The 55,898-nt window shown below is 72.5% G+C and carries 51 protein-coding genes, 1 tRNA gene and 1 pseudogene (2 of these 53 only partly in view); 22 read left to right on the top strand and 31 right to left on the bottom strand.

The window, feature by feature from the left end; genetic code table 11:
• The 4 genes from B6R96_RS06910 to B6R96_RS06895 all read right to left on the bottom strand — a co-directional run.
• Window positions 1-861, bottom strand: partial view of an ABC transporter permease subunit gene (locus B6R96_RS06910; RefSeq protein ID WP_081521973.1) — the beginning only. The gene continues 1,863 nt to the left of window position 1, outside the view; only the first 861 of its 2,724 coding nucleotides appear in the window; it begins with the start codon at window positions 859-861; the stop codon falls past the left edge of the window.
• 9 nt (window positions 862-870) lie between these two features.
• Window positions 871-2,139, bottom strand: coding sequence for an ABC transporter substrate-binding protein (locus B6R96_RS06905; protein ID WP_081521972.1), 1,269 nt, complete (start codon window positions 2,137-2,139; stop codon window positions 871-873).
• 180 nt (window positions 2,140-2,319) lie between these two features.
• Window positions 2,320-4,146, bottom strand: a complete 1,827-nt coding sequence (locus B6R96_RS06900; RefSeq protein WP_081521971.1) for an AMP-dependent synthetase/ligase — start codon at window positions 4,144-4,146, stop codon at window positions 2,320-2,322.
• Window positions 4,147-4,249: 103 nt separating this feature from the next.
• On the bottom strand, window positions 4,250-5,107 hold the full coding sequence (locus tag B6R96_RS06895) for a LysR substrate-binding domain-containing protein (RefSeq protein ID WP_053701484.1): 858 nt from the start codon (window positions 5,105-5,107) through the stop codon (window positions 4,250-4,252).
• A 128-nt stretch (window positions 5,108-5,235) separates the two neighbouring features.
• On the opposite strand from B6R96_RS06895, the gene B6R96_RS06890 reads away from it, so the two are divergent.
• Together B6R96_RS06890 and B6R96_RS06885 are read left to right on the top strand one after the other, a co-directional pair.
• A complete protein-coding gene (locus B6R96_RS06890) occupies window positions 5,236-6,276 on the top strand; it encodes a bile acid:sodium symporter family protein (protein WP_081521970.1) in 1,041 nt (346 codons plus the stop codon).
• Window positions 6,277-6,285: 9 nt separating this feature from the next.
• Window positions 6,286-6,717, top strand: coding sequence for a hypothetical protein (locus B6R96_RS06885; protein ID WP_106977457.1), 432 nt, complete (start codon window positions 6,286-6,288; stop codon window positions 6,715-6,717).
• Between the two features lie 40 nt (window positions 6,718-6,757).
• On the opposite strand, the gene fdhD is transcribed toward B6R96_RS06885, so the two are convergent.
• Entirely contained in the window at window positions 6,758-7,585 is an 828-nt protein-coding gene (gene fdhD, locus B6R96_RS06880) for a formate dehydrogenase accessory sulfurtransferase FdhD (protein ID WP_081521969.1), read from the bottom strand.
• 217 nt (window positions 7,586-7,802) lie between these two features.
• Here fdhD and B6R96_RS06875 point away from each other — a divergent pair, with 217 nt between their 5' ends.
• Together B6R96_RS06875 and B6R96_RS06870 are read left to right on the top strand one after the other, a co-directional pair.
• Window positions 7,803-8,744, top strand: coding sequence for a beta-ketoacyl-ACP synthase III (locus B6R96_RS06875; RefSeq protein WP_030385234.1), 942 nt, complete (start codon window positions 7,803-7,805; stop codon window positions 8,742-8,744).
• 189 nt (window positions 8,745-8,933) lie between these two features.
• Window positions 8,934-9,018, top strand: a tRNA-Leu gene (locus B6R96_RS06870).
• Between the two features lie 425 nt (window positions 9,019-9,443).
• On the opposite strand, the pseudogene B6R96_RS38955 reads toward B6R96_RS06870, so the two are convergent.
• Together B6R96_RS38955 and B6R96_RS06860 are read right to left on the bottom strand one after the other, a co-directional pair.
• A pseudogene (locus tag B6R96_RS38955) lies at window positions 9,444-10,163 on the bottom strand (IclR family transcriptional regulator domain-containing protein); the annotation flags it as partial.
• 812 nt (window positions 10,164-10,975) lie between these two features.
• A complete protein-coding gene (locus B6R96_RS06860; RefSeq protein ID WP_237291356.1) occupies window positions 10,976-11,542 on the bottom strand; it encodes a sigma factor-like helix-turn-helix DNA-binding protein in 567 nt (188 codons plus the stop codon).
• Between the two features lie 451 nt (window positions 11,543-11,993).
• Here B6R96_RS06860 and metG point away from each other — a divergent pair, with 451 nt between their 5' ends.
• From metG to B6R96_RS38755, 3 genes are all read left to right on the top strand, one after another.
• Window positions 11,994-13,742: a methionine--tRNA ligase gene (metG, locus tag B6R96_RS06855; RefSeq protein ID WP_257789488.1), complete on the top strand. Its 1,749-nt coding sequence runs from the start codon at window positions 11,994-11,996 to the stop codon at window positions 13,740-13,742.
• Between the two features lie 156 nt (window positions 13,743-13,898).
• The gene (locus B6R96_RS06850; protein WP_107475476.1) at window positions 13,899-15,149 is read left to right on the top strand and encodes a glycosyltransferase 87 family protein; all 1,251 of its coding nucleotides are present in this window, start codon (window positions 13,899-13,901) and stop codon (window positions 15,147-15,149) included.
• Window positions 15,150-15,189: 40 nt separating this feature from the next.
• Window positions 15,190-17,766, top strand: coding sequence for an MFS transporter (locus B6R96_RS38755; protein ID WP_107475475.1), 2,577 nt, complete (start codon window positions 15,190-15,192; stop codon window positions 17,764-17,766).
• A gap of 51 nt (window positions 17,767-17,817) precedes the next feature.
• Here B6R96_RS38755 and B6R96_RS06835 read toward each other — a convergent pair whose 3' ends face one another.
• The 4 genes from B6R96_RS06835 to B6R96_RS06820 all read right to left on the bottom strand — a co-directional run bounded on the left by B6R96_RS06835 (window position 17,818) and on the right by B6R96_RS06820 (window position 23,245).
• Window positions 17,818-18,477 carry a response regulator gene (locus B6R96_RS06835; RefSeq protein ID WP_081521966.1) on the bottom strand — a complete coding sequence of 220 codons (660 nt, stop codon included), beginning with the start codon at window positions 18,475-18,477 and terminating at the stop codon, window positions 17,818-17,820.
• Window positions 18,465-19,778: a sensor histidine kinase gene (locus tag B6R96_RS06830; RefSeq protein WP_081521965.1), complete on the bottom strand. Its 1,314-nt coding sequence runs from the start codon at window positions 19,776-19,778 to the stop codon at window positions 18,465-18,467. Before B6R96_RS06830 ends, B6R96_RS06835 begins: the two co-directional genes overlap by 13 nt.
• Window positions 19,779-19,836: 58 nt before the next feature.
• On the bottom strand, window positions 19,837-21,381 hold the full coding sequence (locus tag B6R96_RS06825) for a YfcC family protein (protein ID WP_384818987.1): 1,545 nt from the start codon (window positions 21,379-21,381) through the stop codon (window positions 19,837-19,839).
• A 169-nt stretch (window positions 21,382-21,550) separates the two neighbouring features.
• Window positions 21,551-23,245, bottom strand: a complete 1,695-nt coding sequence (locus B6R96_RS06820; RefSeq protein ID WP_081521963.1) for a serine/threonine-protein kinase — start codon at window positions 23,243-23,245, stop codon at window positions 21,551-21,553.
• Window positions 23,246-23,359: 114 nt separating this feature from the next.
• On the opposite strand from B6R96_RS06820, the gene B6R96_RS06815 reads away from it, so the two are divergent.
• Window positions 23,360-23,965, top strand: a complete 606-nt coding sequence (locus tag B6R96_RS06815; protein ID WP_081521962.1) for a hypothetical protein — start codon at window positions 23,360-23,362, stop codon at window positions 23,963-23,965.
• A 90-nt stretch (window positions 23,966-24,055) separates the two neighbouring features.
• Window positions 24,056-24,838 (top strand): bestrophin-like domain, encoded by a 783-nt coding sequence (locus B6R96_RS06810; RefSeq protein ID WP_030385224.1) that lies wholly within the window; start codon window positions 24,056-24,058, stop codon window positions 24,836-24,838.
• Window positions 24,839-24,925: 87 nt separating this feature from the next.
• On the opposite strand, the gene B6R96_RS06805 is transcribed toward B6R96_RS06810, so the two are convergent.
• The 3 genes from B6R96_RS06805 to B6R96_RS06795 all read right to left on the bottom strand — a co-directional run bounded on the left by B6R96_RS06805 (window position 24,926) and on the right by B6R96_RS06795 (window position 27,382).
• Window positions 24,926-26,095: an MAB_1171c family putative transporter gene (locus B6R96_RS06805; RefSeq protein ID WP_079406679.1), complete on the bottom strand. Its 1,170-nt coding sequence runs from the start codon at window positions 26,093-26,095 to the stop codon at window positions 24,926-24,928.
• Window positions 26,092-26,649, bottom strand: a complete 558-nt coding sequence (locus B6R96_RS06800) for a hypothetical protein (protein ID WP_030385222.1) — start codon at window positions 26,647-26,649, stop codon at window positions 26,092-26,094. Before B6R96_RS06800 ends, B6R96_RS06805 begins: the two co-directional genes overlap by 4 nt.
• A 64-nt stretch (window positions 26,650-26,713) precedes the next feature.
• Complete coding sequence (locus tag B6R96_RS06795; RefSeq protein ID WP_030385221.1) at window positions 26,714-27,382, bottom strand: helix-turn-helix domain-containing protein; 669 nt, start codon at window positions 27,380-27,382, stop codon at window positions 26,714-26,716.
• Window positions 27,383-27,716: 334 nt separating this feature from the next.
• Between B6R96_RS06795 and B6R96_RS06790 the strand changes: the two genes are divergently transcribed.
• The 4 genes from B6R96_RS06790 to B6R96_RS06770 all read left to right on the top strand — a co-directional run bounded on the left by B6R96_RS06790 (window position 27,717) and on the right by B6R96_RS06770 (window position 33,085).
• Window positions 27,717-28,586, top strand: coding sequence for a helix-turn-helix domain-containing protein (locus tag B6R96_RS06790; protein ID WP_053701411.1), 870 nt, complete (start codon window positions 27,717-27,719; stop codon window positions 28,584-28,586).
• Window positions 28,587-28,785: 199 nt separating this feature from the next.
• Window positions 28,786-30,186: a 6-phospho-beta-glucosidase gene (locus tag B6R96_RS06780; protein ID WP_081521960.1), complete on the top strand. Its 1,401-nt coding sequence runs from the start codon at window positions 28,786-28,788 to the stop codon at window positions 30,184-30,186.
• A gap of 72 nt (window positions 30,187-30,258) precedes the next feature.
• Window positions 30,259-32,319 (top strand): MDR family MFS transporter, encoded by a 2,061-nt coding sequence (locus B6R96_RS06775; RefSeq protein ID WP_053701413.1) that lies wholly within the window; start codon window positions 30,259-30,261, stop codon window positions 32,317-32,319.
• A 103-nt stretch (window positions 32,320-32,422) separates the two neighbouring features.
• Window positions 32,423-33,085 (top strand): GOLPH3/VPS74 family protein, encoded by a 663-nt coding sequence (locus B6R96_RS06770; protein ID WP_203351600.1) that lies wholly within the window; start codon window positions 32,423-32,425, stop codon window positions 33,083-33,085.
• Window positions 33,086-33,137: 52 nt separating this feature from the next.
• Here B6R96_RS06770 and B6R96_RS06765 read toward each other — a convergent pair whose 3' ends face one another.
• Together B6R96_RS06765 and B6R96_RS06760 are read right to left on the bottom strand one after the other, a co-directional pair.
• A complete protein-coding gene (locus B6R96_RS06765) occupies window positions 33,138-33,629 on the bottom strand; it encodes a nucleotide triphosphate diphosphatase NUDT15 (RefSeq protein ID WP_053169345.1) in 492 nt (163 codons plus the stop codon).
• Window positions 33,626-34,243 carry a helix-turn-helix domain-containing protein gene (locus B6R96_RS06760; protein ID WP_081521959.1) on the bottom strand — a complete coding sequence of 206 codons (618 nt, stop codon included), beginning with the start codon at window positions 34,241-34,243 and terminating at the stop codon, window positions 33,626-33,628. The genes B6R96_RS06765 and B6R96_RS06760 overlap by 4 nt, the downstream gene beginning before the upstream one ends.
• A 66-nt stretch (window positions 34,244-34,309) precedes the next feature.
• Between B6R96_RS06760 and B6R96_RS06755 the strand changes: the two genes are divergently transcribed.
• Both B6R96_RS06755 and B6R96_RS06750 read left to right on the top strand, forming a co-directional pair.
• Window positions 34,310-35,287 carry an NAD(P)/FAD-dependent oxidoreductase gene (locus tag B6R96_RS06755; protein ID WP_081521958.1) on the top strand — a complete coding sequence of 326 codons (978 nt, stop codon included), beginning with the start codon at window positions 34,310-34,312 and terminating at the stop codon, window positions 35,285-35,287.
• Window positions 35,288-35,416: 129 nt separating this feature from the next.
• Window positions 35,417-36,835, top strand: a complete 1,419-nt coding sequence (locus tag B6R96_RS06750; RefSeq protein ID WP_081521957.1) for an FAD-dependent oxidoreductase — start codon at window positions 35,417-35,419, stop codon at window positions 36,833-36,835.
• Window positions 36,836-36,851: 16 nt separating this feature from the next.
• Here B6R96_RS06750 and B6R96_RS06745 read toward each other — a convergent pair whose 3' ends face one another.
• Window positions 36,852-37,937, bottom strand: coding sequence for an ATP-dependent DNA ligase (locus tag B6R96_RS06745; protein ID WP_081521956.1), 1,086 nt, complete (start codon window positions 37,935-37,937; stop codon window positions 36,852-36,854).
• 75 nt (window positions 37,938-38,012) lie between these two features.
• Here B6R96_RS06745 and ligD point away from each other — a divergent pair, with 75 nt between their 5' ends.
• Window positions 38,013-39,032 carry a non-homologous end-joining DNA ligase gene (gene ligD, locus B6R96_RS06740; RefSeq protein ID WP_081521955.1) on the top strand — a complete coding sequence of 340 codons (1,020 nt, stop codon included), beginning with the start codon at window positions 38,013-38,015 and terminating at the stop codon, window positions 39,030-39,032.
• Between the two features lie 118 nt (window positions 39,033-39,150).
• Window positions 39,151-39,378: a hypothetical protein gene (locus B6R96_RS06735; RefSeq protein ID WP_081521954.1), complete on the top strand. Its 228-nt coding sequence runs from the start codon at window positions 39,151-39,153 to the stop codon at window positions 39,376-39,378.
• Between the two features lie 69 nt (window positions 39,379-39,447).
• Here B6R96_RS06735 and B6R96_RS06730 read toward each other — a convergent pair whose 3' ends face one another.
• Both B6R96_RS06730 and B6R96_RS06725 read right to left on the bottom strand, forming a co-directional pair.
• On the bottom strand, window positions 39,448-39,888 hold the full coding sequence (locus B6R96_RS06730) for a DUF4259 domain-containing protein (protein WP_081521953.1): 441 nt from the start codon (window positions 39,886-39,888) through the stop codon (window positions 39,448-39,450).
• Between the two features lie 72 nt (window positions 39,889-39,960).
• Window positions 39,961-40,164 carry a hypothetical protein gene (locus B6R96_RS06725; protein ID WP_081521952.1) on the bottom strand — a complete coding sequence of 68 codons (204 nt, stop codon included), beginning with the start codon at window positions 40,162-40,164 and terminating at the stop codon, window positions 39,961-39,963.
• A gap of 143 nt (window positions 40,165-40,307) precedes the next feature.
• Between B6R96_RS06725 and B6R96_RS06720 the strand changes: the two genes are divergently transcribed.
• Window positions 40,308-41,198: an alpha/beta hydrolase gene (locus tag B6R96_RS06720; protein WP_237291355.1), complete on the top strand. Its 891-nt coding sequence runs from the start codon at window positions 40,308-40,310 to the stop codon at window positions 41,196-41,198.
• A 9-nt stretch (window positions 41,199-41,207) separates the two neighbouring features.
• On the opposite strand, the gene B6R96_RS06715 is transcribed toward B6R96_RS06720, so the two are convergent.
• On the bottom strand, window positions 41,208-41,870 hold the full coding sequence (locus B6R96_RS06715) for a TetR/AcrR family transcriptional regulator (protein WP_081521950.1): 663 nt from the start codon (window positions 41,868-41,870) through the stop codon (window positions 41,208-41,210).
• 162 nt (window positions 41,871-42,032) lie between these two features.
• Here B6R96_RS06715 and B6R96_RS06710 point away from each other — a divergent pair, with 162 nt between their 5' ends.
• Entirely contained in the window at window positions 42,033-42,281 is a 249-nt protein-coding gene (locus B6R96_RS06710; protein WP_030385205.1) for a WhiB family transcriptional regulator, read from the top strand.
• On the opposite strand, the gene B6R96_RS06705 is transcribed toward B6R96_RS06710, so the two are convergent.
• The 7 genes from B6R96_RS06705 to B6R96_RS06675 all read right to left on the bottom strand — a co-directional run bounded on the left by B6R96_RS06705 (window position 42,282) and on the right by B6R96_RS06675 (window position 48,491).
• The gene (locus B6R96_RS06705) at window positions 42,282-42,863 is read right to left on the bottom strand and encodes a hypothetical protein (RefSeq protein WP_081521949.1); all 582 of its coding nucleotides are present in this window, start codon (window positions 42,861-42,863) and stop codon (window positions 42,282-42,284) included.
• Window positions 42,860-43,480: a hypothetical protein gene (locus B6R96_RS06700; RefSeq protein ID WP_159396295.1), complete on the bottom strand. Its 621-nt coding sequence runs from the start codon at window positions 43,478-43,480 to the stop codon at window positions 42,860-42,862. Before B6R96_RS06700 ends, B6R96_RS06705 begins: the two co-directional genes overlap by 4 nt.
• The gene (locus B6R96_RS06695) at window positions 43,477-44,610 is read right to left on the bottom strand and encodes a hypothetical protein (protein ID WP_081521947.1); all 1,134 of its coding nucleotides are present in this window, start codon (window positions 44,608-44,610) and stop codon (window positions 43,477-43,479) included. The genes B6R96_RS06700 and B6R96_RS06695 overlap by 4 nt, the downstream gene beginning before the upstream one ends.
• Window positions 44,603-44,905, bottom strand: coding sequence for a hypothetical protein (locus B6R96_RS06690; RefSeq protein ID WP_053168828.1), 303 nt, complete (start codon window positions 44,903-44,905; stop codon window positions 44,603-44,605). Before B6R96_RS06690 ends, B6R96_RS06695 begins: the two co-directional genes overlap by 8 nt.
• Window positions 44,906-44,977: 72 nt before the next feature.
• A complete protein-coding gene (locus tag B6R96_RS06685) occupies window positions 44,978-45,949 on the bottom strand; it encodes an acyl-ACP desaturase (protein WP_030385200.1) in 972 nt (323 codons plus the stop codon).
• A gap of 286 nt (window positions 45,950-46,235) precedes the next feature.
• Entirely contained in the window at window positions 46,236-47,876 is a 1,641-nt protein-coding gene (locus B6R96_RS06680) for an ABC-F family ATP-binding cassette domain-containing protein (RefSeq protein WP_203351599.1), read from the bottom strand.
• Window positions 47,877-48,074: 198 nt separating this feature from the next.
• Window positions 48,075-48,491, bottom strand: coding sequence for an SsgA family sporulation/cell division regulator (locus B6R96_RS06675; protein WP_081521946.1), 417 nt, complete (start codon window positions 48,489-48,491; stop codon window positions 48,075-48,077).
• Between the two features lie 512 nt (window positions 48,492-49,003).
• Here B6R96_RS06675 and B6R96_RS06670 point away from each other — a divergent pair.
• The gene (locus tag B6R96_RS06670; protein WP_384682224.1) at window positions 49,004-50,125 is read left to right on the top strand and encodes a WD40/YVTN/BNR-like repeat-containing protein; all 1,122 of its coding nucleotides are present in this window, start codon (window positions 49,004-49,006) and stop codon (window positions 50,123-50,125) included.
• On the opposite strand, the gene B6R96_RS06665 is transcribed toward B6R96_RS06670, so the two are convergent.
• Window positions 50,126-50,629 (bottom strand): GNAT family N-acetyltransferase, encoded by a 504-nt coding sequence (locus B6R96_RS06665; RefSeq protein ID WP_051779074.1) that lies wholly within the window; start codon window positions 50,627-50,629, stop codon window positions 50,126-50,128. It abuts the gene before it with no gap.
• An 81-nt stretch (window positions 50,630-50,710) separates the two neighbouring features.
• The gene (locus B6R96_RS06660) at window positions 50,711-51,010 is read right to left on the bottom strand and encodes a YciI family protein (protein WP_030385194.1); all 300 of its coding nucleotides are present in this window, start codon (window positions 51,008-51,010) and stop codon (window positions 50,711-50,713) included.
• A 26-nt stretch (window positions 51,011-51,036) separates the two neighbouring features.
• On the opposite strand from B6R96_RS06660, the gene B6R96_RS06655 reads away from it, so the two are divergent.
• Window positions 51,037-51,714 (top strand): endonuclease V, encoded by a 678-nt coding sequence (locus tag B6R96_RS06655; RefSeq protein WP_053701429.1) that lies wholly within the window; start codon window positions 51,037-51,039, stop codon window positions 51,712-51,714.
• 9 nt (window positions 51,715-51,723) lie between these two features.
• On the opposite strand, the gene B6R96_RS06650 is transcribed toward B6R96_RS06655, so the two are convergent.
• Together B6R96_RS06650 and B6R96_RS06645 are read right to left on the bottom strand one after the other, a co-directional pair.
• Window positions 51,724-52,923, bottom strand: a complete 1,200-nt coding sequence (locus B6R96_RS06650) for a saccharopine dehydrogenase family protein (RefSeq protein ID WP_081521944.1) — start codon at window positions 52,921-52,923, stop codon at window positions 51,724-51,726.
• Between the two features lie 193 nt (window positions 52,924-53,116).
• Window positions 53,117-54,751, bottom strand: coding sequence for a PKD domain-containing protein (locus B6R96_RS06645; RefSeq protein WP_159396294.1), 1,635 nt, complete (start codon window positions 54,749-54,751; stop codon window positions 53,117-53,119).
• Window positions 54,752-55,067: 316 nt separating this feature from the next.
• Here B6R96_RS06645 and B6R96_RS06640 point away from each other — a divergent pair, with 316 nt between their 5' ends.
• Window positions 55,068-55,898: the 5' portion of a CaiB/BaiF CoA transferase family protein gene (locus B6R96_RS06640; RefSeq protein WP_081521942.1), read on the top strand. It continues 327 nt past the right edge of the window; 831 of the gene's 1,158 nt are visible here — the first part of the coding sequence; the start codon lies at window positions 55,068-55,070; the stop codon falls past the right edge of the window.

The following is a 55,898-nucleotide window of genomic DNA, read 5'->3' as shown; positions in this document are numbered from 1 at the left end:
CACGGCCGTACGGAAGCCGGTGACGGACTCGGCGAAGGAGGCGTAGCCGGCCACCAGGTTCTGCAGCACCCCGAGCCCCAGCCCGCCCGCGAAGGCGAGCGGCACGGACGCGAACCGGCCGATGACCGCCGCGGTGGCCGAGACGAACAGGAAGAGCGTGAAGTCGTGCGCCGAGAGCCCCAGCAGCGGGGTCGCCAGCACCCCCGCCAGCCCGGCCAGCCCCGACGCGATCATCCAGGCCACCGACGACAGCCGGTCGGCGCTGATGCCGCGCAGTTCGGTCAGCGAGCGGTTGTCGACGGCGGCCCGCAGTTGCAGCCCCAGCCTGGTGTGCCGCATCAGCACCCACAGGGCCACCGCCACCAGCGCCGTCACCACCCAGGTGATCAGCTGGTCGGAGTCGATGCCGACGCCCTCGGCGAGCTGCCAGGACTGCGCGGGGCTGGGCCCCACTCCCGGCAGCCCGAACTGGTTCTCCGCGGGTTTCACCGGCGCGCCCGCGTCCCCCAGCAGCTCCACCACCCACAGCCCGGCGGCCGGGAGCGCCACCAGCAGCCCGATGGTGGCCACGATCTGTGCGGTCTCGCCGACCCGGGCGAGCCGGCGGAACATCAGCCGGTCCAGGCCCCAGCCGAGACCGGGGGCCAGGACCAGCACCACCAGGAGCGCGGCCGGGACGGCGGGCCAGCCCAGGCCCGAGTGCAATTCGTAGAAGGTGAGCGCGCACAGATAGGCCGTGGCCCCGTGCGCGAAGTTGAACAGCCCGGACGCCGAGTACGACAGCACCAGCCCGGTGGCGAGCAGTGCGTACAGGGCGCCGGAGACCAGACCGCTCAGTACGAAGACGAGCAGATCCCCCATGCCGCTGCCCTACTTGAAGGGGATGGGTTCGTAGCACTTGAACGGCACGGAGACCTCGTACGCGCCGTTCTTGAGCTGCACGAGCGCCCCGCAGCCGAAGCTGTCCTTCTGGCCCTTGGGCTCGGCGCGGTCGCCGACGAGGGTGCCGGTGTCGGAGAAGCTCTGCGCGGCGGTCTGGAAGGACTCGACGGTCAGCTCCTTGCCCGCCTTCTGCGCGATGGACACGAAGAGGTCGGCCGACATGTAGCCGGTGAGCATGTGCATGTTCAGCGGTACTTCCTGGCCGCCCGCCGCCGCCTTGATGTCGGCCTTGAACTGCGCCATCTTCGGGTCGGTGGACTCGAAGGGCTGGAACTGCAGCAGTACGTGCACCCCGTCGAGGGCCTGCTTGGTGGCGTCCTTGGCGAGCAGCCCCGGGTCGTAGTCGGTCGGGTCGGAGAGCAGCCCCTTGTAGCCGCTGCGCTTGAGCGCGGTGAAGAGCCCGATGTTGTTGGGGGTCTGCATCACGGAGACCACGGCGTCCGGGGCCTTGCCGTCGTCGCCGGCGAGGATGTCCTTCACGTACGCGGACCAGTCGCTCGGGACGGCGGTGGCGGGCACGGATGCCTTGGCGTAGGAGACGTGGAACCCGGCGCTGGTGAAGCCCTGCTGGAAGGTGCGGATGCCGAACTTGCCGGCGTCGCTGTCGTTGGCGATGATCGCGACCGATTTGCCCCGGGCCCCGCCGAGGATCTGGCCGATGCCCTCGGGCCAGGTCTGGTTGAGGGTGCCGCCGGGGGTGGGGACCAGGCAGCCGTTGAAGCCGTAGATGTACTTGGGCCCGCAGAAGGAGGGCAGGGTGCCCCAGCCGAAGGTGGGGACCTTCTCCTGTTCCAGGAAGTCGGCCCCGGAGAAGGTCACCGAGCTCATGGGGGAGACGGCGAAGACCTTGTCCTGCTGGACGAGTTTGCGGGCGGCCGCCAGGTTCTTGGCGGGGTCCTGGCCGTCGTCCTGCGCCCCGAGGTAGTCGATCTTGCGTCCGTTGATCCCGCCCTCGGCGTTGGCCCGCAGATAGCGGGCCTTGGCCCCGAGGTCGGTGTCCTTCTTGCTGTAGCCGCTGGCGCTGGTCATCGACACGATCCCGCCGACCTTGATCGAATCGGCGGTCACCCCGCGGGTGGTGCCGGACGCCCCGCCGGGCTTGCCCGGGCCGGTGCCGTTGGTGGAGGCGGAGTTGCAGGCGGAGACGAGCGCGAGTGCCGCCGCCGCGGCGGCCAGGGTGCGGATCGGTCGCAACATGTCGGGGATCCCCTCCGTTGGAATCCCCGCATTCTGTGCGTGACCTGACGGATCGTCAATATTGTCGGCGGACAGAAATGACGAACCGTCAGTTCTGGTCCCGTCGGGTGCGGTGTCCGCCCGGAACCCCGATCGGACCTGCCGTGATGGCCTGCCGCCGGACCCGCCGAGGAGCCCGGCTCAGGAGGCGGAGTAGAGGGCCGCGACCTCCTTCTCGTACGCCTTCTCGATCGCCCGGCGCTTGAGCTTCAACGACGGGGTCAGCAACCCCCGCTCCTCGGTGAACTGCTCGCCCAGCACCCGGAAGGTACGGATCGCCTCCGCCTGCGACACCAGCGTGTTCGCGGCCACCACCGCCCGGCGCACCTCCGCCGTCAGCTCGGGGTCGCCCACCAGCTCCGCCGCCGGCATCTGCGGCCGGCCGCGCATCGACAGCCAGTGCGCTATCCCGTCCATGTCCAGCGTGAGCAGCGCCGCGATGTACGGCCGGTCGTTGCCCACCAGCACGCACTGCGACACCAGCGGATGCGAACGGACCCGCTCCTCCAGGGCGGCGGGCGCGACGCTCTTGCCGTTGGAGGTCACCAGGATGTCCTTCTTGCGGCCGGTGATGGTGAGGTAGCCGTCCTCGTCGAGCCGGCCCAGGTCCCCGGTCGCCAGCCAGCCGCCGCGCAGCACCGCCTCCGTGGCCCGGGGATCGTTCAGGTAACCGGAGAAGATGTGGCTGCCGTGCAGCCAGACCTCCCCGTCCTGCGCGATGTGCACCGTACTGCCCGGGATCGGCTGTCCCACCGTGCCGTACTTGGTCGCCCCCGGCGGGTTCGCGGTGGCCGCCGCGCACGACTCCGTCAGCCCGTACCCCTCGAACACCGTGATCCCCGCCCCGTCGAGGAACAGCCCCAGCCGGCGCGACATCGCCGACCCGCCCGACATGGCGTACCGCACCCGGCCGCCCATCGCCTCGCGGACCTTCCCGTAGACCAGCCGGTCGAAGAGCTGGTGCTCCATCCGCAGCGCGGCCGACGGCCCCGGCCCGGTGCCGAAGGCCTTCCGCTCGCGCGCCTCCGCGTACCGCACGGCCGTCTCCACAGCCCGGTCGAAGGGACCCGTACGTCCCTCCGCCTCCGCCTTGCGGCGGGCCGCCGCGAAGACCTTCTCGAAGACGTACGGGACGCCCAGCACGAAGGTCGGCCGGAAGGCGGCGAGATCCGGCAGCAACTCGGCCGCCGCCAGCACCGGCTGGTGCCCGAGCTTGACCCGCGCCCGGACCGCGGCCACCTCCACCATCCGCCCGAACACGTGCGCCAGCGGCAGGAAGAGCAGGGTGGAGGGCTGCTCGCCCTGCCGGGCCTGGAACACCGACTCCCAGCGGTTGACCAGCGTGTCGGTCTCGTACATGAAATTGGCGTGCGTGAGCACGCACCCCTTGGGCCGGCCGGTGGTCCCGGAGGTGTAGATGACGGTGGCGGTCGCGTCGGGCGTCACCGCCCTGCGATGGCGGTGCACGACGTCCTCCGCGACCCCGCGGCCGTCGGCGACGAGCGCGTCCACCGCCCCCGCGTCGAGCTGCCACAACCGGCGCAGGTGGGGGAGCCGGTCGATGACCGAACCCACCGTCATCGCCTGGTTCTCGTCCTCGACCACACAGGCCGTGCAGTCGGTGTCGAAGAGGATCCAGTGCACCTGATCGGCCGAGGACGTCGGATACACCGGCACGGGCTGGGCGCCGATCGCCCACAGGGCGAAGTCGAAGAGGGTCCACTCGTACCGGGTGCGGGACATGACGGCCACCCGGTCCCCGAAGCGCACCCCCTGGGCCAGCAGCCCCCGTGCGAGCGCGAGCACCTCGGCGGCCAGCTCCCGGGACGTCACGTCCCGCCAGACCCCCTCGGTCTTGCGGCCGAGCACCACCCGGTCCGGTTCCTCGCGGGCGTGCTGGAAAATGATGTCGGCCAGGCCGCCGACGGGCGCGCCCGTGACAACGGGTGGGACGGTGAACTCGCGCAAGACCCCGCTCCTCTCCGCGCGCCGCGGTGAACGTACCGCATGGTCAACAGGGGTTCGTCGGCCATCGGATACCTCCACAAGACCTCCCCAGTGATCACGGTGTTCACGCCGTTGACGTGCGACTGAGCCGATCCGCGCCGGACAGTACGGCCGCGGCCAACGCCTCGGCCGCGGCCGACGGGCGCGCCCCGCGGAGCAGCGCGAACTCCACCGGCCCGAGCTCCGGCAGCCCGCCGACCCGCACCAGGCCCGGCGGGATCAGCCCCCGGGTGTGCGCCATCACCCCCAGCCCGGCCCGGGCCGCCGCGACCAGGCCGCTCAGGCTGCCGCTCGTACATGCGATCCGCCACGCCCGGCCCTCCCCCTCCAGCACCTCCAGCGCCCGCGCCCGGGTGATCCCCGGCGGCGGGAAGACAATCAGCGGAACAGGGCGCTCCGGGTCCACCCGCAGCCCCTCCGCCCCGATCCACACCATCCGGTCACGCCAGACGAGCCGGCCCCGCTCGTCCCCGGGCCCCCGCCGCTTCGCGAGCACCAGGTCCAGGCGCCCCGCGTCCAGCCGCTCGTGCAGCGTCCCCGACAGCTCGACCGACAGCTCCAGCTCCACCTCGGGGTGCTCGTGCCGGAAGCCTTCGAGGATCTCCGGAAGGCGCGTCAGCACGAAGTCCTCCGAGGCCCCGAACCGCAGCCGACCGCGCAGCCGCGTCCCCGCGAAGAAGGCCGCCGCCCGCTCGTTCGCCTCCAGGATCGTCCGCGCGAAACCGAGCAGCGCCTCGCCGTCGTCCGTCAGCCCGACGCTGTGCGTGTCCCGGACGAACAACGGCCGGCCCGTCGCCTCCTCCAGCCGCCGCACGTGCTGGCTGACCGTGGACTGCCCCACCCCGAGCCGGCCCGCGGCCTGCGTGAAGCTGAGCGTCTGGGCCACCGTGAGGAACGTCCGCAGCTGAACCGGGTCGTACATACCGCCCACGCTAGTCCCCGTCATCACGGAATGCGATGACAGTGAGTGCGGTGTGCGGGTTTCCCGATGACCGCTCCCCGCCGACCATGGAGGGAGCACTCCGCCCCGACAGCAAGTGAGCACCCCCGATGCGCCGCCCGCACCTGCCCGCCCGGCTGCCCCTCGACCCGTACGTCCTGGCCCTGCTCGCCACCGTGGGCCTCGCCGCCCTGCTCCCCGCCCGCGGCCCGGTCGCCACCCTCGCCGACGGCGCCTCCACCGCAGCCGTGGCCCTGCTCTTCTTCCTCTACGGAGCCCGGCTCTCCACCCGCGAGGCCCTCGAAGGGGTGCGCCACTGGCGGCTCCACCTGACCGTCCTCGCAGCCACCTTCGTGCTCTTCCCGCTCCTCGGCCTCGCCGCCCGCGGCCTCGTCCCGGGCCTGCTCACCGCCCCCCTCTACAGCGGCCTGCTCTTCCTCTGCCTGGTCCCCTCGACCGTGCAGTCCTCCATCGCCTTCACCTCGATCGCCCGCGGCAACGTCCCCGCCGCGATCTGCGCCGGCTCCTTCTCCAGCCTGGCCGGCATCGTCCTGACCCCCCTCCTCGCCGCCGCCCTGCTCGGCGGCGACGCGGGAGGCTTCTCCCTCGACTCCCTACTCAAGATCACCCTCCAGCTCCTGCTGCCCTTCCTCCTCGGACAGGCCCTGCGCTCCCGGGTCGGCGGCTTCCTCGTCCGCCACAAGCAGGTCCTCGGCCACGTCGACCGCGGCTCGATCCTGCTCGTCGTCTACGCCGCCTTCAGCGCGGGCGTGGTCGCGGGCATCTGGCACCGGGTCAGCCTCCCGCAGCTCGCCGCCCTGATGCTGGTGGAGGCCGTACTCCTCGCCGTCATGCTCCTCGCCACCTGGTACGGCGCGGCCCGCCTCGGCTTCGGCCGCGCGGACCGCATCGCCATCCAGTTCGCCGGGTCGAAGAAGAGCCTGGCCGCCGGACTCCCCATGGCCAGCGTGCTGTTCGGGCCCCACGCCGCCCTCGCCGTGCTCCCGCTGATGCTCTTCCACCAGATGCAGCTGATGGTCTGCGCGGTCATCGCCCGGCGCCGCGCCCGGGATCCGGCGCCCGAACACGCCGCCGACCGTGTGGCGGACGTCTCGCCCACGCTCCAACAGCCCGCGCCCCGGGCCCGGTAACGTTCGGCGGTGACCTGGATACGCCCGCTCGCCGCCCACGCCGAACGCCCCTGCACCCTGGTCGTCTGCCGCGGCTGCTGCTGCGGCGACCCCCGCAAGAACCCCGGCTCCGACCACGCCGGTCAACTCGCCCGGCTGCGCGAGGCCGCCGCAGCCTCCGGGGGCCGCCTCGCCGTCCGTACCAGCGAGTGCCTCGGCCCCTGCGCCCAGGCCAACGTCATCGTGGTCCAGCCCACCACCGAGGCCCGCCGCCGCGGCGCCCGCGCGACCTGGTTCGGCTGGGCGCTGGACGACACCGCGACCGACGAGATCATCGCCTGGGCCGAGTCCGGCGGCCCGGGCACCACCCCGCTCCCGCCCACCCTGGACCTGCACCGCATCGACCCGCCGACCCCGAAGCCGGCCAAGGACCCCGCCCGCCGCGGCCGCCGGGGACGCTGACGCCAGTGGGGCGGGAGCGGCGAGCGTTACCGGCGTACCGCTACAGGGTGATCCGCTCCTCGCCCGCGTAGATGTTCATGTCCGGGCCCCGCAGGAAGCCGACCAGCGTCATCCCCGACTCCAGCGCCAGGTCCACCGCCAGTGAGGACGGCGCCGAGACCGCCGCCAGTACCGGGATGCCCGCCATCACGGCCTTCTGCACGAGCTCGAACGAGGCCCGGCCCGACACCAGCAGGACCGCGCCCGGCAGGGGGAGCCCCCCCGACCGGTACGCCCGGCCCACGATCTTGTCCACCGCGTTGTGCCGGCCCACGTCCTCCCGCAGGTCGAGCAGCTCGCCCTGCGCCGTGAACAGCCCGGCCGCGTGGAGTCCGCCCGTGCGGTCGAAGACCTTCTGGGCCGCGCGCAGCCGGTCCGGCATCGCGCTCAGGACCTCCGCGGGCACCCGTACCGGATCGGCGGCGATACCCGGGAAACGGGTCGCCGTACGGACCGCGTCCAGGCTGGCCTTGCCGCACAGGCCGCAGGAGGAGGTGGTGTAGACGTTCCGCTCCAGCGTGATGTCCGGCACCGGGACCCCGGCCGCCAGTTGCACATTCACGACGTTGTAGGTGTTCGAACCGTCCGCCGTCGCCCCCTCGCAGTAGGTGACGGCCTGTACGTCCGAGGCGGCGCCGAGCACCCCCTCGCTGACCAGGAAGCCCACCGCCAGGGCGAAGTCGTCGCCCGGCGTGCGCATCGTGATGGCCAGCGGTTTTCCGTTCAGACGTATCTCCAGCGGCTCCTCGGCCACCAGGGTGTCCGGCCGGACACCCGCCCCGCCGTTCCGGATCCGGACGACGCGACGGCGCTCGGTGACCCGTCCCATGGTGATCAGTCCACCCCTTCTGTTTTCGCAGCTGTTCCCGCCGGTATCCGACAACCTCATTGTCCCGGTTCCGCTTCCCGCGACGCCCCCGGCAGGTAGATCCTCGGGAAGCTCCAAAATCGGGGCCCGGAATCCTGTCGGGTCACACGCACACGTACCCACCAGTAGCAGGCAAAGCTGGGTGATCCTGACTTCCGTACAAGGGGGGACCCCGCCCATGACCGGTTCACGCGTGGTGGCGCTAGGGCACTACCAGCCCGCGAAAGTGCTCACCAACGAGGACCTCTCGGCCATGGTCGACACCACCGACGAGTGGATCCGGTCCCGCGTCGGCATCCGCACCCGCCACATGGCGGGCCCGGAGGAGCCGGTGGACGAGCTGGCCTACCAGGCGGCGGGCAAGGCACTGGCCGGTGCCGGCCTGACCCCCGACGACATCGACCTCGTGCTCGTCGCGACGTCGACGGCGATCGACCGTTCGCCGAACATGGCCGCGCGCGTCGCCGCCAAGCTCGGTATGGGCGGCGGCCCCGCCGTCATGGACATCAACGTCGTCTGCTCGGGCTTCACGCACGCCCTGGCCACCGCCGACCACGCCATCCGGGCCGGCTCCGCCACCCGCGCCCTGGTCATCGGCGCCGACAAGATGACCGAGATCACCGACTGGACCGACCGCACCACCTGCGTGCTCACCGGCGACGGTGCCGGCGCGGCCGTCGTCGAGGCCAGCGAGGAGCCGGGCATCGGCCCGGTGCTGTGGGGGTCCGTCCCGGAGATGGGCAACGCGGTCCGGATCGAGGGCTCGCCGCCGGTCTTCGCCCAGGAGGGCCAGTCCGTCTACCGCTGGACCACCAGCCAGCTCCCGCCGCTCGCCCGCAAGGTGTGCGAGAAGGCCGGAGTCGCGCCGGAGGAACTGGCCGCCGTCGTCCTCCACCAGGCGAACCTGCGGATCATCGAGCCGCTCGCCGCGAAGATCGGCGCCGTCAACGCCGTCGTCGCCCGCGATGTCATCGAGTCCGGCAACACCTCGGCCGCCAGCATCCCGATGGCCCTGTCGAAGCTGGTCCAGCGCGGGGAGATCCCCTCCGGCGCCCCGGTCCTCCTCTTCGGCTTCGGCGGCAACCTCTCCTACGCGGGCCAGGTCATCCACTGCCCGTGACGGGCTCCGCGGCCGTTCCCCTCGCCGCCCCCGGCGGGGGAGCGGCCGCCCCCGGCGACGGCCGTCGGCGCATGCGTGCAGGTCAGCCCGGCGTGGCGGACGATCGCCGCCCAAATATGTGGTCGGAAGCCCCCCGATCCTTTGCTATTGTTGTCCATGTCGCCGCGGGAAACCGGGGCCGACCACCTGGTCCGGGTGGCGGAATGGCAGACGCGCTAGCTTGAGGTGCTAGTGCCCTTTATCGGGCGTGGGGGTTCAAGTCCCCCCTCGGACACAACAAGCAGGAGCCCCACACATCGTGTGGGGCTCTTCTGTATTTCCGCCCGCCGCGCCCCGTTCCGCCCCGCAGGGGTCGTGTCACGGGCCCAGGACCACCAGGCCCGTGGGGGTGGTCAGGCTGCCCGGCGTGACCGACGTGAAGGTGTGGGGGAGCGACAGCCGGGGCTGGTCCGTCTCCGCGGCGGCCTCGAAGAGGTAGGCCGCGGCCGCGGCGGTGTCGCTGACCAGGTGCGGGCCGCCCGCCGCGGCCGTCCCGCCGGTGAGCGGGGTGCGGAAGAGCTGCCGCAGGTGCCGCAGGGTCTCCGGGGTGACCGGGGCCCGCATCGGCCGGGGCCCGGCAGGCGGAGCCCCGGCCGGAGCCGCCGCCCCGCTGGCCGGCACGTCCGGGGAGGCCGCGTAGTCCGGGGGGATGGCCCCCGTCAGGAGCAGCGCCAGCAGCACCGGTACGGCCTTGCGGCGCAGGGCCTCGGTGGCCGCGCCCAGCCGGTGGGCGTGCGAGGCGGGCAGGGAGAGCGCGAGGCTTCCGACGGCGCCCCCGGTGGCGATCGGGACCGCCGAGCAGACGACCCCGGGGGAGTACTCGCGCAGGTCGAACACGGGCGCCCCCGGAGCCACCGCGTCCAGGGCGCTGAACAGGACCCGGCTGTCGGTGATCGTGCGCGGGGTGAGCCGCGCTGGCCGGTGCCGGGCCACATGGTCGGCGCGGCGGTCGTGGTCGAGCTGGGTCAGCAGGCACTTGCCGACCGCGCTGGCGTGTGCGGCGGCCCGGAAGTCGACCCACTCCCGCACCGGAGGGGTCGCGGGCCCGGCCGCCATCTGCGTGATCCGGACCTCGCCGTCGGCGTACCGGCTGAGGTACACCGCGGCGCCCGCGCTGTCCCGGGCCAGCGCCAGGGTGCGCTGGAGCTGACCGGCCAGGCCGTGGCCGCCGGGGGCGGCGAGCCGTTCCAGGGCGGGGCCGCGCCCGTAGACCCCGAGGGCCGGGCGTAGGGCGTACTCCTCCTCGCACAGCATCGCCAGCAGGGGCCGCAGTTCCCCCTCGGCGAGGCCGGACTCCCGGGCGAGCCGGTCGGCCCGCACCCCCAGCGGGTGCCGTTCCAGGACCCGTACGACGGCCAGTGCGCGGCGCGCCTCGGCCAGGGCGTGGCTCGTCCCGCCCGGGGTGGCGCTCGCGCGGGCCGCGGCCGTCAGCGCGGGGTGGCGCAGCGGTCCGGTGGCCGGCCGCAGCGCGGTCACCGACGGGGCGACCGGAGCCGACACGGTGACCGGCGGCGGGAGGAAGGAGACCAGTACCCCTGACAGTCCGGGCCTGGGCAGCGGCACCGGGCCCAGGTCGGGATCCTCGAGCTGGTCGACGTAGCGCAGGACGGCCGCCTGCGCGCACAGCCGGACCTCGCGCAGATCGCGCCGGCCGCCCGGCCGGAAGCCGCGCCGGCCCAGCTCGCGCGCCCAGTGCCGGGCGTCGTGGTGCTCGCCGCGCCGGGAGTGGTCGAGGAAGAGGCAGTACGCGGCCGCGGAGGTGCGCGGGCTCCCGGACCCGGCGGCGAACTGCCACCAGAAACGGGCTCCTTCACGCAGCCCGGCCAGGTGCAGCAGGCAGCCGAAGACGACGGCCCCGGCCAGGTCGGTGTGCCCGTCGGTGAGGAAGGAGTCGAGGTGCGCCCCGGCCTTGGGCGCGCACGCGGAGGCCAGACAGACGGCCTTGAGGTCGCGTCGGGCCCGTTCGGCGTCGAGCGGGCAGTCCCGTGCGGGATCGCTCCAGCCGTGCACCGGCCGCCGCCGGGCACGGTGTCCCGCGCCGGGGGCGTGCGGGGTGGCGCGCAGCAGCCGGGCCTCGGCGGCGCCCAGGTCGTAGTGCCGGTAGCGGTCGCGGACCCCCGCCCGGGCGAGGAGCTCGGCCAGGGCACGGGGGATCGGGTCGCGGTCCTGGCGCTCCTGCCGCTCGTAGTGCCTCATGATTCGGCTGATTCGGCTGATTCGGCTGATTCGGGTGCCCCGGCGGACGTGTCGAGCAGGCGGGCGAGCCGCCGGTGGGCCTGTCCGAGGTGGGAGCGGACGGTGGCTTCGTCGACGCCCATCACGGCGGCTGCCTCACCGGGGGTGCACTGGAGCCCGTACCGCAGGAGCACGGCGTCGCGCTGCCGCTCGACGAGCCGGGAGACGGCGGAGTAGAAGCGGATGGTGTCGGTCAGCACCTCGTACCGGTCGGCGTGCGCCTCCTTGAGGGCGGCCTCGAAGGCGCTGATGTCCATCGGCTCGGGCGGGGGCTGCCACGGGTGGCGCCGGCGCTGCCGGTCGATCAGGCACTGCTTGAGGACGGTCCAGGCGTAGGCGTCGAGGCGGTCCATGTGGAGCATCCGCAGCCACTCGCCCATGATCGAGTCGAAAGCCGCGTCCACCGCCTCCTCCGCCGCCCCGTCGGAGCCCAGCTGCAGATACGCGAAGCGCATGTACGCGGGCCGCCGGTTGGCGTGGAAGGCCCAGTACGACAGGCGCGCCGTCGGATCCCACTGGCTCATGGGAGTCGGCCGCCGACGCCGGCTCGGTAGTCCCACGGCCCCACCGGACTCCTCCGGTCCGCCATCGTTCACCGCTCCACCTCATCCCCTGTGCGCTGAACAGGAAAGCAGCGCGGGCGCACTCGGGGGGCGCAGAGAAGAGAGCTGGAAGCAATACGTCGCGGATGATCGACCTGTGATCGATCTCGATCAGGCGCGGCTCCAGCCAGCACATATGCATATGCCCGGCGCCGATGCCGGTGCTTGAGCCCCGGCCGAGGACCGTTCGGGCACCGCTGGGACGCCGGTCCGGTGCGCCGCCGTCCGGCTGTAGCATGGGCCTGATCGCGAGGGCCGTGACGGAGAGGTCACTGCCCTCGCTTTTGCGTTACGTCCACCCATGAACAAATGCGGCGCGTGGCCTTTCGGCGGTTCGATACGATGAACCACATTCACAGTCCGTGACGTCACGTTGTACCGCACAGAGGAAATGGAGCATCCGAGGATGGCTCGACACCTGATCACCAGCGCGCTTCCCTACATCAACGGGATCAAGCACCTGGGCAACATGGTCGGGTCGATGCTTCCGGCGGATGTGTACTCCCGGTACCTCCGCCAGCGCGGCCACGACGTCCTCTACATCTGCGCCACCGACGAGCACGGCACCCCCGCCGAACTCGCCGCCAAGGAGGCCGGTATCTCGGTCGCCGAGTTCTGCGCGCAGGCCCACGACGCCCAGAAGGCGGTCTACGACGGCTTCCAGCTGTCCTTCGACTACTTCGGCCGCAGCTCGTCCGCGCAGAACCGCGAGATCACCCAGCACTTCGCCCGCAAGCTCCAGGAGAACGGCTTCATCGAGGAGCGTGCGATCCGGCAGGTGTACTCGCCGGTCGACGGGCGCTTCCTGCCGGACCGCTACGTCGAGGGCACCTGCCCGCACTGCGGCTACGACAAGGCGCGCGGCGACCAGTGCGAGAACTGCACCCGCGTCCTGGACCCCACGGACCTGATCGAGCCCCGCTCGGCCATCTCCGGCTCCACCGAGCTCGAGGTCCGCGAGACCAAGCACCTCTTCCTCCTGCAGTCCAAGCTCCAGCACGAGGTCGAGGCCTGGGTCGCCGAGCACGAGGAGGAGTGGCCGCAGCTGGCCTCCTCCATCGCCCGCAAGTGGCTGACCGAGGGCCTGCACGACCGCGCCATCACCCGTGACCTCGACTGGGGCGTCCCGGTCCCGGCCGACACGTGGCCCGAGCTGGCCGCCGAGGGCAAGGTCTTCTACGTCTGGTTCGACGCTCCGATCGAGTACATCGGCGCCACCAAGGAGTGGTCGGACCTGGACCCGGCGAACCGCGACTACACGTCGTGGTGGTACGAGGCCGAGGACGTCCGCTACACCCAGTTCATGGCCAAGGACAACGTCCCGTTCCACACGGTGATGTTCCCCGCCACCGAACTGGCCACCCGCGAGCCCTGGAAGAAGGTCGACTACGTCAAGGCCTTCAACTGGCTGACGTACTACGGCGGCAAGTTCTCCACCTCGCAGAAGCGCGGCGTCTTCACCGACCAGGCGCTGGAGATCCTCCCGGCCGACTTCTGGCGCTACTTCCTCATCGCCAACGCGCCCGAGTCCGACGACTCGTCCTTCACCTGGGAGCACTTCCAGGCCACGGTCAACAAGGACCTCGGCGGAACCCTCGGCAACTTCGTCAACCGCGTACTGACCTTCTCCCGCAAGAAGTTCGGCGACGAGGTCCCCGCGGGCAGCCCCGCCGGCGAGGTCGAGGCCAAGCTGGGCGAGCAGATCGCCGAGCTGCTGGCCGAGTACGAGAGCCACATGGACTCCCTCCAGTACCGCAAGGCCGCCGCTGCGCTGCGCGCCCTGTGGTCGGCCGGAAACTCCTACCTCGACGAGAAGGCCCCCTGGACGGAGGTCAAGACCGACCTGGACGGCGCCGCGCTCACCCTGCGCACCGCGATGAACCTCATCCACCTCTACTCGGTGGTCTCCGAGCCGTTCATCCCGGCCTCGGCGCGCGTCATGCGCTCCTCCTTCGCGCTCGCCGACGACACCGCCACGTGGGTCGGTCCGGAGCAGGCGCGGTCCCTGGACGCCGTCCCGGCCGGCACCCCGTTCACCGTGCCGCCGGTGCTGTTCGCCCGTGTCACCGAGGAGGACCTGGAGTCCTACCGCGAGCGCTTCGGCGGTTCCCCGGAGGCCTGAGGCCTGGGCCCCCGGTGGCCACCGCATGAGGGGCGCGACCTTCCGGTCGCGCCCCTTTCGTGTACCCGCCGGGCGGGGACGGTAGGCAAAACCCCACCGTGAAGTGTCCACCTGGCCGTGCAGACCCGGCCGGGGCCGCGCGGCTGGAATGGGCCCATGACCCTTTCCCGTACCCCCCGGTGGACCACCGGCTGGCTGTTCGCCGCCGCCTGGGCGCTGTCCTTCCCGCTGTTCTCCACGCTGGGGCCGCACCGGCTGTGGGGCTGGTGCGCCGCCGCCGGGTACCTGGGGGCCGCCGCGGCCACCGCGCTCGGCCGCCGTCGTACGGCGCTCGCCGCGGCCCTGCTGGGCGCCGTTGCCGTACCGCTGCTCTGGCTGGTCCTGACCGGCCGGGGGCAGTCGGAGGTGGCGGTGATCGAACGGTCCGGGCGGCTCCTGCTGGAATCCGGACGGGTCTACGTCGACGGGCCCGCGCACGTCGGGGAGTACACCCCGTACCTGCCCGGCATGGCGCTGCTCGGCGTGCCGCGGGCGCTGCTCGGCGGCGACGGCAGCGGGGACGGCTGGGCGGTGCGGCTGCTGGGGGACGCCCGGATCTGGTGCGCGGCCGCCCTCTTCGGCTGCCTGTGGGCGGCCCGGCGGCTGCTCACAGGCGGGCCCTTCGGCGGGCCCCGCCGTGGGCTGCTGCCCGTCCTGGTGGCTTCACCGGTCGTGGCCCTGCCCCTGGCGGTGAGCGGGGTGGACCTGCCGCTGGCCGGGCTCTGCTGCCTGGCGCTGGCGGCCGCCGCCTCCGGGCGGCCCGCCCTGGCCGGGGCGGCCCTCGCCGGGGCGTGCGCGCTGAAGTGGACGGCGCTGCCCGCGGTGGCGGTGGCCGTCGCCCTGCTCGCGGCCTGCCGGGGCGGCCGCCCGGCGGTGCGCTGCGCGCTGGTGGCGGCCGGCGGCACGGCCCTGCTGGTGCTGCCGGGCGCACTGCTCCAGCCGGTGGAGCTGTGGCGTCAGGTGTTCGCCTTCCCCACCGGACGGGCGGCGGTGCCGACCCCGGCGAGCAGCCCGCTGCCCGGCCACCTGCTGGCCGAACTGGGTCCATGGGGCTGGTACCTGACCGTCGGTCTGCTGGTGGTGGCGGGCCTCGCGGTGGCGCTGTCCCTGTTCGCCCGGCCGCCGCGCACGGTGGTGGCCGCCGCCGACCGCCTGGCCCTCGGCCTCACGCTGGCCTTCCTGCTGGCTCCGGCGGGCCGCTTCGGCTACCTGGCGCTGCCGGTGCTGCTGGCGGTCTGGGCCCGCTCGGTGACGGTCCCGGGCGTCTCCCGCGTCGTGGCGGGCTCCTCCCGGGTCGGGCCGCCGGGCGGGCGTCCGGGCGGGCGTCCGCAAGCGCGGAACGAGCGGTCGGGAGGGCATTTCGCCTGATGTCCCCCGCACATTGGATAGTTGCACTATCCTTCCGTCCGTGGATCAGCTGATCGCCGAAGACCCGAGCCGTATAGGACCGTACCGCCTGATCGCCCGGCTGGGCGCCGGCGGCATGGGCCTGGTCTACCTGGGCCGCTCCGAGGGCGGCCGTACCGTCGCCGTGAAGGTGGTCCAGGCGGAGTTCGCCGGGAACCCCGAATTCCGCAGGAGGTTCGCCCGCGAGGTGGCCGCCGCGCGCCGGGTGGGCGGCAGCTGGACGGCAGCCGTGCTCGACGCCGACACCGAGGCCGCCGTGCCCTGGGTGGCGACCCAGTACATCCCGGGACCCGACCTCCAGAGCGTGGTCGCCCGGCAGTTCGGGCCGCTGCCCGAGGACTCGGTACGGACCCTCGCCAACCGGCTCGCCCTGGCGCTGCGGGCCGTGCACGACGCGGGCCTGATCCACCGCGACCTGAAGCCGTCCAACGTGCTCGTCACCGTCGACGGGCCGCGCGTCATCGACTTCGGCATCGCGCGGGCGATGGACAGCCTGACCGGGGACAGCCTGCACACCCGTACCGGCATGCTGATCGGCTCACCGGGGTTCATGTCCCCGGAACAGGTCCGCGGACTCGAACTGACCCCGGCCAGCGACGTCTTCTGCCTCGGCGCGGTCCTCGTCTACGCCGCCACGGGCCGCATGCTCTTCGGCGCCACGGACACCGGCCTGAACGCCCACCTCTTCCGGATCGCCGAGGAGGAGGCGGACCTGACCGGCGTACCGGAGTCGCTGGTCGAGCTCGTCGGCGCGTGCCTGCACAAGGACCCGTCCCGGCGGCCCGCCCCCGAGGAGGTGGCGGAGCGTACGGCGGCGGACGCCGCGGGGGAATGGCTCCCGGGAGCGGTACTGGCCCATCTGGGCCGACATGCCGCCCGGTTGCTGGACTACGCGCCGGCGTCCCCCGCCGGAGCCGGAGCCGGACCCGTAGCGGGAGCCGCAGGCGGGCCCGTAGCGGGAGCCGGAGTCGGAATCGGCGGCGCGGACCCGGCCGGGGGCACGCCCGCCGGAACGCCGGACCCCCGCCACGTGCCGGCGCAGTCCCGCCAAGGCGCCTCCCCGTACGGGACACCGCCCCCGTACGCCCCCGCCGTCCCCGGCCACTTCGGCCCCGCGGACGGCTTCGGCCCGCCCCCGGGCACCGTCCCCGGGGACGACCCGTCCACCCCCGCGCCCCCGCACCCCAGGCGGTGGTGGGGACTCGCGGTCCTCGCCCTGACGCAGCTCCTGGTGCTGGTCGAAGCGGCGCACTTCAACCTGCTGGGGCCGCAGATCCATGCCGACCTCGGCGTCGGCGGACTGGGCGCGGTGTTCAGCGCCTACCTGGTCGCCCTCGGCGGACTGCTGCTGTTCGGCGGGCACCTCGCCGACCTGCTCGGTGCCCGGCGGATGCTGGTGGTGGGCCTGATCGGGTTCGCGGTGGCCGCCGCCCTCAGCGGCGCGGCCGGCAGCGCCGGGCTGCTGATCACCGCCCGCGCCCTCCAGGGTGCCTTTGCCGCCCTGCTCGTCCCGGCGGCGCTGTCCCTCGTGACCACCGGTTTCACCGACCCCCGGGAACGCGGCCGGGCCTTCGGGATCTACGCGGCGGTCGCCGCGGGCGGCGGTGCACTGGGCGTGTTCACGGGCGGGTGGCTCGCCGAGACCCTGGCCTGGCGCTGGGCCCTGTGGTCGGTCGTACCGCTCGCCGTGCTCGCCCTGATCGGCGCGCTCACCCTGCTGCCCGACCGGCCGGGCCGCGCCGGAGCCCGGTTCGACGGACTCGGCGTGTTCCTCGGCACGGCGGGATCGGCCGCCCTGACGTACGGCCTCGCCGAGGTCGAGACGGTCGGCTGGGGCTCGCTCCAGAGCCTGCTGCTGCTCGTGGGCGGCCTCGCGCTGCTCGCCGGCTTCCTGTCGTCGCAGACCAGGACCTCCGGCCCGCTGCTCCCGGCGCGCTTCCTCGCCGACCGCAGCCGCCTCGCCTCCCTGGTGGTCATCCTCTTCACCGGCGTCGCCCTGGTCGCCCTCCTCCCGGCCCTGACCTTCTTCGCCCAGCAGATCCGAGGCGAGGGACCGGCCGCGGCCGGGGCGGCACACCTGCCGTTGGTCGCCGCCGCCCTCGTGACCGCCACCCAGGTCTCCGCCCGGCTGCTGCCCCGCCTCGCACCGCGCGCCCTGATCCTGCCCGGCCTGCTGGTGACGGCCCTCGGGCTGGCCCTGCTGGCCGGTGTGGGGGGCGCGACCCCGTACGTGACCGGGGTGCTGCCCGGCATGCTGCTCACCGGCGCCGGCCTGGGCCTGGCCCTCGTCCCGCTCTACTCCGTCGCGACCGCCGGGGTGTCCCCGCGGCACGCCGGCGGGGCCTCGGCGGCCCTGGGCACGGCCCACCACCTCGGGCAGTCGATCGGCGGCGCCGTGATCGGCACCGTCCTGGTGAGCCGGCTGGACCGGGTCTCGGAGGACACGGACCTGTTCGCCCGGATGCTGGACTCCTACACCATCACCCTGTGGTGCGCGGTGGGCGGACTCCTGCTCGCGGCCCTCCCGGTCGCCCTGCTGATCAGAACCGGCGGCGCCCGGCGGGACACCGCCGGCTGACCGGAGGGTCGAGGACATCGCCAAGCCGGGCGAGGTCCTGACGCCACAGCCCTAGGGGGTGTCCTGGCCCGCCAGGTGGGCCAGGACCGCCAGGACCCGGCGGTTGCCCTCGGTGGCGTCCAGGTCGAGCTTCGTGAAGATGCTGGAGGCGTGCTTGACGACGGCGGCCTCGGTGATGAACAGCCGGGACGCCAGGGCCTGGTTGTTGAGGCCCGAGGCCATCAGCGTCAGTACCTCCCGCTCGCGCGGCGTCAGCCGGGCCAGCGGCCGTTCCTCGGACTGCCGGCTGAGCAGGACCCGTACCACCTCCGGGTCGATGACCGTCCGGCCGTCGGCGACCTGCTGGAGGGCGTCGAGGAACTCGGCCACCTCGCCGACGCGGTCCTTGAGGAGGTAGCCCAGCCCGGCCGCGGAGGCGCCGGTGAGCAGTTGGGTGGCGTAGGCGGTGGCCACGTACTGCGAGAGCACGAGCACCGGCAACGAGGCGTCCCGGGAGCGCAGTTCGAGAGCGGCCCGCAGGCCCTCGTCGCGGAAGCCCGGCGGCATCCGGACATCGGTGACGACCGCGTCCGGCCGCTGCGCCTCCACCGCCCGTACGAGCTCCTCCGCACTGCCGACGGCGGCGAGGACCTGATGGCCGCCGCGGGTGAGGAGCTCCGTCAGCCCCGCGCGCAGGAGCACCGAGTCCTCGGCCAGGATCAGCCGGAGCACGGGACCTCCACGCGCAGCCGGGTCGGTCCGCCCACCGGACTGGACACGACCAGTCTGCCCTTCAACATCGCCACCCTGTCCGCGAGTCCTGCCAGGCCCGCTCCCGCGCCGGGATCGGCGCCGCCGCGGCCGTCGTCGGTGACGGTGAGAGTGAGCCGGTCGTCCTCGACCCTACCGACGACGGCGACGTGCGAGGCGCCGCTGTGCTTGGCCGCGTTCGTCAGCGCCTCGGTGACGGTGAAGTACGCAGTGATCTCCACCGGTTCGGCCAGCCGGGGCACGTCGAGGTCCACGGTCACCGGTACCGGATGGCGCAGGGCCACCTCGGTCACGGCCGCCGTCAGCCCGTGGTCGGTGAGGACCTGCGGATGGATGCCCCGTACCAGGTCGCGCAGTTGCTCCAGGGCGACCTTGGCCTCGCCGCGGCCCCTGGCCACCAGGGCGGCGGCCGAGGCGGCTTCCGGGAGCCCGCGCAGCTCCATCTCGGCGAGGCCCAGGGTCATGCTGAGCGCGACCAACTGCTGCTGCGCGCCGTCGTGCAGGTCCCGTTCGATGCGCCGCCGTTCGGCCTCGAAGGCGTCGACGAGACGGACCCGGGAGCGGGTGAGCTCCAGGATCCGGTCGGCCTCCACGCGCGGCCCCAGCAACAGCCGGGCCGTTTTCACCTGGGCCCCGGCGAGCAGGCCGCCCGCGTACGCCGCCACCAGCAGCCCCGCCAGTCCGGCCGCCGTGCCCCCGAGGGCCTCCAGCGGCCCGGAGACCCGCCTGCCGGGGATCAGCATCACCGCTTCGGGGGCGAGGGCCCACGCGATGGCCGGGGCGGCGATGAGGATCAGCGCGAACGCCACCAGCGTGAGCACGGCGAACCCGGCCGCTCCGAACACCGGCCCCAGCAGGGCGGCGTACCCGAACTCCCGCCAGGTGGACCGCTCCCGCAGCCGGGTCCGCAGCCACGCCGCGGGCCCGGCCCCGGCGAGGGAGGCGTGCGGATCCGGCACGCGCACCGGCTCCACGCAGCGCAGCCGCCACCGCTCCAGCGCGCCCAGCGGCACCCCGGCGACGACGGCGCCGAGCAGGAGCAGCAGCCCGATGCCGACCAGCGCCAGCGTCACCCCGAGCCCGACGAGCAGGACGAGGACGACCAGCACGGGGTAGCCGATGAGGAACCCGCTGCCCAGGTACGCCCAGCACCGCCAGGGCCACCACGAGCCGAGGAACCGCAGGGGCCGGCGCAGCACCGCGAGGACGGCGACCGGTGGCGGTCCGGCAGGTTCGGGGAGGGCGGCGGAGTCGGAGGACATGTCCGCCCAGCCTAGGCGGTGTCCTGCCGCGTTCCCGGCGGGGGGTGGTGACGTGCCGTCACACGGCGGCGCCCAGCGCCAGGAAGCCGCAGATCAGGACGAGGAGGACGGCCAGCAGGGGCCAGACGAAGCGCAGGTACCGGTCGTAGCCGACCTTGGCCAGGGCGACACCGCCGATGGTCACGGCCGAGGTCGGGACCCAGAGGTTCATCCAGCCGCTGGCCGACTGCCAGGCCGTGACCACCAGGGCGCGGGAGACGCCGGCGAAGTCGGCGAGCGGGGCCAGGATCGGCATGACGAGCGTGGCGTGGCCGGAGGTGGAGGGGATCAGGAAGGCCAGCGGGAGGTTGACCAGGAAGACGATCACCGCGAAGAGCGCGGAAGAGGTGCCCTTCACGACGTCCTCGATGGAGTGCAGGACGGTGTCGGTGATCCGCGAGTTGTTCATGATGACCGTGACCCCGCGCGCCAGCATGATGACCAGGGCCGGGGACATGAAGTCGGCGGCGCCCCGGACGATCGTGGAGCTGATCCTCGCCTCGCCCATCCGTGCCACCAGGCCCACCAGCACCGCGGCGCACAGGAACAGCGCGGAGAGCTCGGGGAAGGACCAGCCCAGCTCCCACGGGTACGGGGCAGCCTCCGCCTCGCCGGTGAGCGCCCCGGCCCAGGGCACCACCGAGAAGATCATGAAGCCGAAGACCAGGCCGAGCAGGACCAGTACCACCTTGTGCAGGCGGGTCAGTTCCGGTGCCGTCTCCTGCGCTCCCGTCGCCTTCTGCTCCCGGTCGCCCGGGAGGAAGCCGCACACGGACCTGGCCGGGTCCTTCTCGACCCGTTTCGCGTACCGGACGACGTAGAGGATGGTCACGGCCGTCAGGACCACCCACATCGCGAAGCGCAGCGCGATGCCGTCGCCCAGGGAGATGTCGGCGGCCGCGGAGGCCACGCCCGTCGCGAAGGGGTTCACGGTGGAGCACAGGACTCCGATGCCGGCGCCCAGGATGGCCGCGCCGACGGCGACCATCCGGTCGTAGCCGAGGGCCAGCATCATCGGCACCAGCAGACCGTAGAAGCCGAGGGTCTCCTCGGCGAAGCCCTCCACGGTGCCGAGGACGGAGAACACCAGCATCACCGTGGCGATCAGCAGCGTGCCGCGGTGGCGCAGCCGGTGGGCGAGGCGGGCGATACCGCGGTCGAGGGCGCCGGTGGCGAAGACGACGGTGATGAACGCGCCGATGGCGAGGACGAAGAGGAAGACCCCCGCACTGCCGTACAGATCGCCGCTGAAGGTGGGGCCGACCTCGCCGGTCTCCTCGTCCCGGATGCCGTAGAGGCCGTTCACGGGGGCGAGGAAGAGGTCGTTCAGGCGTTCGGCGAAGCTCTGGGTGCCGTCCACCCGGTGGTAGGTGCCGGAGATCGGGGCGCCGCGCTCGTTGCGCCGGTACGCGCCGGCCGGGACGAGGAAGGCCAGCAGCCAGACGGCCACCGTGACGACGGCCAGAACGGTCAGCGCGCTGGGAAAGCTGAACCCCTTGCCCGCCGGTTCCTCCGGGGCGGGGGCCGGGGCCGGATCGGCGGGAGCAGGGGGCGCGGTGCTCACGGGGTGCCTCGGCTGTCCGGTTCCATCCGCCACCATCCCTGAGAGGGTCCGCCGGTCCGCTCTCCCGATCATGGAGCGGGGGCGGGGCCGATGCCGTGGTGGACTGCGCCCGGCGGGTGAACGCGGCGCGCGGTGCCGGGAGTGGCAGGGGGGTGCCGGGTGGGGTGGGTCAGCCGCCCGTGCGTACGAAGGTGCGCACCGCCGTGTCGAAGTAGCCCCGGGCCTCCTCGCTCCGGCTCACCGGCGACGACACCCACACGTCGTACAGCCGGCCGCCCTCCTCCCAGCACAGGTCGCGGGTGCGCCGGGGGCCCTCGACCGTCGAGAAACCGTCCCAGGTGAAGAGCCAGAGGGCGGCCTGCCGATCGTGGTGCGAGGTGGTCACGACCTCGGCGTCCCGGTATCCGGGGTTGTTCGCCGGTCCCTTGGCGTGGGCGCGCTGATGGACGGCGACCGGACCGCCCGATTCGGGCTCCGCCGACTTGATGCCGATACGGAAGGTCTCCCCGGGGGACATGTAGAAGATGCGGGGGCCCTCCACCTTGCGGGTGAAACCGAGGGGGACGGCGAGCGAGAACCCTTCCGGGTCGGTGACGACGCGGTAGCCGGCCGGGGCGGCGGCCTTGTCGTCGGACGAGGGCGACGCCGACGGCGAGGGCGTGGGTGTGGGGGAGGGAGCGGAGCCGGCCGGGTCCGCGGGCGCGGACCGCCCGCCGGGCGCTCCGCTCGCGGAGGTCTGCCCTCCGCGTTCGTCCCGGTCCATGAGCAGCGCGGCCGACACGCCCGCCCCGGCGACCGCGGCCACCAGCAGCGCGGCGATCAGCGCCGCCCCCGGCCGCCGCTTCCCGGGTACGCGTACGGTCCCGGCCGCGGCCCCGGGCGTGGGCGCGGCCCCGGACACGGCTCCGGGCTCGGGCGCCGCCACCGGTGTCGCCCCGGCCGCGGGGGCCGGCGCCGGCGCGGGCCCGGTCGCGCCGGACCGCATCGGGCTGAGCTGCGTCGGGCTGTACTGCAACGGGGTGTACTGCGTCGCCGTCTCCGTACAGGCCCGCAGCAGTCGCTCCGCCTCGTGCGCGCCCAGCCGCTCGGCCGGATCGCGCTCCAGCAGCCCCCGCACCACGGGCAGCAGCGGTCCGCACGCGTCGGGCGGCCGGATCTCGTCGAAGACCACCGCGTGCAGGATTCCGCCGAACGAGTCCCGCCGGAAGGGCGAGGCGCCGCTGAGAGCCGCGCACAGCAGGGCGCCCAGCGACCACAGATCGGCCTCGGGGCCCGTCGGGCTCTGCCCGGACATCCGCTCGGGAGCGGTGTATTCGGGGGAGCCGACGAAGGACCCGGTGGTGGTCAGCGTCGTCGCGCCCGACACCTGCGCGATGCCGAAGTCGGTGAGCACGGGCCGCCCGCCGGGCGCCTCCAGCAGCACGTTCGCCGGTTTGATGTCCCGGTGCAGCACACCGGAGGCGTGCGCCGTCCGCAGGGCGCCGATCAGTGCGATCCCGATCCGGGCCGCCTCGGCGACGTCCACCGGGCCGCTGCGGGAGAGCCGGTCGGCCAGCGAGCCGCCCTCGACCAGTTCCATGACGATGTACGGGAGTTCGCCGTCCTCGACGATGTCGTGCACCACGATGATGTGGGGGTGCTTGAGCTGCGCGGCGGCCCGCGCCTCGCGGAGCGTGCGCTCACGCTGGTGCCGGGCCTCCTCCTCGGACAGCGCGGGGTCGAGCGCGACCTCCTTGACGGCGACGCTGCGGCCGAGCAACTGGTCGGTGGCGCGCCACACGATGCCCATGCCACCGCGTCCGAGCTTGGCGTCCAGCCGGTAACGCCCTGCGATCAGACGGGCGTCCGCCCCCTCGGTCCCCATGGCGACATCATGCCGCATCGGCGATCCGGACCCGTCTGCGGCGTGTCGAAGCCGCGCCTTGATCGTTTCTTCAGCGGTAACCCTTACATCTGCTGCGATTTCGGGAGGCGCGCGGTGACCGCTTGGCAGTACTTCGCCGGGGCGGGGCTGGTGGCGGCGCTCTGTCCGCTGCACGGCCACGTGGCGGTCGCGGGCGACGGTCACGGTCGCGGGGCCCGTGTCGACCTGTGCGTGCCGGCCGGGCAGCCGGGCAGGCCGGTCTTCCGGCCGCCTTCGGGGCAGCCCTCCGTCCGGGTGGCCGTGCCCGGCACGGACCGGCCGACCGTGCGGCACCCGGGACGGCCCGCGGCACCGGTCGTTCCGGCGGAGCGGCCCGCGCGGCCCGGACCGGCGGCGGAACCCGGGCGGCCGGAGCCGTCCGGGGCGCCGGGTGCGGTGGGGCCCGGTGCGAAGGCGGGGGCCGCGCAGGCGCAGCCGCCGGCGCCCGGGCCGGCGCCCGGGATCGAGGCCGAACCGGCCTCGGCCGAAGCACCCGCCCCGCCCGCGGCCGGGGCCGCCGCCGCGCGGGTGAGCGCCTTCCACGTGCGACCGTACCGCGCGGTGGCGGTGGAGCGGCGCGGCCCCGGCGGGATGTCCACCGTGATGCTCATGGTCGTCGTCACCACCCCGGCCGTACTCGCCGCCGCCGCCCTGCGGCCCCGTTCCAAGAGCCGCGGCTGACCGCCGCCACCGACCCCGTCCACCCACCCCGTCCACCCGCACGTCCATAGATCCACCGATCCACCACCGATTTACACCGGGAGAATCCACGTGTCCGAATGGCTGGTCCTGGCCATCGCCATGGCGCTCGTCTGCGCCCTCGTCCTCGCCATCACCGCGATCCGGCACCGCCGGGCCGCCGACGACGAGGACACCAGCGAAACCCCCGACGTCATCGAGTACATGACGATGATGGTGGGTGTGGTCTACGCGATCGTGCTGGGCCTGGCCATCGCGGGGGTCTGGGAGGCGCGCGGCGCCGCCGAGGACAGCGTGCGCCGCGAGGCCCAGGCCCTGTACGAGGTCACCCAGCGCGCCGACGTCTACCCGGCGGCCGTCCGCGACCGGATCCGGGGCGAGGTGGACGCGTACGTCTCGCACACCGTCGCCGTGGACTGGCCGCTGCTGACCTCCGGGGACGGCGCCTCGGCCGAGGGCGGCGCGCTGCTCGGCAAGCTGCGCAGCGACGTCACGCACCAGAGCCCGACCACCGAGCTCCAGGCGCAGGCCTACCAGCCGCTGCTGGACCACATCGCCGCCGCGGACGACGCGCGCCACTCGCGGACGCAGAGCTCCGAGTCCACCCTGCCGGGCGTGGTGTGGTTCGGGCTGCTGGTCGGCGGGGTGGTCACGGTCGGGCTGATCTTCACCCTGCAGATCCGCCGGTCCGGGCGGGAGTTGCTGCTCGCCGGACTGTTCAGCGCGCTGATCGTGTTCCTGCTGTTCATGGTGTGGAGCTTCGACGCGCCGTACGGTCGGGACGGGATCGACTCGGCCGGGCCCTTCCAGGACCTGTTCCCGGCGACGGCGACGGTGGCGGCCGGCACCCGCTGAGCCCCGGCCGGTACCGGCCGAGCCCCCGCCGGCATCCGCCGAGCCCCGGCCGGTGCCGGTGCCGGCGCGGTGCACGTCACGGCGCCGCTACACGGTCACCTGTCGCCGGAGCGACTGCACCACCGGTGAGTGGCGCAGCGCGTGGGAGATCCGCAGCAGGTCGCGCGGACCGTCGGCGGTGTCGAGGAAGGTCTCCTCGTCCTCCCCGATGATCTTGCCGTCGGGGTCGGCGGAGCGGGCCCGTACGGCGGCCGCGACCATCGCGGCGTCGGCGACGGCGCGGGCGGTCTCCTCGTCGGCCCCCTCGGCGACGGCGCTCGCGTAGGCGCCGTCGCGCAGGCCGCTGTCGAAGTACGGCCCGAGGTGCAGGAACCCGTCGTGGATGTCCGACTCGCGCTGGATCACCCGCAGCTCCGCCGCGGACCACCAGGCGATCCGCACGGAGGGCGTGCCGACGGGCGCGGAGATCTGTACCTCGTGCCAGAGCGGGCCGAGCTGGCGGTACGTCGCCCAGGTCTGCCAGTGGTCCGACAGCCGCTGGCAGACCAGCGGGACCACGAAGCCCATCGCGCTGATCAGCGCCCCGAGGGAGGCGAGCGGCGGCGCGGCGAAGGTGCTGAGGTCGTCCAGGTTGTGCCCCGACCAGCGGGCGACGACCGCGGTCATCTTGGTGGCGTCGTAGGCGAGGTTGAAGATGTAGCCGGCGACGATGATCACCAGTCCGACCCGCAGCCAGCCGCGGACCTGGAGCGACCAGCGCCAGCACAGGACCACCATCACCACGGCGGCCACGTGGTGGGCCAGCAGGTAGAGGGCGATCATGTGGCCGATGTAGGGCGTGTTGGCGTAGTAGGTGTCGAAGTCGCGCAGCCGCTCCACCGGGGTCTCCCCGAGGGCGAAGAGCACGACCAGCGCGACGATCACCACGCTGTAGCCCAGGATCCAGCGGCGCGAGACGCGCCGGGTCTGTTCGGGCGGTCCGCCCCGCCAGTTGACCATCAGGACCAGGCAGGATGCGCTGAACGCGGTGATCAGGCAGTACACCAGGGGGGCCGAGACGTTGACGATCCCGGTCCAGCGGTTGACCGCCGCGATGGTGGGCGGGGCGGCGAAGGCGAACACCGCTCCCGCCAGGGTCAGCAGGGCGACCACCGACCTCAGGAGCGGGTCGTTCCAGTTGTGCCGCAGGGCCGGCAGCTTGAAGGCGAGCGAGATCGCCATCGCAGCCGCCGGTATGTAGTAGTCCTCGCCGTTCAACGGTCGTTCCTGTGCCCCCGGTAGCCCAGCGAGGCCTCGATCCGGCCCGCCAGTTGATCGCGCTGGACGGGAGCCCGGTGGCTCGCCGATCCGGCCAGCCAGTTCCGGCACCGGCTGCCCAGCAGTAAGCCGAAGGTTTCGGCCTCCGTCTCCTCCTGCACGTCGGCGCGCGTACGCGCGGCGACGCGGCGGACCGTCTCACCGATGTCGGCCTCGTCCGTCAGCAGCCGCGCGGCGACGGCGGCGCCGTCGACGTGGTGACTGCAGTGGCCGGCCTTCATGTGCCACAGCTCGTGGCCCAGGATCACCAGCTGGTGGTCCGGCGCGGTGCGTTCCTCGATGACCACGAGGTCGCGGTCCGCCATGTCGAGCCACAGGCCGCTGGCCGTCCGCGGCGGGAACGAGGCCATCCGGAAGTCCACCCGGCGTCCGCGGTGTCTGCTCATGCCCTCGCAGAGGGCAGCGTAGAGGTCCACGGGTTCCACGGGTGCGGTCAGCCGGATGCCGGCCACCAGCTCCCCGCACAACCGCCGCTGCTCTCTGCCTATGCTCACCGTTCTCCCCGTCGGCGCGGATCCGGATCAGGACTCAAGGATCAGACCCAGACTTTCGACTGGGTCAGGATTCGTTCGGTTTGACGCTTTCGAGGAGCATGTCCAGCCATTCGGTCACCTTGTCCCGGTGCTTGTCGCTGGGCAGTTGGGCGGCGCGCCAGGCGATGCCCCGTACGCCGTGGTTCTGGAGGAGTCTTGCCAGCGGATCCCCGGACGATGCGGCCGAAGCCGGTACGGTTTCCCGCGCCCGCCCCGCGAAGTCCTGGAGCAGCTGTTGCTCGGTCCTCTGGAGGGCGTCCGTCAGGGCGTCGGAGTCGTGCGCCGTGAGGAACCCGGCGTGCACTCCGAAGAACCGCTGGATCGCGTCGCAGTGTTCCATGGTGGGACGCCGGTCGCCGTTGATCAAAGCCCCGGCCTGCTGCCGCGACATGCCGGCGCCGTCCGCGATCTCCTGCTGCGTGTAGCGGCGGCCGTTGGGTTTGACACGTGTCCGCCGGAGCAGGTCGAGACGCTGGAGGAACCGGGTCTGCAGATCGGGTTCGCCGGCCGGCCTGCCGTCGAGCAGGGTCCTGACCACGTCCGTGGGTACGCCGGAGGCCTCGGAGAGCCGCCGCAGGTCGAAGACCTGGTTCAGGTCGCGGCCCATCTTGCCCGCGAGTTCGGCGACACGCGTGATGGTGGCTGCCAGGGGTGCGTTGGCTACCGCGACGGGAGCCGGGAAGCCGTCTGTCACCAGTGGTTCTCCTAGATCGCGCGAAGTCGGTATGGGCACATGGTCGGCTTCTGGAATCTAGCCGCTCTCGCCCGGAAGGGCTAGAACGTGCCACAGCTGTGGCGGGAATGAGCTGTCAAGAGGCTGGAATTGCCACAATAGTTGACACTCGAATGAAGTCGGTAGCAGGATCGCCACACGGAAATGAAGATCCAGACCGGAGGAGGGGGAGCTCTCAGTGCCACATCTCGCAGCGGTGGGCCCGTCCGATGGACTCGCCCGAGCCGGTGAAGAGCGTCTGGCGGGCGAGGAATCCGCCCGCGGCGCCGTTCGGTCGGAGCGACGCAAGGAGATTTTGCGCCAGCGCCGCGAGGAGTTGGGCCTGAGCCAGGAAGATCTTGCCGCCCGGCTGCGCATCAGCGTGCGCGCGTACGGGAACTGGGAAAGAGGCCTGGTCAAAGAGTGGACGGACCGTAAACTCCTCGCCCTGGCCGAAGCCTTGGAGATGAGCGAGCGACAGTGCTTCTGGCTGTTCCGGGTCATGGTCGACCGTGACCCGCCGCCCACGTGGCGCGCCGCCGAGGAGAACAGGCTGCCCGACGATCCGGCGCAGCGCGACTACCTGTGCGACTACGCGGCCCTGATGGAGTCCGTGCCGTACCCGAGCTTCCTGGTGGACCACCGCTGGGACGTGGCCCTGACCAACTCGGCCTTCGACCAGCTCTTCCAGTCGGTGAGACCGCACCCCACGGCCCTGCCGGACGACAACTTCCTGCGCTTCGTGCTGTTCCACCCGGACGCGGCGGCCGTGCTGGAGGACCACGAACCGGCCTGGTGCGTACCGCTGCTGGCCCAGTTCGCGACCGCGCTGGCCGGGGCTCCCGAGGACGAGGGGCTGCGCAGCATCCGCCAGGAGGTGGCCCGTGACCCGTTCATGGAGGCGGCCTACCGCTACGGCGTGCCGCACTGGCTGAGCACCCACGGGACCGACGCCGCCGAGCTGGACGGGGCGGTGCGCACCGTGCGCCACCCCGACCCGCGGTGGGGTCTGGTGCGCTGCCGGATGGTGGCCGAAACCAGCCGGATGCTCGGCGAGATGGGGCTGACCCGGATCACGCTGATCCTCTCGACGCCGACGGGCGCGCCGAGGGGTCCCGTCCAGGGCGGCGGCTTCACGCACCAGCAGGGCGCCAGGCTGCGCGCCGTGCCGTCGCCGGTGGAGTGACCGACCGGGCAGACTGGTACCGGCGGACGTGGGCCGTGGCGTGTCTGTCGGCGTGCGTCTCGGTGATCGTGGCACCGATCGTGTTCGTGTCACTGATCGTGGCACTGATCGTGGCACTGATCCGGGCACCGATCCCGGGACCGGCCACCGCGGCGGACACGTCGGCCACCGGATCTGCACTGGCGAAAGGCGGTAGGGCGTGCGGCTGACGATCCTCGGCGGGGGCGGCTTCCGGGTCCCACTCGTCTACGGAGCCCTGCTCGGCGACCGTGCCGAGGGCAGGGTGTCCCATGTGACGCTCTACGACGAGGATCCGGCGCGGCTCACCGCCATGACCCGGGTGCTCCGGGACCAGGCGGCTGCCGCAGCCGCAGCCGCAGCCGCTGACGCGCACGGCCCGGCGGGAGACGGCCCGACCGTGGACGCCCCGGCCGTCACGGCCACCGGGGACCTCGACGAAGCCCTGCGCGGAGCCGATTTCGTCTTCTCCGCCATCCGCGTCGGCGGCCTGGAGGGGCGCGCCGCGGACGAGCGGATCGCCCTGGCCGAGGGTGTGCTCGGCCAGGAGACGGTGGGCGCGGGCGGGATCGCGTACGGCCTGCGGACCGTCCCCGTGGCGCGCGAGATCGCCCGCAGGATCGCCCGTACCGCCCCGGAGGCGTGGGTCATCAACTTCACCAACCCGGCCGGGCTGGTCACCGAGGCGATGGCCGAGGAGCTCGGCGAGCGCGTGATCGGCATCTGCGATTCGCCCGTCGGCCTGGGGCGGCGCATTGCGCGGCTGCTGGGCGCCCGGCCGCAGGACGCCTGGATCGACTACGTGGGCCTCAACCACCTGGGCTGGGTGCGCGGGCTGCGCATCGGCGGCCGCGACGAGCTGCCCCGGCTGCTGGCCGACACCGAGGCCCTGGAGTCCTTCGAGGAGGGCCGGCTCTTCGGGGCCGAATGGCTGCGCTCGCTCGGCGCGATCCCCAATGAGTACCTGCACTACTACTACTTCAACCGTGACACCGTACGGGCCTACCAGGAGGCGAAGCAGACCCGCGGGGCCTTCCTGCGCGACCAGCAGCGCGGCTTCTACGCCGAGGCCGGCCGGGCCGGAGCGCCCGCCGGGGCGGCGCTGGCCGCCTGGGACCGTACGCGGGCCGAGCGCGAGGCCACGTACATGGCCGAGAACCGCGAGGTGGCGGGCGTCGGGGAGCGCGACGGGAGCGACCTCGAATCCGGCGGCTACGAGAAGGTCGCCCTCGCGCTGATGCGGGCCATCGCCCGGGACGAGCGGGCCACGCTGATCCTCAACGTCCGCAACGGCTCGACGCTGTCCGTCCTCGACGCCGAGGCCGTCATCGAGGTGCCCTGCCTGGTCGACGCGAACGGCGCCCACCCGGTGGGCGTCGCGCAGCTGCCCCTGCACGCGGTGGGGCTGGTGACGGCGGTCAAGGCGGTCGAACGGGAGATCCTGGCGGCGGCCGCGAGCGGCTCGCGGGCGGACGCGGTCAAGGCCTTCGCCCTCCATCCGCTGGTCGACTCGGTGGGGGTGGCCCGGCGGCTGCTCGACGGGTACGCGGCGGAGCACCCGGGTCTGGCCTACCTGCGCTGACCCGGGCCGGCCGTTCCCCCGTACGGCTCAGCGCCGCATGCGCCGCGGCGGGCGGGCTGTGACAGTGCGAAGGTGACCACTGCCCCCGCCGAGGCCGCCGCGCCCCCCGTGATCGACCGGCGGCGGCGCAACGTCATCTTCGGCACGATCATGCTCGGCGTGCTGCTGGCGGCGCTCGACCAGACGATCGTCGGGACCGCGCTGCCCACGATCGTGGGGGATCTGGGCGGCGGCGACCACATGTCGTGGGTGGTGACCTCCTACCTGCTCGCCGAGACCGTGGCGACGGTCCTGGTCGGCAAGTTCGGCGACCTCTTCGGCCGGAAACTGATCTTCCAGATCTCCGCCGTCGTTTTCATCAGCGGCTCCTTCCTGTGCGGCCTGTCCCCCAACATGACCTTCCTGATCGTGTGGCGCGGCGTCCAGGGCATCGGGGCCGGCGGCCTGATGGTCACCGCCATGGCGCTGATCGCCGATGTGGTGCCGCTGCGCGAACGCGGCAAGTACCAGGGCATGATCGGCGCCGTCTTCGGGGTCGCCACCGTGATCGGACCGCTGCTCGGCGGGTTCTTCACCGACCAGCTGACCTGGCGGTGGTGCTTCTACGTCAACGTCCCGATCGCGATCCTCGTCGTCATCGCGGCCGCCAGGACGATCCCGGCCGTCCGCGCCTCGGGCAAGCCGGTCATCGACTACCTGGGCATCGCGCTGGTCGCCGCCGGCGCCAGCGCGCTGATCCTGGCCACCAGCTGGGGCGGGAACGAGTACGCCTGGACCTCGCCCGTCATCATCGGGCTGTTCGCGGGCGGCGTGGTCGCACTGGGGCTGTTCTGCCTGGCCGAGACGCGGGCCGCGGAACCGATGCTGCCGATGCGGCTCTTCCGCAATCCGGTCTTCTCCGTGTGCTCCGTGCTGAGCTTCGTCGTCGGATTCGCGATGCTCGGCGCGATGACCTTCCTGCCGACCTACCTCCAGTACGTCGACGGGGACTCGGCCACGATCTCCGGCGTCCGGACCCTGCCCATGGTCGTCGGCCTGCTGATCGCCTCGGTCTTCAGCGGCAACGTCGTGAGCAGGACCGGCCAGTACCGCATCTTTCCCATCGTCGGGAACGCGGTCATGGGCGTCGGCCTCTACCTGCTGTCCCTGATGGAGCCGGGGAGCGGCACCCTGCTGGAATCGCTGTACATGTTCGTGCTCGGCACGGGCATCGGCCTGTCGATGCAGGTGCTGACCATCGCCGTGCAGAACACCGTCGACTACGCCGACCTGGGCACGGCCACCTCGGGCGTCACCTTCTTCCGTACGCTCGGCAGCGCCTTCGGGACGGCGGTGTTCGGGACGATCTACGCGAACCACCTGGGGCCCGGACTGGAGGCCGCGTACGTGGAGGCGGCCGGGATCGCCGGACAGGACCCGCAGGAGCTGGCCCGGGCCGCGTCCACCCCGCAGGGCGTGCACCGGCTCGCCCCGGAGGTCGCGGCCCCGGTGATCGACGCGTACGCGCAGGCCCTGCACACCGTGTTCCTGTACACCGTTCCGGTCGCCGCGTTCGGCTTCGTCGTGGCGCTCTTCCTCAAGCAGGTCCGGCTGCGCGACAGCGCCCGGGCCGGGTCCACGGACATGGGCGACGGATTCGGCTCACCGGCCACGGCCTCGGGCGATTCGGCCAAGCTGCTGGAACTGGCCGTCGGCAAACTCGTACGGAACATGGGCGCGGACACGGCGCGGGGGATCGTCGAGGGCTCCGACACCCGCCTGGACATCGCGGGCGCCTGGGCGGTGATGCAGGTGGACCTGATGACCCGGACCGTCGGCCACGCCAGCATCGGCCTGATCGCCGGCCGCCGGTCCCTGCCGCCGGAGGTGCTGATCCCGGTCTACGAGCGGATGGCGGACGAGGGCTTCCTCAGCCGCGAGGGCAGCTTCTTCACCCTGACCGCGGCCGGGCAGCGGGAGGCCGACGTCATCTCGAAGGCATGGGCCCAGTGGCTGGGGGACCAGCTGGAGAAGGACCGGGGGCGGCCGCGGAGCGCCGAACTGCGGGTGGCGGCGGACGCGATCGCCAAGCGGCTGCTCGCGGAGGACCTGGGGGAGGGGAATTTCGCGCCAAAGGTGGTGCTGCGCCGGTGAATCCGGGACCGGAAGGGAACCCGGCGCCATCATCGCTCGTCCTCCCTACGAGGCAGTAACAAAGCCGGACCGGCAGACGGACGAAGGACGACGGGGGCCGCTCGTGAGGATCACACTGGCCGAAGAGATCATGCTGCTGTCCCTGGACGACGAGTCGGGGGCGGCGCGGCAGCGACAGTCGGCGGGCTGGGCCGTGGCGGGCGCGATCCTGCTCGAACTGGTCATGGCGGAGCGGGTGTCGGTGTCGGGCAAGTACCTGGAGCTCACGAACACCGAGTCCACCGGGGAGCAACTGCTGGACGGCCGGATCCGGTTGATGGAGGACTGGATGCGGGGCCGCAGCAAGCGCCGGGTGACGGACTGGCTGACGAAGGACCAGCCCAAGGCCGTCGGCGCCGCCCTGGAGAGCCTGAGCGGGCGCGGGCTCGTGGTGGCACAGGTGCACAAGGTGTTCGGCGTGTTCCCGCAGCGCCGCTACCCCGAGGCCGACGGCACCGTCGAGCGCGCCCTGCGCGAGCGGCTCCACGCCGTCGTCCTGGACGGCGCCGAGCCGGACGCGCGCACGGCCGGCCTGATCGCGCTGATCCACTCGGCGAAGCTGCACCGGCTGGCCTTCCCCGACCGGCAGCCCGGCGAGTTGACCGCGCGGACGGCGGAGATAGCCGCCGGCCAGTGGGCGGCCGAGAGCGTACGGGTGGCGATCCGCGACATGCAGGCCGCGATGGTGGCCGTGACGGCGGTGACGGTCCTGACGGCCACCAGCTAGCGCGGGCGCGGTCAGGTGCGGGAGCGGGTGTCGAGCCCGGGCCGGGGCGCGGTCAGGTGCTCTGCGCCGGGCCCGACAGCGGGTAGGCGTGGGCGGGGACGGCCGGCAGCGCGGCGAGGTCGGGGCGCCACGCGCGCAGCACGGCCGCGGACGGGACGTACAGGGCCGCCGGGATCTCGGCGGGGGCGAACCACTGCCAGCGGGCGATCTTGTGCGGCTCGGTGACGGCGGGGACGCCCTCGGCCGAGGTCGTGACGGCGGCGGCCGTCAGGCGGGTCAGGCCGGCCGTGCCCTCGATCTGCACCGACAGGATCCGGATCGACCCCGGGTCCGCTCGCAGGTCCGTCTCCTCGGCGAGTTCCCGGGCGGCGGCCTGCTCGAAGCCCTCCCCGGGGTCGACCTTGCCGCCGGGCAGCTCCCAGCGGCCGTCGTGCGCCTGGCCGAGGAGCACCCGGCCGTCCGGACCCACGACGACCAGCCCGACACCGACGACGGCATGGGGCTGCGGTGCGGCTCGCTCGGGGCGCTCGCCGGTGCTGGTCATGGACGTCCTTCCGATGCGGTGGTGGGGCGGGCCCGGACATGGATCCGCTCGCCCTGCGGGCCGAAGAGGCTGAGGAACTCCGCCGGCTGCGGACCCGCGTTGAAGAAGGCGTGCGGAGTGTGCGTGTCGAACTCGGCGGCCTCGCCGGGACCGAGGATCAGGTCGTGCTCGCCGAGCAGCAGCCGGATCCGTCCGGACAGCACGTACAGCCACTCGTAGCCCTCGTGCACCTGCAGTGAGGGCTCGGGCGGCGGTCCTTCGAGGGGCGGGAGGATCTGCTTGAAGGCGTGCACCCCGCCGAAGTTCCGGGTCAGCGGTATGTAGGTGCTGCCGTGCCGGACGAAGGGGCGCGGGCGGATCCGCGGATCCCCGGTCTCCGGGGCCCCGACCAGCTCGTCGAGCGCCACCCGGTGCGCGCGGGCCAGCGGAAGGAGCAGCTCCAGCGTCGGCCTGCGCTGCCCGGACTCCAGCCGGGAGAGGGTCGAGAGCGAGATCCCGGTGCTTTCGCTGAGCTGGGCCAGCGTGGTGCCGCGCTGCCTCCGCAGGGCGCGCAGCCGCGGGCCCACGGCGGTCAGTACACCGGCGAGTTCCTCGTCCTGCTCCTCGGTTCCCATGCCTCCATTTGCCGCTTCGGCAAGAACATTTGTCAAGCGGGCCGCCGGGGGCAGACCCTCACAGACATGGGCAACGCAGTGGACAACTCGTTCGACGTGGCCGTCGTCGGCGGTGGGGCCGCCGGGCTCGCCGGGGCCCTGACCCTGGTCCGGGCCCGCCGTTCGGTACTGGTGATCGACTCCGGCAGCCCGCGCAACGCCCCGGCCGCGCACATGCACGGATACCTCGGCCAGGACGGGGAGAGCCCGGCCGCCCTGCTCGCCAGGGGGCGCGCCGAGGTGACCGGCTACGGCGGCGAGGTCCGGACGGGCACGGTCCTCGCCGCCGACCGGCTGCCCGACGGGAGTTTCCTGCTGCGCTGCGGGGACGGCACGACCGTGCGGGCGGGCCGGCTGCTGGTCGCCACCGGCCTGGTGGACGAGCTTCCCGCCGTGCCGGGCCTCGGGGCGCGCTGGGGGCGGGACGTGCTGCACTGCCCGTACTGCCACGGCTGGGAGGTCCGCGACCGGCCGATCGCGGTGCTGGCGGACGGCCCGCTCGCCGTGCACCAGGCCCAGCTGTGGCGGCACTGGAGCGCGCACACCACCCTGCTCGCGCACACCTGGCGGCTCACCGCCGAGGACCGGGAGCTGCTCGCCGCCCTCGGTGTCGATGTCGTCGAGGGCGAGGTGACCGGACTCGCCGTCCACGACGACCGGCTGACCGGGGTGACCCTGGCCGGCGGCGCCGAGGTGGGGTGCCGGGCCCTCGTGGTGGCCCCGCGGTTCACCGCCCGCTCCGGTGTCCTGACCTCGCTCGGCCTGCCGACCGTCGTCATGGAGCGGGACGGCCGGGCGATCGGCACCTGCGTCGAGTCCGATCCGGCCACCGGGGCCACCGCGCTGCGCGGGGTCTGGGTCGCGGGCAATGTGACCGCACCGATGGAGAAGGTCGCGGGCGCGGCCGCACAGGGGGCGCAGGCCGCCATGGCCATCAACACCGACCTGATCGAGGCGGAGACCCGGCGGGCGGTCGAGGCATACCGGGCGGGTGCCGACGTGTGAGGGTCGGCGCGTGAGCGCCGGGTCTTTGAGCGACTATCGGTCATTTGTGCGGGTTTCGGACAGCTTCCGTGCGTGCAGGCTCTGTGCGGTGTGATCGTCGTACGGTCCAACAGCTCGGGGGGACGCTCCATGGCACATGTGCTGGTCATCGGCGGAGGCGTCGCGGGGCCCGCCACCGCCCTGCTCGCGGCGCGGCGCGGACATACGGCGGAGGTCTTCGAGAGCGATGTGCGGGCCCCGGGCACTTCGCTCGACCGCGACTTCTTCGGCTGGCGGCGGCCGACCGTACCGCAGGCGGCCCAACCCCACGTCCTGCTCGGGGCCGCCCACAACGTCCTGCGCGCGGACCTGCCCGACGTCCACGAGGAGATGCTCCGGCTGGGCGCCCGCGAAAGGCACGAGCTCGACTGGTTCGACGTGCGGCCACCCGCGCTGCCCGGCGACGAGGACCTCGTGATGCTGCAGGCCCGGCGCATCGTGCTGGAGAGCGCGCTGGCCACGGCGCTGCGCGCGGAACCGGGGGTCGTCGTCCGGTACGGGGAACCGGTCACCGGGCTCCTCACGGCCCCGGGACCGGCCGGAGCCGCCGGGGTCACAGGGGCTGCCGCGGTCCAGGTGACGGGAGTGACCACGGAGAGCGGGAGTTACCCGGGTGACCTCGTGGTGGACGCCTGCGGGCGGCGCGGGGGCACCGAGCGCAGGCTCGCCGAGGTGGGCTGCCGGCCACCCGTCGTCGAACGGCACCGCACCGGACTCGCCTACTTCTGCCGCTGGTACCGGCTGCCCGAGGGCATGGAGGAGGGGCCGCGCAGGCCGTGGGCGGTGACCGGCGGGGCCTTCGCCGGGTGCGCCGTCTTCCCGGCCGACAACCGGGCGTTCGCCGTGACGCTGTTCGTGCACACCACGGACACCACCCGGTCCGCGCTGCGCGACCCCGACGTCTTCGAAGCGGCGGCGCGCGCCTTCCCGCCCGGCGCGGCCTGGCTGGCACTGGGCGCCGAGCCGCTGTCGGGCGTGCTGGCGACTGCGAGCCTGGACAACCGCTGGAGCGCGCTGGTCGACGAACAGGGCCCCGTGGTGAGCGGGCTGGTGCCGGTCGGTGACTCGATCACGCACACCAACCCGACATTGGGGCAGGGCACCTCGCTGGCCCTGTGGGCCGCGCGCAGGGTGGCCCGTACGGCGCACCGGGACCCGGGCTCCCCGCGGTACGCCGCCGAGCACCACATCTGGGCGCAGCGCACCCTGAAGCCCTGGTTCGACTTCCAGGTGGTCGCCGACGCGGCCATCGGCGAGCGCTTCGCGACCCGGTCCGGGCGCGGGGCGACGGCACGCGAGGTGTCCGCGCTGTTCGACTGTGCGCTGGAGGACCCCGAGGTGATGCGGGCACGGGCGCGGGTCCGGCACCTGGTGGAACCGCCGGAGCGGGCGTACGCCGATCCGGAGATCCGCGCGCGGGTGGCGCGCTGGCTGGCGGACCGCCCGGACTACGCGCCGAACACGGCGGGCCCGGACCGGGAGGAGTGGGAGAAGCTGACGGCGGGGTGAGCCGGGCGGCCCCCGCTCACCCCGCGCGGCCCGAGCCGACGCCCGGTCCGAGTACATCGCCGAGGTCGTACCCGACGACCTCCTCCAACTGGGCGTAGGTGCAGCTCTCGGGCGTCCGGTCGGGCCGCCAGCGGTGGAACTGGGCGGTGTGCCGGAAACGATCGCCCTCCATGTGGTCGTACCTCACCTCGACGACCCGCTCGGGGCGCAACGGCACCCAGGAGAGGTCCTTCTTGCCGGTCCAGCGGCTCTGCGCACCGGGAAGCCGGGCACTCTCGTGGGCGGACTCCTCGGCCCAGGCGGCCCACGGATGGCCGGTCGGATCAGGCATGCGCAGGGGTTCGAGTTCCTCGACCAGCTCGGCGCGGCGCTTCATGGGGAAGGCGGCGCACACGCCCACGTGCTGCAGGGTGCCGTGGGTGTCGTGCAGGCCGAGCAGCAGCGATCCGACAATCGGACCGCTCTTGTGGAAACGGAAACCTGCGACGACGACGTCGGCGGTACGTTCGTGTTTGACCTTGAACATGAGGCGGGCATCGGGCCGGTAGGGGAGATCGAGCGGTTTGGCGATCACACCGTCGAGCCCGGCGCCCTCGAATCGCTCGAACCACTCCTGCGCGAGCGCGGGATCGGTGGTCGCGGGCGCGAGATGCACGGGGGGCCGAGCAGTGGAGAGGGACCGGACCAGGGCGGTACGGCGGTCGGCGAGCGGGGTGTCGAGGAGCGCCTCGTCGTTGAGCGCGAGCAGGTCGAAGGCGACGAAACTGGCGGGGGTGGTCTCGGCCAGCAGGGCGACGCGGGACTGCGCGGGGTGGATCCGCTCGGTCAGCCGGTCGAAATCGAGGCGCCCGCCATGCACGATCACGATCTCGCCGTCCACGACGCAACGGCTCGGCAGATTGTCCTTCAGGGCCTCCACCAGCTCGGGAAAGTACCTGGTCAGGGACTTGCCCGTGCGGCTGCCGATCTCGATCTCCGCGCCGTCGCGATGCACGATGGCCCGGAAGCCGTCCCACTTGGCCTCGTACTGCATCCCGGGCGGGATCTTCGCGACGGATTTGGCGAGCATCGGCTTCACGGGCGGCATCACTGGCAGATCCATGCATTCGATTCTGCGGTGGTACGTCCGGACCCGCCCGGTATGCGCGCCGGAGCGGGCCTGCCTACCGTGGCGCACATGGGTGCTGCGGGTAATGCGATCGAGCTGGAGGCGGGCGGGCGGACGGTACGGCTGTCCAGCCCGGACAAGGTGTACTTCCCGGAGCGGGGTCTCACCAAGCGGCACGTCGCCGAGTACTACCTGGCGGTCGCGCCCGGCATCACACGAGCCCTGCGCAACCGGCCGACGACCCTGGAGCGCTTCCCGGACGGGGTGGAGGGCGAGTCCTTCTTCCAGAAGCGGGCCCCGAAGAACCTTCCCGACTGGATCCCCACCGCCCACATCGCCTTCCCGAGCGGCCGCACGGCCGACGAGATCTGCCCGACGGAACCGGCCGCCGTCCTGTGGGCGGCCAATCTGGGATGCCTCACCTTCCACCCCTGGCCGGTGCGGCGCGATGACACCGACCGCCCCGACGAGCTCCGGATCGACCTGGACCCGCAGCCGGGCACCGACTACCACCACGCGGTGGCGGCCGCCCACGAACTGCGCGCCCTGCTGGAGGAACTGGGCCTGCGCGGCTGGCCCAAGACCTCGGGCGGCCGAGGGCTGCACGTCTTCGTGCCGATCGAGCCGCGCTGGACCTTCACCGAGGTCCGGCGGTGCGCCATCGCACTGGGCCGGGAACTGGAACGCCGCATGCCGGGAAAGGTCACGACGGCCTGGTGGAAGGAGGAGCGCGGCGAGCGGATCTTCGTCGACTACAACCAGACGGCGCGCGACCGCACGATCGCCTCCGCCTACTCGGTCCGCCCGCGCCCGCACGCCCCGGTATCGGCGCCCCTGCGCTGGGACGAGGTGGACGACGCGGAGCCGCGCGACTTCGACATCGTGACGATGCCGGCGCGCTTCGCCGAACTGGGCGACCTGCACGCGGACATGGACGAGCACGCCTTCGTCCTGGACGCCGTCTTGGAACTCGCCGCCCGCGACGAACAGGACCACGGCCTGGGCGACATGCCCTACCCCCCGGACTATCCGAAGATGCCGGGCGAACCCAAGCGCGTCCAGCCCAGCCGGGCGAAGCACGAGGGCTGACGCCCGGCGGCGGGAGCGGGGCGCCGGCACTCCCTGCAAGCGACTGCATCCTTTGGCCTACTGTGTTCTCGGCCCTGTGGAGGACGATCTTGCGGCACGGCCGCGAGAGGGTTGATCCGTGCGAACAACCATCGGATACACCGTCGAAAGCATCGGCTACGTCGTAGGGGCCCAGGGGCTCGTCAGCTTCGCCTCGCAGGCCTTCTTCGGCACGGAGTGGGGCTGGATGCACAAGGTCGTCGACCTCCCGTCCACCGCGTACCTCGGCATCATCGCCGTGGGACTGGCGCTCATCCTCGGCGGAGTGAAGACGCGAAAGGCCGCCGACCGCCGGCAGCCCGCCTGACCCGGCGAACTGCAGGTCGTCGCCAACCGGCCGGGCCGGACCGGTGCGGCCGGATGCCCGAAGCCTCACTCAGCGCTGAGCGAGCGGGGCGGCTGCTCCCTCGGAAGATGCGGCCAAGAGGGCGGTTCGGATCCCGGCGAGGCTGGCCCGCCAGGAGCCGTCCTCGTCGGTTTCACCCCACAGCTCCATGAGTTCGGACGGCTCGGTGACCACGCGGTCGAGGGCCTGGACGGCAAGTGCCCGCAGTTCGGTGGAAAGTTGGGGCAGTGCCAGGTCCGGCCCGTACGCGGTGGTGATGGGCTCGCCACCCGGGCACTGTGCGGCGACCAGTGCCGCCGCTGCGACCGCCTCCACCGCGATGTCCTGATCGAGATGGTCGCGGGTGTCGATAGTCCGGAGAAGAGCGTCCCGGATGATGCCTTCTCTCTCGCCTTCGGGCGCCTCGTCGAGATCGCCGGAGAAGTCCGCGGCAGTGTCGTTGTCGAAGGGGCCGACGTCCCAAGTACCCATGTGTCTCTCCCGCTCGTGGTGATGTCCGGGCATCGTGCCAGCCCCCACTGACATGCCGTGACCGACGGTGGTTCAGGCTCGGCCGGGATCGTGGACGGCTCGGGTCCACTGAGCCTCGAACTCTTCTTGACCGATCACGAACGGCACCCACGCGGGGGCGTAACGGTCCACCAGAGGTGGGTTGAAGGTCCAGTGCTCCGGAGTGCTCCGGTAGGCGATTCCGTCCTCGGCCAGCTCGACCTGGCGAAGTCGACGGCCATCGTGGCCGACCTCCATCAGGTAGACCTCATGCCGGAGTCGTGCAGGGCCGGAAAGCGTCCCAATAACAACACGAACGGTCGTGCTAATATTTTTGCATCGGCTTGCCATCGGCATCTGGCTGCCCTGAGGAGATTCCGGAGAACCCGCGCATGCATCCCATGGCTTCACTCCTGAGCACCGCCCTCAACGTCACGGCCCGGCTCGCCCCGGGGCCGGCCGGGCGCCGGGCCTTCGCGCTGTTCGTCCGGCCCCTCGGGCGGGCACGGCTACGGCCCGAGGAGGCGGATCCGATGGCGCGGGCCGTGCGGGGACGGATGGTCGTGTACGGCACGGCCGTGACCACGTACCGATGGGGCGACGGGCCCCGGCCCGTTCTCGTGGTGCACGGCTGGTCCTCGCGCGCCTCGCGGTTCGCCGGGCTCATAGAGGCCCTGCGGGCCCAGGGACGTACCGTGATCTCCTTCGACGCGCCCGGGCACGGGGAGTCCGAGGGGCGCGCCTCCACGATCCGCGACTACCGGGCGATCATCGGCCGACTGCACGCGGAGCACGGTGACTTTTCGGCCGTCGTGGCCCACTCCTTCGGCGTGCTCGCCACCTTCTCGATGCTGCACGACGGCATGAGGGCCGACCGCGTCGTCGGTATCGGGGGAGTGGCGGACTTCGACTACCTCGTGGCGCGCTTCCGTGCCGGGTTGGATCTGGGCGAGGGAGTGGGGCGCGCACTACGCGCCCACGTGGAGCGCCGTCTCTTCCCGGGTGACCCCGACATCTGGCGGCGCCTCGACGCCCGCCGCCGCTTCGCGGACGTGCGGGCGCCCATCCTGCTCGTCCACGACAGCGACGACGACGTGATCGATCCCGCCCAGTCCCGCGCGATCGCCGCCGCCTACGGCCCGCAGGCCCATCTGATCGAGACCTCCGGTCTCGGCCACCGGCGCATTCTCGCCGACCCCGATGTCATCCGGACGGCGGTCGAGTTCGCCGTCTCGGAGGCTGCGCCGCCCGCACCCGTACCCGCGCCTGCCGCCGGCGCACACCGCGCGTGAGATGCGGCGTCAGGAAGGCGAGCTGAACGCGGGCGGTAGTTCCGGCAGTTCGTCCGGAGCGGCCGCCACCGCGCGCAGCCGGCCGAGGATGCCGCGCCCGGCCCGTTCGTACGCCGACGGGTCGCCGTGCAGGACGGAATGCGCGTTGGCCAGCTCCATCAGGGCCGTCAGCTCGAAGGCGAGCTGCGGCACGGCATCGGCGTCCGCCGGACTCCGGAACCCGCCCGCCAGGCGCGCCTCGTCCAACAGGCGCTCCACGTAACGAGTCCAGTCGGAGCGCACCTTGGCGATCTCGTCGCGCACCGGCCCGGGGCGCGCGTCGAACTCGGCGGAGACGGAGTAGAAGAAGCACCCGCCGGGGAAGACCCGCCGCCCGGAGTAGTCGAGCCAACGCGCGCACAGCCGCCACACCTTGGGAAGGCCGTCGGGATCCCGGTGCACGGGCCGCACGACCTCGTTCAGGAAAACCTCCACGGCGGCACGGACGGTGGCGAGCTGAAGGTCTTCCTTCGAACCGAAGAGGGCGAAGACCCCGCTCTTGCTCAGGCCGAGATCCGCGGCGATCTTCCCCAGGGACAGGCCTTCCAGGCCGTCCACGGATGCGATGCTCATCGTCCGGTCGAGCACGGCCCGCCGCGTCTGGTTGCCGCGCTCCACGCGTCCATCAGCCATAACACCATCTTACCGAACGCACGGTCGTTCACTCAGTGCGAGGAAACGGCCGTTGTCAGTGGCGGGTGCGATGCTCGGCGGGAGGCGCGCATACGGCCGGTCATGACGTGTGTTGATCAGTCGTTGATCGGACGTCCATCCGCGGCAGTAAGTATCACCGGCATGTCGATTAACACCACTACCGCAACCACTGACACCGCTTGGTACGAGCTCGCCCTGTGCGCCCAGACGGGCCCCGGCTTCTTCTTCCCGGAGCCCGGCTCCTCGCTCCGCGACGCGAAGCGGCTGTGCGGGGCGTGCGAGGGACGGACCGCATGCCTGGAGTACGCCCTGGCCAATGACGAGCGCTTCGGAGTCTGGGGCGGCCTCTCGGAGTCCGAGCGCCTCGCCCTGCGCGCCCGCCGCCGCTGATCAGGTGCGCGTCCCCTTTCCGCTGCCCCGGACCAACCCCACCCGCCGCGCAAGCTCGAACCCCTCGCCACCGCACTCCTCCCGGCGCGGTGTGTGGGGTACGACGCGCACGGGGTAGTGCCCGCCGACGGGCGACACGACCCCGCCGAAGCGCGGGTCACCGGCGAACCAGATCCGGTCCGGGTGTCCGTCCTCCAGCGTCGCGAGCGGTACGGGGAACGGGATGATCCGGAACATGGCTGTGAAGTCCTCCCGGAAGGGGATGGCGACGGTCGCTGGGCTGCCGTTCCGTCTGCGCTGGTGCCGACAGGGCCATTCCTGCCAGGGGTAAGCCTGGAGTACCGCGGCGACGCGGCGTCGCCGGAAATAGGCGACGATCACCCACGGCAAGTAGGGCAAAACGAGAATGATCAAGAGGGCAAGGGTCGTGCCCGCGTGGGGGACAAGGCCCATGCAGACGAGGGCGGTCAGCGGCGGGCCACCGAGGCAGAGCACCCAATTGAAGCGACGGATCGCCAACCGCCTGTAGCCGACCACCGTGGGAGGGTGGTCCCAGGCAGCCTTGGCGAGCGTGACGCTCATAGGAGCACCTCCAGGATGCGCGAGGTGCCGACGGCCTTCGGCACCTTCGGGTCGGGATCGCTGAACTGGAGGGTGTGCGCCACCGCTTCGAGGATGTCCGTATAAGCGTCGGCGTGCTGGGTGCAGGCGCTGCTCAGATCCAGGACGAGTAAGTGCTGTCCCTCCGGGTGAACGGTCGCGAGCCTGGCCTGAAACTGGTGATGCTCAACTTCAGGCACGGAAATGATCCCTGAGATCAGGCAGCACGGAAGAGCCGATGGCAGGTCGACGAACCTGCGAACGGAGCTGGTCCACAGGGGCGAGCGCGCGATGGCCAGAGCCGTACGCGCCACGGCGAGCCGGGGGTTGGGCTGCTCCACCCGCCGGATCGTCAGGGAGAACAGTGATGTGGCGACTCCGACCGGCTCCTCTGGATGGAAGCCCAACGCGGTGTGCACGACATCGTGCCCCGTGAGTTCGTCAAGGTTGTCCATGAGTCGGGACAGTTCCCGTTGGGCAGCAGGGCTGCCCAGGGCCTCCGCGAATGCGTCCAGGGACGCCGCGTCGCAAGGGGCGATGTCGTGAAAGCCCGGAGGCAGGCGGAACCAGACTTGAGGCATGCTGCTCTGATGGGTCATGGCCGCAGCGCCGACCACACGTGGCCCGTCTTTCTGATGGCTGAGGGAGTGTCCTCCAGTACCCCTCGGGTGCCGTCCACTGCGGTCGAGCCGTGTTCGACCGCGTCGTTGTCCGGGGTGTAGTCGAGTACTGCGGTAAGCGCGCCGGTACCTGCCACTGCCACGCCCACCCGTTCTCTGGCATCCGGTGTCGACGACCGCATCGCCCATCCGGTGAGCGGGCTCTCCAGCTGCCGCAGGTCGTCGGAGGTGGACCAGGCCGACTGCCTGAACGCCGTGGCGCCGGGGGCCAGCCCCACGACCGCGCTGCTCTCCGGGGCCGCGGCCATCGCCGCCCGGGCGGCTGTCGTGCCCGCTTTCGCGCCGGAGGCGACCGCCGCGACGCCCGGCACCGCGCCGACCGTGTCCCCGAGCAGTGTCACGCTGCTCTTCCAGAAGTCCGCGTCGAACTGGCCCTTGGTGAAGCCGTCGGTCAGGGACTTGCGGAACTTCGGGTCCGAGGTGTGCATCGCCAGCGCCGCCAAGGACAGCCCACTGCCGACCAGCATGATCGCGAGCCCCGCCGGCGGGCAGACGAGAGCCACGCCCGCCCCGATCGCGCCCAGGATCGCCGACGCGTTCGACATCGCGTCCGCCGGGTCATCGACGATCTTGTTCCAGATGGACGCCAGCAGGCCCGGTTCCTTCGGGGCCAGGCGGTCCGTCGCCGCGTTCAGGGTCTGCGCCACCCGGCGGGCCGCCGCTCCGTGCTCGGCAGCCAGTTCGCGGGCCAGGCGGCGGACGTCCGCCAGGGCTTCGGCGGTTTTCGCCGCGGCGGCCTGGGTCTCGTACCGGGAGGCCAGCGCGCGGTGGGAGACCAGGGTGTCGTGCCACCCCGTGAGCCGGCGGGCCGCCTCCGCGAGGGAGGTGTGGGCCGAGCCGAGGTAGCGGGGGACGTCCTTCGAGAGGGAGGCCCGGAAGGCGGTGGCGGCCTCGCCCTGCCAGGCCGCGCTGTGCGAGACCAGGTCCTTCACGACCCGGGAGGCCTCCCCGAGGGAGGTGGCCGACGCGCTGAGCTTCTTGGCCAGGGCCAGCACCGCGGCGGGATTTCCGGGGGCCGGGTCGAAGCCCAGCGCCGCGTGCTCAGCCATGCGCGGCCGCCGCCCTGAGGAAGGCCGCGCGGATGGCCTGGTCCAGCTCCGCGTACTCCGCAGCGCTGCGGTCCACGCCCTCCCGGACGCCCTTGACGCGTTTGGTCAGCTCCCGCGTGCCGTAGGCCCACCGTTTCTGGAAGCCGTCGCACGCTGCGTCGAGGTCCGCCGTGCCCAGCTGGTCGGGCCGTACGTGGTCCAGCGCGCGGCGGGCGTCCCGCAGGGAGGTCAGCGAGGAGTCCAGGACGCGCGTCAGACGGGTCAGCTGGTCGATGTCCACCTGGAGCGAGGTCATGACGCGAAACCCTGGCAGAGCAAGGCTCTGCCAGGGCAATCGGCATCACTCGCCCGAGCGAGCGGAAATCGGTCAGCCCTTGCGGGCGGCGAGGCGCGCGGCGCGGGCGGCGAGCTTCTCGTCGAACTTGCGGGCCTCGGAGTCCAGGCCGTTCATGAACAGCCCGAGCTCCTCCTGGGCCTTCTGGCCCTCGGGGCCGAGGCCGTCGATGCTCATGATCTTCAGGAAGCGGATCACCGGGCTCAGCACGTCGTCGTGGTGGATCCGCAGGTTGTAGACCCCGCCGATCGCCATCTGCGCGGCCATCCGCTCGAAACCGGGCATGCCGTGTCCGGGCATCCGGAAGTTGACGACGACGTCCCGCACGGCCTGCATGGTCAGGTCCGGGGCGAGCTCGAAGGCCGCGCCCAGCAGGTTGCGGTAGAAGACCATGTGCAGGTTCTCGTCCTGCGCGATGCGGGCCAGCATCCGGTCGCAGACCGGGTCACCGGACTGGTGGCCGGTGTTGCGGTGCGAGATGCGGGTCGCGAGCTCCTGGAAGGCCACGTACGCCACCGAGTGCAGCATCGAGTGGCGGTTGTCGGACTCGAAGCCCTCCGACATGTGCTGCATGCGGAACGCTTCCAGCTTGTCCGGGTCCACGGCGCGCGAGGCCAGCAGGTAGTCGCGCATCACGATGCCGTGGCGGCCCTCCTCGGCGGTCCAGCGGTGCACCCAGGTGCCCCAGGCGCCGTTGCGGCCGAAGAGCGAGGCGATCTCGTGGTGGTAGCTGGGGAGGTTGTCCTCGGTCAGCAGGTTCACGACCAGCGCGATCTTGCCGATGTCGGTGACCTTGGACTGCTGCGGGTCCCAGGCTTCACCGTCCTCGAAGAAGCCGGGGAAGTTGCGGCCCTCGCTCCACGGGACGTACTCGTGGGGCATCCAGTCCTTGGTGACCTGCAGATGGCGGTTGAGTTCCTTCTCGACCACCTCTTCCAGCGCGTACAGCAGCTTGGCGTCTGTCCACGCCTCCGAGCTGCCGAGGTGGGGAGAGGTGATCGTCACGGGTACTCCTGGGTGCAAAGCGAATTACCTACGGTTCCGTAGCCTACGGAGTCGTAGGTTAAGCGTGACATCAAGGCCAGCCAACCCCCGGGCAGGTGTATGTCTGGTTACATCCAGTTATCTGTGCAGTTTATGGGGGCCCTGAGGGGCAGCTGAGGGGGCAAAATCACGCCGTCAGGTGGTGGAAAAGTTTTACTTTTGACGGCCGGAACGGATTCCGCTTCGCCGCCGCCCGCGGTCGGTGTCCGGTGTCCGGTGTCCGCGGGCGGCGGCTGAGCGGGCTGGCTCACTCGTGCCAGAGCGTCTCGCGGACGGCCTCGGCCGTCGTCGGCCTGAGCTCCCCGTCCAGCAGGAGCCAGCGCGTGATGCCGATCGACTCCAGGAACGGCACGTCGTGGCTCGCCACCACCAGTGCGCCCTCGTAGGACTCCAGCGCCTCGGTCAGCTGCCGCACGCTCGACAGGTCGAGGTTGTTCGTCGGCTCGTCCAGCATGAGCAGCTGTGGAGCGGGCTCCGCCAGCAGCAGGGCCGCCAGTGCCGCCCGGAAGCGTTCGCCGCCCGACAGGGTGGCGGCCGGGCGGTCCGCCCGGCCGCCGCGGAAGAGGAAGTGCGCGAGTCGGGCCCGGATCAGGTTGTTCGTGGCCTGCGGGGCGAACCGCGCCACGTTCTCCACGACCGAACGGCTCTCGTCGAGTACGTCCAGGCGCTGCGGCAGGAACCGTGTGGTCACATGCGTCACCGCCGCCCCGGACACCGGCGCGAGCTGCCCCGCGATCGTGCGCAGCAGCGTGGTCTTGCCCGATCCGTTGCGGCCCACCAGGGCGATCCGCTCCGGACCGTGCAGTTCCCACTCGCCGGGCACCCGGGCCCCGTGGGCCAGGTGCAGATCGCTCAGGGTCAGTACGCGCCGCCCCGGCGGGACCTGGGTGGCGGGCAGCTGGATCCGGATCTCGTCGTCGTCGCGCACCGCCTCCACGGCCTGGTCCAGGCGCTCCTTCGCCTGTGCCAGCTTCTCCGCGTGCATGATCCGGTGCTTGCCCGCCGACTCCTGGGCCGCACGCTTGCGTGCACCCATCACGATCTTCGGCTCGCGCTTGTTGTCGTTCATCTTCTGCCCGTACCGCTTGCGCCGCGCCAACTTGACCTGCGCGTCGGACAGTTCTCGCTTCTGGCGCGCCACGTCGGCCTCCGCGACCCGGACCATCCGCTCGGCCGACTCCTGCTCGGCCGCGAGCATCTCCTCGTAGTCCGTGAAGTTCCCTCCGTACCAGCGGACTTCGCCGTCGCGCAGATCGGCGATCTGATCGACCCGCTCCAGCAGCTCCCGGTCGTGGCTGACCAGGAGCATCACCCCGGACCAGGACTCGACCGCCTCGTACAGGCGGCCCCGGGCCCGCAGGTCCAGGTTGTTGGTGGGCTCGTCCAGCAGCAGGACGTCGGGGCGGGCGAGCAGCAGGGCGGCCAGCCGCAGCAGTACGGACTCGCCGCCGGAGAGCTCTCCGACGGTGCGGTCCAGGCCGATCCGGGCGAGACCGAGCTGGTCGAGCGTGGCCAGGGCCCGTTCCTCCACGTCCCAGTCGTCGCCGACGGCGGTGAAGTTCGCCTCGGTGGCCTCGCCCGCCTCGATGGCGTGGAGGGCGGCGCGGGTGGTGTGGATGCCGAGCGCCTCGTCCACGCGCAGCGCGGTGTCGAGGGTGACGTTCTGCGGGAGGTGGCCGACCGAGCCGGCGACGGCGGACTGGCCCTCGGTCGGGGTCAGTTCGCCGGCGATCAGCTTCAGCAGGGTGGACTTCCCGCAGCCGTTGAGCCCGATCAGGCCGGTTCGGCCGGGGCCGACGGAGAGGTGGAACCCGTCGAAGACGGGGGTGCCGTCGGGCCAGTCGAAGGACAGTGCGGAGCAGGTGATGAAAGCAGGGGCGTTACTCATGGAGGCCTCCAGGTTGCGTGAGTGGTGCGTGCAACGCGGGGAGACAGCCGACGGCTCAGCCGTAGGGGGCGGTGGTCGGTGTCTCGAACCTCAGACGAGCAATGTCCTGCTCCGTTTCGACGGGGATGGGCCGTCTTCGAAGCTACGGGCGGCCGTGGCCGCCCGCAAACCAATTAACTCGGCGGGATCCGGCAGGGCTCAGCAGGTGTCGCGCATCAGCTCGGCCAGGCTGTGGTCCATGTCGAGGTAGAGGTGCTCGAGGCCGGGTGGCACCACGGCCGCGGCCCGTTCCAGGAACCGGTGCAGCTCGGCGGTCAGCATCAGCACGATGGCGACGCCCTCCGCCGCGTGGAACTCGATGGTGGTCCGGTCGGCGTCGTACGGGCGCACGCGTACGTCGCCCCAGCCCGACGGGCGGTCCAGCCCCGATTCCAGCAGCTCGCGCGAGAAGGTCCACGAGACCTCGACGCCCTCCAGCGTGGCCGGGGCGGGGAAGGCCATCCGCACGGCGAACGGATCCGCACGGTCGTAGCAGAGGGTGACGGGCACGGTCTCGACCTTCGGCGCGGTGGCGACCAGACGGGCCTGTGCGGCCTGCTCGATGACAGTGATCAAGGCTCACTCCCTTGCGGCGGATCTGCTGCCGGACAGTGGGGTGGGGCCCGGCAACCCGATAGACGCGGGAATCGGCAAATCCGTGCATGGGCCGTTGCGTGAGCTGTGTCACCGATTGGCTTGAACCACTCTGTGTGATCGCACAGAGTGACGGGGTGGAGGGATGTCTCGGAAGGCGGCCCGCGCGCCGCCGAGGGGCCGGGGTGCCTCGGAGAAGGGCTGATTACCGATCACTCCACAGGCCCAACGAGTCGCATACGGAGCATCAGGGCCGCGGCGACCGGCCCGGTGGAGAGCGTGTCGACGCAGACGGCGGCCGCGGCCACCCCGGCCACGAGCGCGAGACGCCGGCCGGGTTGACGCTGCCGGTGTACCGGAAGGCGCCGCGGGGACTCTCGTCCGCGAGGGCCCGGCCGTCGTGAACAGGGGGCGGGAGGGGCCGGGGAGCTGCCGGGCCGGGGGCCGGAAGGCGCTCTGGACGGTGCCTGCGGGGTGCGTTAGCTTCCGGCGCCATGAGACTTCTGGAACTCGGAATCGGCATGTGCGCGGCAGCCCTCGTCGTGGGGGTGCTCGCCGCCCCCGCCCAGGCCGCCCCCGACCGGGCCGATACGGATCCGGCCCCGGTGGCGCGGGACTTGCGCGGCGCCGGCTGGGCGCTGAAGGACACCGGGGACACCGCGAAGGACGTACGCTTCCGCGGGCTCGCGGCCGTCGACCGGTCCACGGCCTGGGTGGCCGGCTCCAAGGGGACGCTGCTGCGCACCGTGGACGGCGGCCGCAGCTGGCGTAACGTTTCGCCGCCCGGTGCGGTCGTGGAGGGCCTGGAGTTCCGTGACATCGAGGCCTTCGACGCGCGGCGCGCGGTGGCCCTGTCCATCGGGGAGGGCGAGGCCTCCCGGGTGCTGCGCACCGAGGACGGCGGAGCCACCTGGACCGAGACCTTCCGCAATCCGGACCCGCGCGCCTTCTACGACTGCCTCACCTTCTTCGACACCCGCCACGGCCTGGCCATGAGCGATCCGGTGGACGGGAAGTTCCGGATCCTGGCCACGGACGACGGCGGGCGGAGCTGGCGGGTGCTGCCCAACGCGGGCATGCCCGAGGCGCTGCCCGGCGAGGCCGGCTTCGCCGCGAGCGGCCAGTGCCTGGTCAGCTCCGGCCCGCGCGACGTCTGGCTGGCCACCGGCGGCGGGGCGCAGGCCCGGATCCTGCACTCCGCGGACCGTGGCCTGACCTGGCGGGTCGCCGAATCCACCGTCCCGGCGGGCGATCCGGCCCGCGGAGTCTTCGCCCTCGCCTTCCGGGACCGTACGAGGGGACTGGCGGTCGGCGGTGACTACCGCACCGGGCAGGCCTCCCCGCAGGCCGCGGCCCTCTCCGCGGACGGGGGACGCACCTGGCGCCAGGCCGCGACGCCCCCGCCGGCCTACCGCTCGGGCGCGGCCTGGTTCCCGTACACCGCGGGGACGGCCCTCGCGGTGGGACCCACGGGCACGGACGTGACCACGGACGGGGGCCGCAGCTGGCGGTCCCTGGAGACGGGTTCGTTCGACACCGTCGACTGCTCCCCGGACGCGGGCTGCTGGGCGGCGGGGGAGAAGGGACGGGTGGCGCGGCTGGAGAGGCGGCGCTGATCAGTCGGCGGGAGCGGGCGGAGCCGGCGGTCCCGGGGTGGTGAAGAGGTCCATGCCCGGGTAGCGCCCGGCGGTGAAGCCCGCGGCCCGGTAGACGGGTTCGCCGTCGGGGCTGGCGTGCAGCTGGACGTAGTGGATGCCGATGCCGTCGAGCCAGGCGACGAGGGCGTCGACGATCCGCCGGCCGTGGCCCCGCCCGCGGGCGGGGGCGTCGGTGACGATCCCGTCGAGGTAGCCGCGCCGGCCGTCGGTCCACTGCGGGCCGGGCAGGTGGTGGGTGACCCAGGCCATGCCGGTGGCGAGCAGCGGTTCGCCCGGCGCTCCGCCGACGACCAGGCAGTGCACGCCCGGGCGTTCGCCGATGCGGTCGAGGAACCAGGTGCGGGCGACCTGCCGCCAGGCGGCGTCGGCGGGCCCGGGGTCGACCCCGAGGGAGGCGAGGGCGACCGCGCGCAGTCGTATGAGCTCGGGGACATCGGCGGCTTCGGCGGGGCGGGGCAGCATGGACACTCCGGCAGGCAGGCAGGCAGGCAGGCAGGCAGGCAGGCAGGCAGGGGGCGGACGGGGGACGACGCGGCGCTGTCGCTACACCACCGGGTTCTCCCGCACCGTCGACAGGTCGGCGGAGGTCTTCGTGGCGATGAACTCGGTGACGGTGTAGGCGCAGACGCCCGCCACCGTGAAGGGGTCCTCGGCCGCGATCCGCTCGATCTCGGCCCGGGACACCCCGCCGGCCAGGATCACGCCCCCGTCGCGCGGGACCTTGCGGCCCGAGGCGAGGAACACACCGGCGGCGTAGTAACCGTCCAGCCAGGCGATGTGGGCGTCCATGTGCTCTTCGACGGCTTCGACGGGGACGGTGTAGGTGAGCTCCATGACGAACATGATCACCAGGCTACTCTCGCTCCATCATGACGAGTGTGAAGACCCCCGCCGACGAGGCCGAGGCCCGGGCGATACAGGACGAACTACGCCATCAGGTCGTGCTCACCGAGCCCGGTCCGCCACCCGGCCACGGCCTCGTCACGGGAGTGGACGTCGCCTACGACGATGCGCGCGACCTGGTCGCCGCCGCGGCCGTGGTGCTCGACGCCGCGACCCTGGAGGTCGTCGAGGAGGCCACCGCCGTCGGGCACGTCAGCTTCCCTTACGTGCCCGGACTGCTCGCCTTCCGCGAGCTGCCGACCGTACTGGCCGCCCTCGACTCCCTGAAGTCCGCGCCCGGACTCGTCGTCTGCGACGGCTACGGCCTCGCCCACCCGCGCGGCTTCGGTCTCGCCTGCCACCTCGGTGTGGTCACCGGGCTCCCGGCGATCGGCGTCGCGAAGAACCCGTTCACCTTCACCCACGAGGAACCGGGCGCCCGGCGGGGCGACGCCGCCGCCCTGCTCGCGGCCGACGGGGCCGAGGTCGGGCGGGCGCTGCGCACGCAGGACGGGATCAAGCCGGTGTACGTCTCCGTCGGGCACCGGGTCTCGCTGGAGAACGCCTGCGCCCACGCCCTGGCCCTGAGCCCGCGCTTCCGGATCCCCGAGACCACCCGCCACGCCGATTCCCTGTGCCGCAGGGCGCTGCGGGAGGCCTCCTGACGCCGGCCGTCAGCGGGCGTCGGCCACCCGGAAGGTGATCCCCGCCTTCTGGAGGCGGGCGGTGAGGGCGTCGCCCATCGCCACGGCCGTCGTCAACTGTCCGGACACCGCCGGCAGGGCGTCGTGGGCCAGGCAGAGCGCCGACTCGGCGAGCATCTTGGCCGTTTCCCCGTAGCCCGGGTCGCCGCCCGACACCTCGGTGAGCACGCGCCGGCCGCCGCCCTCGCCCACGAACCGCGCCGTGAACCAGCTGCGCGCGCGGCGTTCCGCGTCCGGCCCCTGCCCCGGCTCCCAGCGGTCCATCAGCCACCGCCGGGCCGGCGGCACCTGGGCCAGGGCCACCGTCGCGCCCAGCACCGCCGTACCGCCCACCGCGACGGGCAGGTGCTTGACGGAGGCGTAGTGGCGGTAGCGGAAGTCGGGGCCGTACCGCTCCAGCGCGGCCGCCGACCGGGCCACGATCCGCGGGTCCAGCGTGGGCAGCGGCATCGCCCAGGTGCCGGTCTCCCGGCTGAACCGCGGTACCCCGACCGGCCCGCGGGCCCGCCGGCCCAGCAGCCGGGGCTCGTGCAGCCGGCGGGCGCGCGCCGCGGCCGCCGTCTGGGGCCCGCGGCTCAGCGCGGTCAGCGCGGAGGCCAGGGTGCCGCCGGAAAAGAGGGCGTTGGAGCGGATGAACCCGTCGACCGTCAGCGGGACGCCCTGCGGCAGCTGCCGGACCGTGAAGTACGCCCCGAGGTCGGCCGGGATCGAGTCGAAGCCGCAGGCGTGCACGATGCGCGCCCCGGTCTCGCGGGCCCGCGCGTCGTGCTCGACGTACATGCGGTCCACGAACTCCGGCTCGCCGGTGAGGTCCACGTAGTCCGTGCCCGCCTCGGCGCAGGCGGCCACGAGCTCGGCGCCGTACCAGACGTACGGGCCCACCGTCGTGGCCAGCACCCGGGTGGAGGCGGCCAGCTCGCGCACGGCCGCCGGGTCCTGGGCGTCGGCCCGCAGCAGCGGCAGCTCCGCGCAGGCCGGATCGATCAAGGACAGCCGCTCGCGCAGCCGCTCCAGCTTCGCCGTGTCCCGGCCCGCGAGGGCCCAGCGGCAGCCGGCGGGCGCGTGCGCGGCCAGGTACTCGGCGGTGAGCGCGCCCACGAATCCGGTGGCGCCGAAGAGTACGACGTCGTAGGCGCGTTCGGGCCGGTCGTGCGGGACAGTTGCGTTCATGAGCGCTCCTCCCAGGGGGTTCCGGTGGCCGAGGCTAGCGTGATCCTCGACCGTCAGTACGACCGGGTGCGATGCGGTGCGGTGCGGCGCCATGACGGGAACAGCGCCCCGGGACCGGCCCGGAGGCCGGTCCCGGGGCGCTGCCGGGATCCGCTGGCGCACCCCCGCTCGCCGGCGGGGGTGCGAGGGGGTGCTAGCCCTTCTGGTAGAGGCCGAAGACGTCGACGATGAGGTCGATGTCCTCCCAGCCCCGGTTCCAGAAGTCGATGATGCCGTGGTCCCCGCTGCTCGCCTGCACCAGGTTCGGGACGACGTCGCCCTTCGTCCAGTTCAGGTTGGAGGAGTTCGGGGGCGTCGGCCAGAAGGCCGACTCGTTGATGTAGTCGTCCCACGAGTTCGGGTCCGGGGTGACCGTGAGGTACCCGTTGCCCTGCGTGTTGGCCACGGTGGAGTTCATGACCCAGCCCGTGACGCTCGGGTCGGCGTCCGAGATCGGCAGGGGGACGTAGGTCTCGCCCCACACCGTCCCGTAGAACGGGTCCTCGGGCTCGCGGGTGTCGAAGACGCGCTCCGGCGAGAGCGGCAGGAAGGCGCTGTCACTGCCCTCGCTGTAGTAGCCGACGACGTCGACGACGACGTCGGTCGGGGCCCAGGCGCCGTTGAACGCACTGATCTTTCCGTCGGCGGAGACGGGCACGATCACCGAGTTGGCGATGGTCTGGTTGGCGTTGAAGTTCAGGTTCGACGTGGCCGGGAGGGCACCGCCGCTCGGGTAGACGGTCAGGTGACCGGCACCCTGCGGGTTGGTGATCGTCACGTTGAGCGCCACGGCGCTGATGCCCTGGGGCACTCCGCGCAGTCCGCTGATCTGGGTGCTGAAGGCCGACTGGGCGGCGAGCTTGCGCTTGGTGGTGCCGAGGCCCTCGCGGGTGTCGACGAAGCGGGTCGGCTCGACCGGGGTGTAGCCGGAGGAGGCCGTGTGGGTGAAGTAGCCGGTGACGTCGGCGATCAGGTCGACCGACTTCCAGCTGCCGTTGTAGAGCTCCACGTAGCCGCTCTTGCCGACCGGCACGATGACCATGTTCGGCACGGTCTGGCCGGCCTTGAAGTTGACGTTCGAGGTGAAGGGACGCTCGACGCCCTCGGGGAACGCCGTGATGAAGCCGCTGTCGAGGGCGTTGGTGACGGTGATGTTGAGCGCCACCGCGGTCACCCCGGCGGGGATCTTGCCGTTGCCGCCGACCTTCACCCGGGTCGACTTGCCCGCGCCGACCTTGCCCTGCGTCACGCCGGTCCCGAAGCGGGTGTCCAGCAGACGGGTCGGGGTGTACGGGGTGAAGTCGGAGCCCGGCGTGACGACCGCGAGCTCGTTGACGGCCGAGAGGCTGTTCGCGGTGTCCTTCACGGTGACCTTGACCGTGTAGGCGCCGACCTCGGCGTAGGTGTGCTTGTTGGTCAGCACCCCGGCGCCGGAGGCGTTGACCACGTCGGTCTTGCCGTCGCCCCAGGCGATGGTGACCTCGAGCGGGGTGCTGATGCTCGTGAGGGTGGACTTCAGCTCGATGCCGTGGGCCGTCAGGCCGTAGCCGCTCAGACCGACCGCGAGGTCCGGGTTGTCGGCGGCGGCGGCCTGCGCCTGCGGGGCGCCGGCCTTACCGGTCCTGGCGGACGGCAGCGCCGTGCGCACCGTACGGTCGGCGGGGCTGGTGAAGGTGTGGCCCTTGGCCTGGGACGCGGCGGCCTTGCCGAGGTCCACGTCGGGAGTCGCCGCACGGCGGGCGTCGGGCTTGGCCGGATCGGCCTGGGCCACGCCCGGGATGAGACCCACGCCTGCCGCGATGGCGGCGACGGAAACTACGAGTCGGCGGTTGCGCACCGGCCCCCCATTTTCTGGTTGAACGCTTGATCAGCTTCGAAAGCGTGTTCAGAGTACAGAGCAGCGCGGCGGCCCATCAGGGGGGTGGTCCCAGGTCTCGGTCCGGTCTCGGCCGGGTCGGACGCGCCGGGGCCCGGCGATCCGCGCGGAGCCCGCACGGGGGCTTGTGTTCGGTGGAACGCATTCCTAGCATCACTGGTGTTACATCAGTTGTGTCACACAGCCGCACACCACGCACACCATGCACACCAGAGCCGCTGGGGGCCCGATGGCAGTGACAGGGAACGGGAACCGGGAGGCGAGCGGGCCCGGCCCGCTCGCCGGAGTGCGCGTCGTCGAACTGGCGGGCATCGGCCCCGGACCGTTCGCCGCCATGCTCCTCGCCGACCTGGGCGCGGACGTCGTACGGGTGGACCGGCCCGGCGGTGGCGGACTCGCCGTCGATCCGGCCTATGACATCACCAACCGCAGCAAGCGCTCCGTCCTGGTCGACCTGAAGTCCGCCGACGGGCCCGCCCGCGTCCTCGACCTGGTCGAGCGGGCCGACGTACTCCTCGAGGGCTTCCGCCCCGGCGTCGCCGAGCGGCTCGGGGTCGGACCGGCCGAGTGCCACGCCCGCAACCCGAAGCTCGTCTACGGGCGGATGACCGGCTGGGGCCAGGAGGGCCCGCTCGCCGAGACCGCCGGGCACGACATCGCGTACATCGCGGTCACCGGGGCCCTCGGCATGATCGGCAATCCGGGAGAGCCGCCGGCCGTCCCCGCCAATCTGGTCGGGGACTACGCGGGCGGCTCGCTCTACCTCGTGATCGGGGTCCTCGCCGCGCTCCACCACGCCCGCGCCACCGGCACCGGCCAGGTCGTCGACGCGGCCATCGTGGACGGCACCGCCCATCTCACCGCCATGATCCACGGGATGATGGCGGCGGGCGGCTGGCAGGACCGCCGCGGGGCCAACCTCCTCGACGGCGGCTGCCCGTTCTACGGCACCTACGAGACCTCCGACGGCCAGTACATGGCCGTCGGCGCGCTGGAGCAGCAGTTCTACGACACCTTCGTGGAGCTCCTCGGGATCAAGGACCGGGCTCCGGCCCGCAAG

Source organism: Streptomyces sp. Sge12 (assembly GCF_002080455.1).
Taxonomy (GTDB): Bacteria; Actinomycetota; Actinomycetes; order Streptomycetales; family Streptomycetaceae; genus Streptomyces.
This window is presented reverse-complemented; position numbering and strand designations above follow the sequence as displayed.

What these genes read in the sequence shown, in the direction of transcription:
- B6R96_RS06905 (WP_081521972.1), bottom strand. Translation starts at nt 2,139, where the DNA reads ATGTTGCGACCGATCCGCACCCTGGCCGCCGCGGCGGCGGCACTCGCG.
- B6R96_RS06895 (WP_053701484.1), bottom strand. Translation starts at nt 5,107, where the DNA reads ATGTACGACCCGGTTCAGCTGCGGACGTTCCTCACGGTGGCCCAGACG.
- B6R96_RS06890 (WP_081521970.1), top strand. Translation starts at nt 5,236, where the DNA reads ATGCGCCGCCCGCACCTGCCCGCCCGGCTGCCCCTCGACCCGTACGTC.
- fdhD (WP_081521969.1), bottom strand. Translation starts at nt 7,585, where the DNA reads ATGGGACGGGTCACCGAGCGCCGTCGCGTCGTCCGGATCCGGAACGGC.
- B6R96_RS06875 (WP_030385234.1), top strand. Translation starts at nt 7,803, where the DNA reads ATGACCGGTTCACGCGTGGTGGCGCTAGGGCACTACCAGCCCGCGAAA.
- B6R96_RS06860 (WP_237291356.1), bottom strand. Translation starts at nt 11,542, where the DNA reads ATGAGCCAGTGGGATCCGACGGCGCGCCTGTCGTACTGGGCCTTCCAC.
- B6R96_RS06850 (WP_107475476.1), top strand. Translation starts at nt 13,899, where the DNA reads ATGACCCTTTCCCGTACCCCCCGGTGGACCACCGGCTGGCTGTTCGCC.
- B6R96_RS06830 (WP_081521965.1), bottom strand. Translation starts at nt 19,778, where the DNA reads ATGTCCTCCGACTCCGCCGCCCTCCCCGAACCTGCCGGACCGCCACCG.
- B6R96_RS06820 (WP_081521963.1), bottom strand. Translation starts at nt 23,245, where the DNA reads ATGGGGACCGAGGGGGCGGACGCCCGTCTGATCGCAGGGCGTTACCGG.
- B6R96_RS06765 (WP_053169345.1), bottom strand. Translation starts at nt 33,629, where the DNA reads ATGACCAGCACCGGCGAGCGCCCCGAGCGAGCCGCACCGCAGCCCCAT.
- B6R96_RS06760 (WP_081521959.1), bottom strand. Translation starts at nt 34,243, where the DNA reads ATGGGAACCGAGGAGCAGGACGAGGAACTCGCCGGTGTACTGACCGCC.
- B6R96_RS06755 (WP_081521958.1), top strand. Translation starts at nt 34,310, where the DNA reads ATGGGCAACGCAGTGGACAACTCGTTCGACGTGGCCGTCGTCGGCGGT.
- B6R96_RS06750 (WP_081521957.1), top strand. Translation starts at nt 35,417, where the DNA reads ATGGCACATGTGCTGGTCATCGGCGGAGGCGTCGCGGGGCCCGCCACC.
- B6R96_RS06745 (WP_081521956.1), bottom strand. Translation starts at nt 37,937, where the DNA reads ATGGATCTGCCAGTGATGCCGCCCGTGAAGCCGATGCTCGCCAAATCC.
- ligD (WP_081521955.1), top strand. Translation starts at nt 38,013, where the DNA reads ATGGGTGCTGCGGGTAATGCGATCGAGCTGGAGGCGGGCGGGCGGACG.
- B6R96_RS06730 (WP_081521953.1), bottom strand. Translation starts at nt 39,888, where the DNA reads ATGGGTACTTGGGACGTCGGCCCCTTCGACAACGACACTGCCGCGGAC.
- B6R96_RS06725 (WP_081521952.1), bottom strand. Translation starts at nt 40,164, where the DNA reads ATGGAGGTCGGCCACGATGGCCGTCGACTTCGCCAGGTCGAGCTGGCC.
- B6R96_RS06720 (WP_237291355.1), top strand. Translation starts at nt 40,308, where the DNA reads ATGGCTTCACTCCTGAGCACCGCCCTCAACGTCACGGCCCGGCTCGCC.
- B6R96_RS06715 (WP_081521950.1), bottom strand. Translation starts at nt 41,870, where the DNA reads ATGGCTGATGGACGCGTGGAGCGCGGCAACCAGACGCGGCGGGCCGTG.
- B6R96_RS06710 (WP_030385205.1), top strand. Translation starts at nt 42,033, where the DNA reads ATGTCGATTAACACCACTACCGCAACCACTGACACCGCTTGGTACGAG.
- B6R96_RS06705 (WP_081521949.1), bottom strand. Translation starts at nt 42,863, where the DNA reads ATGAGCGTCACGCTCGCCAAGGCTGCCTGGGACCACCCTCCCACGGTG.
- B6R96_RS06700 (WP_159396295.1), bottom strand. Translation starts at nt 43,480, where the DNA reads ATGACCCATCAGAGCAGCATGCCTCAAGTCTGGTTCCGCCTGCCTCCG.
- B6R96_RS06695 (WP_081521947.1), bottom strand. Translation starts at nt 44,610, where the DNA reads ATGGCTGAGCACGCGGCGCTGGGCTTCGACCCGGCCCCCGGAAATCCC.
- B6R96_RS06690 (WP_053168828.1), bottom strand. Translation starts at nt 44,905, where the DNA reads ATGACCTCGCTCCAGGTGGACATCGACCAGCTGACCCGTCTGACGCGC.
- B6R96_RS06680 (WP_203351599.1), bottom strand. Translation starts at nt 47,876, where the DNA reads ATGAGTAACGCCCCTGCTTTCATCACCTGCTCCGCACTGTCCTTCGAC.
- B6R96_RS06670 (WP_384682224.1), top strand. Translation starts at nt 49,004, where the DNA reads ATGAGACTTCTGGAACTCGGAATCGGCATGTGCGCGGCAGCCCTCGTC.
- B6R96_RS06665 (WP_051779074.1), bottom strand. Translation starts at nt 50,629, where the DNA reads ATGCTGCCCCGCCCCGCCGAAGCCGCCGATGTCCCCGAGCTCATACGA.
- B6R96_RS06660 (WP_030385194.1), bottom strand. Translation starts at nt 51,010, where the DNA reads ATGTTCGTCATGGAGCTCACCTACACCGTCCCCGTCGAAGCCGTCGAA.
- B6R96_RS06655 (WP_053701429.1), top strand. Translation starts at nt 51,037, where the DNA reads ATGACGAGTGTGAAGACCCCCGCCGACGAGGCCGAGGCCCGGGCGATA.
- B6R96_RS06650 (WP_081521944.1), bottom strand. Translation starts at nt 52,923, where the DNA reads ATGAACGCAACTGTCCCGCACGACCGGCCCGAACGCGCCTACGACGTC.